General features: G+C 65.0%; 39 protein-coding genes and 2 pseudogenes. 25 read left to right on the top strand and 16 right to left on the bottom strand.

Features of this window, described 5'->3' with window-relative positions; translation table 11 throughout:
* Positions 1 to 260, bottom strand: a 260-nt coding sequence (locus tag KNW02_RS14675; RefSeq protein ID WP_216034030.1) for a hypothetical protein, incomplete at its 3' end; no start/stop codon positions are given.
* Positions 238 to 705 carry a hypothetical protein gene (locus KNW02_RS14670; protein WP_216034029.1) on the bottom strand — a complete coding sequence of 156 codons (468 nt, stop codon included), beginning with the start codon at positions 703 to 705 and terminating at the stop codon, positions 238 to 240. The genes KNW02_RS14675 and KNW02_RS14670, both read right to left, overlap by 23 nt.
* Positions 706 to 750: 45 nt before the next feature.
* On the opposite strand from KNW02_RS14670, the gene KNW02_RS14665 reads away from it, so the two are divergent.
* The 5 genes from KNW02_RS14665 to KNW02_RS14645 are packed head-to-tail and all read left to right on the top strand — an operon-like array spanning position 751 to position 10,313.
* Positions 751 to 2,187 (top strand): hypothetical protein, encoded by a 1,437-nt coding sequence (locus KNW02_RS14665; RefSeq protein ID WP_216034028.1) that lies wholly within the window; start codon positions 751 to 753, stop codon positions 2,185 to 2,187.
* On the top strand, positions 2,184 to 2,459 hold the full coding sequence (locus KNW02_RS14660; RefSeq protein WP_216034027.1) for a hypothetical protein: 276 nt from the start codon (positions 2,184 to 2,186) through the stop codon (positions 2,457 to 2,459). The genes KNW02_RS14665 and KNW02_RS14660 overlap by 4 nt, the downstream gene beginning before the upstream one ends.
* Positions 2,460 to 2,467: 8 nt before the next feature.
* Positions 2,468 to 5,584 (top strand): hypothetical protein, encoded by a 3,117-nt coding sequence (locus KNW02_RS14655; protein ID WP_216034026.1) that lies wholly within the window; start codon positions 2,468 to 2,470, stop codon positions 5,582 to 5,584.
* On the top strand, positions 5,581 to 8,091 hold the full coding sequence (locus KNW02_RS14650; RefSeq protein WP_216034025.1) for a hypothetical protein: 2,511 nt from the start codon (positions 5,581 to 5,583) through the stop codon (positions 8,089 to 8,091). The genes KNW02_RS14655 and KNW02_RS14650 overlap by 4 nt, the downstream gene beginning before the upstream one ends.
* On the top strand, positions 8,088 to 10,313 hold the full coding sequence (locus KNW02_RS14645) for an SGNH/GDSL hydrolase family protein (RefSeq protein ID WP_216034024.1): 2,226 nt from the start codon (positions 8,088 to 8,090) through the stop codon (positions 10,311 to 10,313). Before KNW02_RS14650 ends, KNW02_RS14645 begins: the two co-directional genes overlap by 4 nt.
* Here KNW02_RS14645 and tnpA read toward each other — a convergent pair.
* From tnpA to KNW02_RS14620, 6 genes and pseudogenes are all read right to left on the bottom strand, one after another.
* A complete protein-coding gene (tnpA, locus tag KNW02_RS14640) occupies positions 10,262 to 10,681 on the bottom strand; it encodes an IS200/IS605 family transposase (RefSeq protein WP_216034023.1) in 420 nt (139 codons plus the stop codon). The two genes, KNW02_RS14645 and tnpA, sit on opposite strands and share 52 nt — an antisense overlap.
* Before the next feature lie 107 nt (positions 10,682 to 10,788).
* A complete protein-coding gene (locus KNW02_RS14635) occupies positions 10,789 to 12,432 on the bottom strand; it encodes a calcium-binding protein (RefSeq protein ID WP_431356761.1) in 1,644 nt (547 codons plus the stop codon).
* Between the two features lie 204 nt (positions 12,433 to 12,636).
* A pseudogene (locus tag KNW02_RS21300) lies at positions 12,637 to 12,858 on the bottom strand (calcium-binding protein); the annotation flags it as partial.
* Between the two features lie 405 nt (positions 12,859 to 13,263).
* Positions 13,264 to 13,470 carry a DUF2783 domain-containing protein gene (locus KNW02_RS14630; RefSeq protein WP_216034021.1) on the bottom strand — a complete coding sequence of 69 codons (207 nt, stop codon included), beginning with the start codon at positions 13,468 to 13,470 and terminating at the stop codon, positions 13,264 to 13,266.
* Positions 13,467 to 15,041, bottom strand: a complete 1,575-nt coding sequence (locus KNW02_RS14625; protein ID WP_216034020.1) for an FAD-dependent oxidoreductase — start codon at positions 15,039 to 15,041, stop codon at positions 13,467 to 13,469. Before KNW02_RS14625 ends, KNW02_RS14630 begins: the two co-directional genes overlap by 4 nt.
* 5 nt (positions 15,042 to 15,046) lie before the next feature.
* Complete coding sequence (locus KNW02_RS14620) at positions 15,047 to 16,006, bottom strand: MBL fold metallo-hydrolase (protein ID WP_216034019.1); 960 nt, start codon at positions 16,004 to 16,006, stop codon at positions 15,047 to 15,049.
* Positions 16,007 to 16,120: 114 nt separating this feature from the next.
* Between KNW02_RS14620 and KNW02_RS14615 the strand changes: the two genes are divergently transcribed.
* The 7 genes from KNW02_RS14615 to KNW02_RS14585 all read left to right on the top strand — a co-directional run bounded on the left by KNW02_RS14615 (position 16,121) and on the right by KNW02_RS14585 (position 22,339).
* Positions 16,121 to 16,858, top strand: a complete 738-nt coding sequence (locus KNW02_RS14615) for a helix-turn-helix transcriptional regulator (RefSeq protein ID WP_252733905.1) — start codon at positions 16,121 to 16,123, stop codon at positions 16,856 to 16,858.
* 136 nt (positions 16,859 to 16,994) lie between these two features.
* Positions 16,995 to 18,212, top strand: coding sequence for a fumarylacetoacetase (gene fahA, locus KNW02_RS14610; RefSeq protein WP_216034018.1), 1,218 nt, complete (start codon positions 16,995 to 16,997; stop codon positions 18,210 to 18,212).
* A gap of 10 nt (positions 18,213 to 18,222) precedes the next feature.
* Positions 18,223 to 18,867, top strand: coding sequence for a maleylacetoacetate isomerase (gene maiA, locus KNW02_RS14605; protein ID WP_216034017.1), 645 nt, complete (start codon positions 18,223 to 18,225; stop codon positions 18,865 to 18,867).
* Positions 18,868 to 18,893: 26 nt separating this feature from the next.
* Positions 18,894 to 19,895 carry a TRAP transporter substrate-binding protein gene (locus KNW02_RS14600; protein WP_216034016.1) on the top strand — a complete coding sequence of 334 codons (1,002 nt, stop codon included), beginning with the start codon at positions 18,894 to 18,896 and terminating at the stop codon, positions 19,893 to 19,895.
* Positions 19,895 to 20,410, top strand: a complete 516-nt coding sequence (locus KNW02_RS14595; RefSeq protein WP_216034015.1) for a TRAP transporter small permease — start codon at positions 19,895 to 19,897, stop codon at positions 20,408 to 20,410. Before KNW02_RS14600 ends, KNW02_RS14595 begins: the two co-directional genes overlap by 1 nt.
* Positions 20,407 to 21,717 (top strand): TRAP transporter large permease, encoded by a 1,311-nt coding sequence (locus KNW02_RS14590; protein ID WP_216034014.1) that lies wholly within the window; start codon positions 20,407 to 20,409, stop codon positions 21,715 to 21,717. The genes KNW02_RS14595 and KNW02_RS14590 overlap by 4 nt, the downstream gene beginning before the upstream one ends.
* Before the next feature lie 127 nt (positions 21,718 to 21,844).
* Positions 21,845 to 22,339, top strand: coding sequence for a MarR family winged helix-turn-helix transcriptional regulator (locus KNW02_RS14585; protein WP_216034013.1), 495 nt, complete (start codon positions 21,845 to 21,847; stop codon positions 22,337 to 22,339).
* Here KNW02_RS14585 and KNW02_RS14580 read toward each other — a convergent pair whose 3' ends face one another.
* On the bottom strand, positions 22,340 to 22,765 hold the full coding sequence (locus KNW02_RS14580) for a MarR family winged helix-turn-helix transcriptional regulator (RefSeq protein ID WP_216034012.1): 426 nt from the start codon (positions 22,763 to 22,765) through the stop codon (positions 22,340 to 22,342).
* Between the two features lie 154 nt (positions 22,766 to 22,919).
* Here KNW02_RS14580 and hmgA point away from each other — a divergent pair, with 154 nt between their 5' ends.
* Entirely contained in the window at positions 22,920 to 24,275 is a 1,356-nt protein-coding gene (gene hmgA, locus KNW02_RS14575; RefSeq protein WP_216034011.1) for a homogentisate 1,2-dioxygenase, read from the top strand.
* Positions 24,276 to 24,492: 217 nt separating this feature from the next.
* Here hmgA and KNW02_RS14570 read toward each other — a convergent pair whose 3' ends face one another.
* Positions 24,493 to 25,218 carry a ribonuclease activity regulator RraA gene (locus KNW02_RS14570; RefSeq protein WP_216034010.1) on the bottom strand — a complete coding sequence of 242 codons (726 nt, stop codon included), beginning with the start codon at positions 25,216 to 25,218 and terminating at the stop codon, positions 24,493 to 24,495.
* 8 nt (positions 25,219 to 25,226) lie between these two features.
* Positions 25,227 to 26,960, bottom strand: a complete 1,734-nt coding sequence (gene araD / locus KNW02_RS14565; RefSeq protein ID WP_216034009.1) for an L-arabinonate dehydratase — start codon at positions 26,958 to 26,960, stop codon at positions 25,227 to 25,229.
* A gap of 299 nt (positions 26,961 to 27,259) precedes the next feature.
* Between araD (KNW02_RS14565) and KNW02_RS14560 the strand changes: the two genes are divergently transcribed.
* The 5 genes from KNW02_RS14560 (at position 27,260) to KNW02_RS14540 (ending at position 32,699) form a co-directional block, all read left to right on the top strand.
* The gene (locus KNW02_RS14560; protein WP_252733903.1) at positions 27,260 to 28,138 is read left to right on the top strand and encodes a DMT family transporter; all 879 of its coding nucleotides are present in this window, start codon (positions 27,260 to 27,262) and stop codon (positions 28,136 to 28,138) included.
* A 145-nt stretch (positions 28,139 to 28,283) separates the two neighbouring features.
* Complete coding sequence (locus tag KNW02_RS14555) at positions 28,284 to 29,198, top strand: ABC transporter permease (protein WP_216034008.1); 915 nt, start codon at positions 28,284 to 28,286, stop codon at positions 29,196 to 29,198.
* 3 nt (positions 29,199 to 29,201) lie between these two features.
* Positions 29,202 to 30,128, top strand: a complete 927-nt coding sequence (locus KNW02_RS14550; protein WP_216034007.1) for an ABC transporter permease — start codon at positions 29,202 to 29,204, stop codon at positions 30,126 to 30,128.
* Entirely contained in the window at positions 30,121 to 31,755 is a 1,635-nt protein-coding gene (locus KNW02_RS14545) for an ABC transporter ATP-binding protein (RefSeq protein WP_216034006.1), read from the top strand. Before KNW02_RS14550 ends, KNW02_RS14545 begins: the two co-directional genes overlap by 8 nt.
* Complete coding sequence (locus tag KNW02_RS14540) at positions 31,752 to 32,699, top strand: 2-hydroxyacid dehydrogenase (RefSeq protein WP_216034005.1); 948 nt, start codon at positions 31,752 to 31,754, stop codon at positions 32,697 to 32,699. The genes KNW02_RS14545 and KNW02_RS14540 overlap by 4 nt, the downstream gene beginning before the upstream one ends.
* A gap of 24 nt (positions 32,700 to 32,723) precedes the next feature.
* Here KNW02_RS14540 and KNW02_RS14535 read toward each other — a convergent pair whose 3' ends face one another.
* Positions 32,724 to 33,434 (bottom strand): GntR family transcriptional regulator, encoded by a 711-nt coding sequence (locus KNW02_RS14535; protein ID WP_216034004.1) that lies wholly within the window; start codon positions 33,432 to 33,434, stop codon positions 32,724 to 32,726.
* A 241-nt stretch (positions 33,435 to 33,675) separates the two neighbouring features.
* On the opposite strand from KNW02_RS14535, the gene KNW02_RS14530 reads away from it, so the two are divergent.
* The 4 genes from KNW02_RS14530 to KNW02_RS14515 all read left to right on the top strand — a co-directional run bounded on the left by KNW02_RS14530 (position 33,676) and on the right by KNW02_RS14515 (position 38,567).
* On the top strand, positions 33,676 to 34,578 hold the full coding sequence (locus KNW02_RS14530; RefSeq protein ID WP_216034032.1) for a 5-dehydro-4-deoxyglucarate dehydratase: 903 nt from the start codon (positions 33,676 to 33,678) through the stop codon (positions 34,576 to 34,578).
* A gap of 107 nt (positions 34,579 to 34,685) precedes the next feature.
* Positions 34,686 to 36,206 carry an ABC transporter substrate-binding protein gene (locus KNW02_RS14525; protein WP_216034003.1) on the top strand — a complete coding sequence of 507 codons (1,521 nt, stop codon included), beginning with the start codon at positions 34,686 to 34,688 and terminating at the stop codon, positions 36,204 to 36,206.
* A 56-nt stretch (positions 36,207 to 36,262) separates the two neighbouring features.
* Positions 36,263 to 37,345, top strand: coding sequence for an Ldh family oxidoreductase (locus KNW02_RS14520; protein ID WP_216034002.1), 1,083 nt, complete (start codon positions 36,263 to 36,265; stop codon positions 37,343 to 37,345).
* A gap of 142 nt (positions 37,346 to 37,487) precedes the next feature.
* Positions 37,488 to 38,567: a DUF475 domain-containing protein gene (locus tag KNW02_RS14515; RefSeq protein ID WP_252733900.1), complete on the top strand. Its 1,080-nt coding sequence runs from the start codon at positions 37,488 to 37,490 to the stop codon at positions 38,565 to 38,567.
* 162 nt (positions 38,568 to 38,729) lie between these two features.
* Here KNW02_RS14515 and KNW02_RS14510 read toward each other — a convergent pair whose 3' ends face one another.
* The 4 genes from KNW02_RS14510 to KNW02_RS14495 all read right to left on the bottom strand — a co-directional run bounded on the left by KNW02_RS14510 (position 38,730) and on the right by KNW02_RS14495 (position 42,873).
* On the bottom strand, positions 38,730 to 39,710 hold the full coding sequence (locus tag KNW02_RS14510) for a LacI family DNA-binding transcriptional regulator (RefSeq protein WP_216034001.1): 981 nt from the start codon (positions 39,708 to 39,710) through the stop codon (positions 38,730 to 38,732).
* A 105-nt stretch (positions 39,711 to 39,815) separates the two neighbouring features.
* A complete protein-coding gene (locus KNW02_RS14505) occupies positions 39,816 to 41,318 on the bottom strand; it encodes a tripartite tricarboxylate transporter permease (RefSeq protein WP_216034000.1) in 1,503 nt (500 codons plus the stop codon).
* A 12-nt stretch (positions 41,319 to 41,330) separates the two neighbouring features.
* Positions 41,331 to 41,750, bottom strand: a complete 420-nt coding sequence (locus KNW02_RS14500; RefSeq protein ID WP_216033999.1) for a tripartite tricarboxylate transporter TctB family protein — start codon at positions 41,748 to 41,750, stop codon at positions 41,331 to 41,333.
* A 73-nt stretch (positions 41,751 to 41,823) separates the two neighbouring features.
* Positions 41,824 to 42,873 carry a type 2 periplasmic-binding domain-containing protein gene (locus KNW02_RS14495; RefSeq protein ID WP_216033998.1) on the bottom strand — a complete coding sequence of 350 codons (1,050 nt, stop codon included), beginning with the start codon at positions 42,871 to 42,873 and terminating at the stop codon, positions 41,824 to 41,826.
* Positions 42,874 to 43,105: 232 nt separating this feature from the next.
* Here KNW02_RS14495 and araD (KNW02_RS14490) point away from each other — a divergent pair, with 232 nt between their 5' ends.
* The 3 genes and pseudogenes from araD (KNW02_RS14490) to KNW02_RS14480 all read left to right on the top strand — a co-directional run.
* A complete protein-coding gene (gene araD, locus KNW02_RS14490) occupies positions 43,106 to 44,848 on the top strand; it encodes an L-arabinonate dehydratase (RefSeq protein ID WP_216033997.1) in 1,743 nt (580 codons plus the stop codon).
* Positions 44,849 to 44,859: 11 nt separating this feature from the next.
* Entirely contained in the window at positions 44,860 to 45,759 is a 900-nt protein-coding gene (locus KNW02_RS14485; RefSeq protein ID WP_216033996.1) for a dihydrodipicolinate synthase family protein, read from the top strand.
* 13 nt (positions 45,760 to 45,772) lie between these two features.
* A pseudogene (locus KNW02_RS14480) lies at positions 45,773 to 45,992 on the top strand (aldehyde dehydrogenase (NADP(+))); the annotation flags it as partial.

The following is a 45,992-nucleotide window of genomic DNA, read 5'->3' as shown; positions in this document are numbered from 1 at the left end:
GGCCGAAACGTCCGAGAATGGTTTGCGGCCCGCAACCAGTTCGCCATAATGTTCGGCGAGCGCTTCGCCGCTTGAGTATCTGAAACTGCATGGGCCGGATCAGATACACAGAGTTCCTGACACTCCCCAAAATACTCCTGCACGATCCACGCATCGGCATCCGTCACCGCCCGGTCGTCGCCGTCGCTGTCCCACAACGCCTTGAGCATCGCCCCGCCGATATAGATGCTGGTCAGGTCACCCGGCCAGATCGTCGTCATCAGGTCGCCAGAACCCAGCCAGTCGGGGATCCCGGTGGCCGTCGCCAGCAGGCTGTTGCCGGTGCCGACCACAGCCTCTGTTTCGTCGATCAGTTCCCGCGATGGCGCCGCCGTGATCGTCGCGCTGGCGGTTTCCTCGTCCGCTGCCAGCCACGTTGCTGGCTGTCTCGACCCATACCAACGCGCCCTCGGCGGTGCTGGTGAAGCTGTCTCCGGTCATGCTGCCCGTCACGTCCACGCCGGCCTGCGTCAGCGTGCCGCTGACGGTGATCGGGGTGCTGCCGGCATAGGTGCCCTCGGTGATCGTGAACACCGCCCCTACGGGGCCGCTGGACGGGCTGATCGATGGCTCGGCCGTGTTGCTGGGCGCGATCAATGCCGCCTCTATCGGGCCGGCCTCGTTGCTGCCGGCCCAGTCGGTCGTGCCCTCGTCATTGGTCGCCATCTCGCGGACCTGCAGGACGGCGTCGACGCGGGCGAGTTCGTCCAGATGGACGGCGCCACGGCGCAGAGCTGGCGCGCGCGTGGTGTGACGACCGCGCAGACCAGGGCGGCGCAGGCCGATGCCGAAGCCGGTCGCGCGCGGGCCGAGGATGTGGGATCGGCCAGGCAGTTGTTCAGGGACGGGATCGAGGTCATGCGCAAGGGACAGCCCTTCGCGCGGACAACAGAAATCGACAAACTGTTGCAGGATCCTGAAATCGCGGCCCTGCCAGAGGCGCGCGAATATGCGGCGACGGCGATCCTGATCGAACAGAAGCCGGAAATCGCCGTGCTGCCGCCCGCGAAAAAGCGCGAACTGTTGGCCGAGCTTGAAAAGACCCCGATGGAAAAGGGCTATGAAAGCGATGTGGTCACGGCACTTCGCGGCATGATCGAGGCCGACACCAGGGGCTTTTCCGAGAACCCGATCGGCCGCGCCGGCGAGATCGGCTTGAAGACGGCACAGGTTCTGCCCGATCCGTCAACCTCCGATCCGGAAGTTCTGGTTCAGGCTTTGCGGGGGCGCGCGATCTATGCGCAGTCATTGCGTTCCGAAGGCTATGTGGACGCAGGAAAGGAACGACTGTTCACGCCTGACGAACGCGATCTGTGGTCGAAGGCGGTTGCGACGGACAGATCGCCCGCCGACCGGGCGGTGCTGGCCGGCACGATGGCGGCCGCGCTTGGCCCGCTGGCGGATGCCGCCGCGCGTGAGGTCGGTGCCGATCCGGTCTTCGCGCTGGTCGGCGGCGGGCTGGCCTTCGGGATGCCCCAGCAGACGGCCCGCGAGATTTTCGAGGGCCAGCGCGTCATCGAGGGGCAGCAGGTCAAGCTGCCGCCGGTAACGGATCGTCGCCAGGCATTCTTTGGCAGCTTCAGCAGCCTGTTCGCGGATGGCACGGCAGAGGGTTGGAAGGATCAGTCAGGCCCGCGCGACCAGATCGCAGAGGCCGCCGATGCGCTTTATGCCTATCGCATGCGGGACCAGATCGCGGCCGGCGAGGATGTGGGCGGCAAGATCGTGGAAAGCGCCTATCTTCAGGCCGTGCACGAGGTGATGGGCGGCACCGGCCGTTACGACAAGGGCGATGCGCGCGGCGGACTGCAGATGGTGAATGACCGCCTGACGATCATGCCGCCGGCCATTTCGGCCGACGACGTCAACGACCGCATGTTCGAACTGGCCGCCCGGATGGCGTCGCTGCAGATCGCGGACCTGGCCTGGTCCGCGATCGCCGTCAGCGGCAACCGCCCCGATCTGGGCGGCCAGCGCCCCGATCCCTACAGCATTCGCCGTATCGGCCTGCGGGCGGTCGGGCCGGACGAGTATGTCATGGTCTGGCCGAACCGTTCGACCGGGCAGTTGATGGTGGTGATGGGCGATGACGACAGGCCCGTCGTCATCAGTATGTCGGCCCTGGTCGAACGCGGAGTGCCGCAATGACCTGGTTCCTGAATTCCAGCCGCGATACGCCCGCCGGCGCACCGGCCCTTGGCGGCACCATTCCGGGCTGGGGGGAACAATATGTCGGCGCGGGGCTGGACCTGTGGAAGCGCCGCGACAGCTGGGGCAGCGAGAACCTGTACCGGCAGGAACTGGCGGACGAGATGGAACAGGCTCTGGGCGGCGGCATCCGCCGGCGCCTGACCTCGGGCGAGGACCTGAAGACTTACGACAATCCGAAGACCCGCGGCCATATATCGCCGCCCGCCTGATCGGCGAGTTGGGGCAATCGGGCGCCGACGGCTGGTTTTCCGGGTTGCCGACCACGGCGGACGAATTCGAGGCCGAGGTCCTGCGCCGCCGCAAGAATGATTTCGACGAAAACCGGGCCATGCTGGAACGGGGCGACAGCACCGTCGCCCAGCTGCTGGGCGAGATTTCGGCGACCTTTGCCGAACCCGCGAGCCTTGCGACCCTTCCGTTGGGTGGATCGATCAGGAATGCCGGGCGTTTCATTGCGACCGAGGCCGGGCTTGGCGTGGCTTCGGACATCCCCGGCGTGATCGCCGAACAACAGGTTGCAGGCGATCTGGGCTTCACGCCATCCGATCCCTTGACGGAACTGGGTGTTTCCGCCGTCGCGGGCGCCGGTTTTGCCTCTGTCTTCGTGGGCGCGGGCCGTGCCGTCGAGTATTTCCGCGGTCGGCGGCGTGCCGAGGTCGAGGCCCGTCCGGAAGGACGGCCCGGCATGGACTGGGAAGATGACGTCGAGGCGGCGGAAGCCGATCTGCGCAGTGGCCGCGAACCTGCACCGATGCCCGATCCGGCATTGCTGGGCGGCAATACCGGGATCGATGAAGGCTACTTCGCCGCCATCCGCAGCGCCGAAAGCGGCGGCAACGATGCTGCGCGGAACCCCCGTTCGTCCGCCACCGGGCGTTACCAGTTCACCTCTGACACATGGGCCGGCCTCATGCGCCAGCATCCCGCCCTTGGATTGACGGCCGACGGCCGGCTGGATCCGCAACAGCAGGAACTGGCGATCCGGGCCTTCACCCAGGACAATGCCGATGCCCTGCGCGCGGCCGGCCTGCCCGTGAACAGGGGCAACCTCTACGCGGCCCATTTCCTTGGTGCAGGAGATGCGCCCCGGGTGCTGCGCGCGTCGCCCGACGCGATGCTGACCGATCTTCTGTCGCCATCCGTCATCACGGCGAACCCGTTCCTGCGCGGCATGAGGGTGCAGGATTTTCGCGCCTGGACCATGCGCAAGACCGGCGGTCCTGGCGGCGGCACCGGTCCCGGCGAAGATTTCCAGCCGCTGCCTGCGGGCGATCAGTTTTCCTGGGCGCAGTCGCAGTCCCAACCCCTGCCCGATTTCGGCCAGGTCACATCGCCGGGCGGCATGTCGGTCGATGTGCGCTACCGGGTGGCGGACCTGTCGGAACTGCGCGCGGCGACGGGCGAACTGCAACCGCGCGACCGCAGCCGCAGCGCCAGCGACGAACAGATCGCGGGCATCGCCCGGAACCTCGATCCGCGCCGGCTGATGCCATCGCCCGAGGGTCAGACGGGCACGCCGATCGTCGGCGCGGACGGCATCGTCGAAAGCGGCAATGGCCGGGTCGGCGCGCTGAACCGCGCGGCGGTCGAACATCCGGACCGATATCAGGCCTATGTCCGCGCGATCGAGGACGCCGGTTTCGAGATCCCCGAAGGTGTGGCGCGGCCGGTGCTGATCGGCGAGCGGGTGACCGATCTCGATTTCGACGGTCGCCGCCGTTGGGTGCGCGAGAACAACACGTCATCGACCGGGCGGATGAGCGCGACCGAACAGGCCGGGCTGGATGCGGATTACCTGACCCAGCACGCCTTCGACGGTTACCGGTCCGGGCGCGGCCTGAACAGCGTCGAGAACACCGATTTCGTCCGCCGGGTCTTTGCCGCCATGCCGCAGGCCGAACGCGCGGCGCTGATGACCGATGACGGCCGGCTGAACATCGACGGGCTGCGGCGGCTGCGGCAGGCCCTGTTTGCCCGTGCCTTCGACGCCGGCGACCTGCTGAAGCTGCTGGCAGAGACGGAACATCCGGCGGTCGAGAACCTGCTGCGGATGCTGGAGGACCTGGCCCCCGACTGGGCCGCGTTCCGCGCGATGGTCGAGGCCGGGCAGGTGCGGCCGGAATTCGACATCACCGATCAGCTGATGGATGTCGTCCGGATCATCGCCAAGGCCCGCACCGGCAACCGCGAAGGGCAAAGCGTCATTGCCGCACTGCGCGACAGGCTGGCCCAGGGCGACATGTTCGCGGCCCGCGATCGCGACATGGCCGACGCGCTGATCGGCGCTTTCTATCGCGGCAATCGCGCGCGCCCGCCCGAGGCGACGGCGTCAATCCTGCAACGCTATATCGCGGATGCCGAGGCCTTCGGCCGCGCCGACATCGAGGACCTGCTGGGCGGAGACGAGGCCCTGAGCCCGCTGTCCGCGTTGCGCAGCGCGATCGAGGCGCAGGATGCGCGGGCGCCCATGCCCGGACAGTTCGCCACAGACGCGCAGGAAGGGGCCGCAGAGAGCCTCATCGACATTCGGGCACTGGACCGCATGGAAACGCCCGATGGCGCCCAGAGCCCCGCCCTGATGCGCGCCACCGATGCGGCGCGGCGCGATCTGGCCGAACAGCCAGAGGTCGGTCCGTTCGGTCCCGTACTGCGCGAGTTCACAGACAGACCGGAAGACGCCATCGCGAAGCTGATGGAATTGAAGGAAGGCGAAGTGCCGGATGCGGTCATCCATCCGCTTTTCGACGGGCCGATCGGTTTCGTTTTCGGGCGCACCGATCAGCCAGCAGCGTCGGGTCAGATGCGAAGCGGATATGGCTTGGCACACATCGCCGCCGATCACGGCGCCAACGTCCTGCGGGAATTGCCTGCCGTGATGCGAAATGGCGTGGTCTATCGCGACCCAAAAGGTCAGCCCAAACGCTATATCGTCGATGGCGAAAATCCTGCGCGGGTGGTCGTGGTCCGCGAGCTCTGGGACAATGATCGGAAAAACTGGGTCGTAACCAGTTTCGACGATGACATCGGGGATTTTGCTGACCGGTCCCAGTGGGAAGCGTTCCGGGTCACTGGGCTTGGCGAGGAACGGGCTCCATCCCCGACCGGTCCAGGCGAGGATATCCCGTCGACCGCCGATTTTCAAGGTGACGAGGTGCAGCAGGCGATCGCGGATGCCCGCGCGGCACTGGAAGCGGACCCCGGCCTGACCATCCGCCTGGATGAAGGCGAGGGCGCGCAAGCCTACGCGCTGGACGAGGTGCTGGCCAGCCTCGACCAGGACGAGGCCCTGATCGCGCGCATGACCAGCTGTTCGCTGAAAGGAGCCCCGAAATGAACTTTGCCGACTGCCTTCAGGCGGCCGTGGCCGCGGGCGAACTGAACCCCGAACGCGCCAAACTGGCCCAGCAACGCTGGCGCGAGCTGAGCGACAGGTACGAGACCGCCGGCATGTCCCCGGCCGATGCACGCCAGACGGCCGCGGATGAGCTGGTCACAGGCATCACCAGGGAAGTGATCAAACGCCGGCATGTCACTGTCCGTCAGCTGCAGACCCTGCAGAAGAACCAGGCGCGATACGCCAATGCCGACGATCCTGACCTTCTGCTGCAGGATGTCGAACATATCCAGAGCGAGGCCGGCACCATCTTCAAGCAGGCCATGTCCGGGCTGCAACAGTTCCTGGCCGATCACCGCGAGGACATCTTTGGCCGGGTGCGCGACCGCGCGCAGCTGCAGGACATCCTGCGCGAGTTGCATGGCGAGGACAGCGGCAACGCCAATGCCAAGGCAATCGCTGGGGGGGTAGATCAGGCGCGCGAACGCCTGCGCAACATGTTCAACAGCCTTGGCGGCGATATCGGCAAGCTGGACGATTACGGCGTCGCCCATGTCCATGACGGTCAGAAGCTGCGGGCGGCCGGTTTCGATGTGTGGTTCGACGACATCTGGCAGCGGCTGGACTGGAACCGGATCGAGAACTTCAAGACCGGAAAGCCCTTCGCGCCCAGCAAGGGCGTGAGGCCGTTCCGCGAAGACGCCATCGCCTTCCTGCGGCCGATCTTCGATGAAATCACCACCAAGGGCTGGGCCGACCGGACGCCGGGTTTCAGCGTCGGCGCGCGCGCGCTGTTCAACGGGCGCGGCGAACATCGCGTCCTGCACTTCAGGTCGGCCGACGACTGGATGGAGTATAACGACAGCTTCGGCGGCCAGAACACGTTCGAAGCGATCATCGGCCAGTTTCACACGATGTCGCGCGATATCGCCCGGATGCGCGCTTTCGGTCCCAATCCGAAGGCGGGCCTGGAGAATGCCATTCAGGTTCTTGAAAAGGCGGCGCAGCTGGCGCCGCGCAATCCGAAGGCGGCGAAGGCCGGCGTCTTCCGCCGCGTCCTGCGGCTGGGGCTGCAGCCCGAGGAACTGGTCCAGATGAAGGCCAGGAAGGCCCGGGTGATGATGGGGATCCTGTCGGGCGAGCTGAACCGCCCCGTCGATCAGGCCACGGCCTCGATCCTGGCCGGGACGCGCAACCTGCTGACCGCCGCGCAGCTGGGTTCGGCGACGATCTCGCAGGTGACGGACCTGCCGTCGATGCGGCTGGCGGCCAGGGCGATCGGGCTGAACCCGAATTCGCCGCTGAAGCTGCTGTTCAACAACGTCCTGAACGGCATGGATCCGACGGTGGCGAAGGATCTGGGCTTTATCCTGGACAGCTGGGCGCAGTCGTCGGCCACCTATGCGCGGTTCGCGGGCGATATCTGGTCGCCCGAACTGACCGGCCGGATCAGCAATTTCGTGCTGAAGGCCAACGGCATGACCTACCTGACCGATCGCGAGCGGGTCGCGGTCGCGATGGCCTTCGGCAGCGACATGGCCGGCATGGCGGGCAGAAGCTTCGACCAGTTGCCGAAGAACATGCAGAACTTCATGTCGAACCGCGGCATCGATGCCCGCGACTGGGACCTGCTGCGCGATCCGTCGGTCATCTATACCGATGCGCAGGGCGGCAAGCACCTGAACCCGAACTGGTTCCGCGACGCCAGCAGCCTGCCCGCGCACGAGGCCGAGGACCTGGCGATCAGGTTCGGCGCGCTGATCGAGGATCACATCGAGATGTCGATCCCCAGCAGCAGCCTGCGCGGCCGCGCCAGCCTCATCGGCGAGAACCGCCCCGGCACCTGGACGGGCGAGCTGATGCGATCGTCGATGATGTACAAGGGTTTCGTGCTGTCGCAGCTGTTCAACCAGATGCGGCGGGTCCGCGAACTGGACGGCGACATCGGCACGCGCGCCTGGTATGCCGCGACCATGGTCGCGCAGCTGACCGCCTATGGCGCGCTGGCGGTGCAGCTGAAGGAGATCGCCAAAGGCCGCGACCCGCGTCCGATGATCAGCGGAAAGTTCTGGGCCGCGGCCTTCATGCAGGGTGGCGGCGTCGGCATCTTCGGCGATTTCTTCAGCGCCAGCACCAGCCGCGCGGGCGGCGGCTTCGGCGAAACGCTGGCCGGCCCGGTTGTCGGCCTGGCCAGCGACGTCAGCCGCGCCGTCGGCTCGAACGTCGCGCGCATGGCCGAGGGCAAGTCGCCCCTGATCGGGCGCGACATTGCCAGTCTCGGACGGCGCTACAATCCGCTGGCGACGCTGTGGCCGACGCGGATCGCGCTGGACCGGCTGGTTTGGGACCAGCTGCAGCTGCTGCTGGACCCCGAGGCCGAGGAACAGTGGTACCAGGCCGAACGGCGCATGAAGCGGAACTACGGCACGGAAAGCTGGTGGCAGCGCGGCGATCTTCGCCCGCGCCGCGCGCCCGATCCCGGCAACATCATCGGAGCTGTGCAATGACGATCGAGGTCTTCGAACCCGCGCCGATCTATGACATCCAGGGCATCGGGCCCTACGCCATCCCGCATCCCTACGAGGCTGGCGCCATTCGCGCGGCGATCATCTATCAGGGCGAGTTTGACGATCTGACACCCGTCGATTTCAACGTGGTGCCGATGGCCGCCGCGATCGAGGGAAATCTGTTCCTGACACCCGCGGCGGCGGCCAGGTATGCAGGGCGGCGCCTGGCCATCATGCGCGATACGGACGAGGAACAGGGATGGGCCGGCATCCTGGGCGAGCGAGAGCGGGGCCTCGAAACCCAGCTGGACCGCATCGTCATGATCCTGCAGGAACTGTCGAAGGACCTGAGCCACAGCATTCGCGGCATCAATCCGATGAAGCCATTCGTCCCGGAGGACGGGCATTCGATCGTGTTTGAGGACGGCAATCCCGCCGTCGGTCCTGATGTCAGCGCCCTGACCTATGCCGAGGCATACGCGGAGCGCGCCGAGGCTGCGGCCGAAATCACGCTGGCGGCCGCAAACTTCACGTTTCCTGATCGCCAAAGCCTGCTGGCCGATACGCGTGCATTCGGCGCGAACACCGTCATCCAGACGCGGCGCGAGGGTGAAGCGTTTGAGGTCGCGCCGACAAATGCAAGCGATCATCATTTCACCACTGCCGGGGGCGTGAAGCTGTACGAGATGGGGCCACTGTTCTCGACGCGCGCCCGGCTGGCCCAGGCTGTCTCACGGGGGCGCTTTTCAGAAGGGCGCGTCGTCTTTGTCCGCAATCGCCGGTATCGTGTAGACGAGCTTGGCATCGACGGGCTGTGCATCGTCGACGCCGATTGGTCGGGGCGGTTCGAGACACTGCAGGCTCGCGCTCTGGACGGGCAGGCCCTGGCCTTTGCGTGCTATGGCGACAGCACCACGGACGGCAATCAGACCACCGGCTGGACCGCGAACCCGACAAACGGAAGTGGAGATGCTATTGGCGGTGCCGCGCATACCCCGCCGAATGCCTGGCCCGCGGAGGCGCAGTCCATCCTGCGCGCCATGACCAAAAACAGCAACATCAGCTTTTGGAACGCCGGCTACGGCGGCAAGGATCTGGTCACGGGCTGGGCGCGCAGAAACTTTCTGCCAGCCATCATCAACAACCCTGCTTACGGCGTCCCGAACGCCTGCCTGTTCGCCTTTGGCCTGAATGACATGGTGCGCCCCGAGTTCAGTCTGGACGCCGTGATTTCCGAGACCACCTATCTGTTCAACCTTTGCGATTTCCACAACATCGTGCCGATCGTCCTGACCCCCGATCCGGTGATGCAGGGAACGCCCCGCCAGGGCGGGCAGTTGCAGCGGTTCATGTCCATGATGCGCCGTGTTGCGGAACAGTTCGGCGTCACGGTCATCGACAACCACCGGGCGCTATCTGAGGTTTTCAGCGCGTCAGGCACAAACGAGCTTTGGGCCTATCACCAGCCGGACGGGCTGCATTTCACCGATACGGGCCATCGGATGAAGGGGGCGCATGTGGCCGCCTGCCTCTTCGCCAACACCCTCTGGCTGGACGAGACGCGCAACGAAAATGTCGCCGCATGGTCCCGCCACTGCAATTCGCACGGCAACACCTACAGCCTTTATACCGATGTCAACAACGCCTTCGGTGCATCGATGAACATCAGCGCCGGCACATATGCCGTGGGCGACGTGCTGCTGGATCTGTGGTGCTGGACGAAAAGCAGCAACATCGCCGCGTTCTGGCGCAGCGTGGACGGCGAGGGGTTTTATAGCCCGCGCCCGCTGGCATCGGCGCCAGTGCCGTCCTGGGGCTCGTATCTGAACGGTGCCAATGCCGACCTGCGGATCCCGACCGCCGGCAATGCTCAGGGCGCGAGCCTTGATCGGGAAAGTGAAACGCCTTGCCATCTGGCGGAGATGACCGCCGGTCTGAACAGGCTCCGGTACAAGGCGCCGTTGGATACGAACGCCAACCAGGTCTTCCTGGGATATTTCTCGTTTCGCAGCACGCAGGTGCCACGGGCGGTCACCGGCTATTGGCCGCCAAGCCGCTTCATGCGGGCTTCAGGCCGCAGACCTGCCCACGAACAGCGGAAAACGGTGAAAATTCGAGGTGCCCTTAGAGATGAGCTACGCAAGATCGTCGACATCGAACAAGTGAACCACTACCGGCTGACGCCGGTAGCATCCCGTTTTCGATGCAGTTCCAGATACTGAAGTATGATGTCGTCGGTGACATTGCCCGAGGTTGTCGAGAAATATCCGCGGGCCCAGAACCGCCTGCCCCAATATCGTTTGCGCAGGTCCGGGAACTCCATCTGGATGCGGCGTGACGACCGGCCCTTGATGCGCTGCATCACATCCGACAGCGACAGTTTCGGCGGGATCGACAGGAACATGTGGACATGGTCACGCGCCAGCACACCGCGGACGATATGCACGCCCATCTCGTCGCAGGTCTGGCGGATGATCTCGCGGAGACGTTCCCGCATCGGGCCCTGCAGAACCCTGTAGCGGTATTTGGTCGCCCAGACGACGTGGAACCTGTGGTAGAATCGCGTGTGCGCAGAGGGCGAATAGCGCATGATATTCAGTCGTTTGGATATAGCAAGACAAGCATCCGGAACCGCAGATCAGCGGACCTGACCCGTGCCGGTCAGATGTGGATGGCACCCACGCCACGGGCTCTGCATCATACCCAAATCATGAAGTCGCCCGCGACATAGTCGGATGCCCGCGTCGCTCCGTCCGCGATCCTCAGCATCATCTCGGCACCGGGATCGGCATCTACATTGAAATAGACCCAGCTCTCGGTTCCATTGTCGCGTAGCCAGACCGTTCCGGCACCGCCGGCGGTCGTGCCGTTGAAGCTGAAAGCCTGACGACCCGCCTGCGTGATGTCGGCGTCGAAGTAGCCGAGAAAGATGCGGTCGCCCGGGGCAGCGCCCGCGCCGCCGAAACCCGAAATGAGATCGGCACCGGCGTTCAATCCCGAATCGCTCAGGCGATAAAACCGGAAGGTGTCGGCACCGCCGCCACCGATGAGCACATCCGTTCCGGCACCGCCTTCGATCAGGTCGTTGCCGGCATCGCCCTTGATGGTATCGTTCCCGTCCTGGCCGCGGAGATCGTCGTTGCCATTGCCGCCCATGAGCCTGTCGCCATCGGCGCCTCCGCGGATGATGTCGTCGCCTCCAAGACCCCAGATCTGGTCGTCGCCAGCGAGGCCGGAGAGAGAGTCGCTGCCCTCCGTCCCGGTCAGCCTGTCATTCCCCTTTCCAGTCTCGACCTCTTCAAAACTCCGGACGACCGTGCCGGTCCATCCTGTCTCTCCGGTCCGAAGATCAATCGTGACGTCGCCGGTTGCCCGGAAGAAGCTGATCGCATCAAAACCGAGATTGCCGTCCAGCGTCTGTCCGGCGCCACCGCTGGACTCGATGGTGTCGTTCCCGGTTCCACCATCGTACAAGCCCCGGCCAGAAACAGCGATCTGGTCGTTGCCGGCATTCCCGTAAACGGTATCGATGCCGGACGAGGTGATCCAGTCGTTACCCACTCCGCCCCGGATCAGGTTGTTTCCGACGCCGCCCGAAAGCCAATCATCGCCACCCATGCCGGCCAGTTCGTCGTCGCCAGCATCGCCATTGATCCAGTCTGCTCCGTCATAACCCCAGATGGAATCCGCGCCTTGCCCGCCAAAAAGTGCGTCATCACCGGCATAACCGAAAATGCGGTCGCCGCCGCCGCTGCCATCGATATGATCGTCGGTCTCCGTTCCCCAGATCGTATCGTTTCCATCACCGCTGTGCAGGACCTCGAACCCCTGAACTGAAAGGTCCGGTGTCCATGTCGCCCCCGTTTTCAGATTGATGGCATGGCCGGCGGTCGTCTGCTGTATGAAAAGCGTATCCCGCCCCGCCCCGCCGCGCAGGGTCAGGCCCCCTTCGATGGTGGCGTAGACATAGTCGTCTCCCGCACCACCATCGTACACACCCGGACCGCCGACATAGATAAAGTCACTCCCTTCGCCGCCATAGACGGTACCGAAGCCACTGCCGCTATTGATGAGGTCGTCACCCGCGCCGCCCCTGATCACATCCCTGCCATCGCCGCCATCCAGATAGTCATTGCCCGCGCCGCCATCGAGGAGATCGTCTCCGGCCTCGCCGCGCAAGTTGTCGCGCCCGTCATATCCATGCAGCGAATCGTTGCCGGCACCGCCATAGACGGAATCGTTTCCGCCCATCGCATGGACCACGTCGTTTCCGCCGTATGTGGAGGCTCTGTCGTCCGCATTCGTTCCGATGAGCCGGTCATTCCCCTCTCCGGTGTCAATGCGTTCGAACCCGGATATGGTCTTGCCGGCGGTAAGGTTGACCGACTTGCGCAGGTCGATGACGAGATCGCTGATGATCGAGGTCAGATCCAGGTAATCGTCACCGGCGCCGCCTTTCAGCGTTTCCCGGCCCGCTCCGGAGACCGCGATCCGGTCATTGCCGGCGCCGCCATCGGCATAGCCCTGACCACTGGTCGTGAGCCGATCATTGCCATTGCCGCCATAGAGGTGGTTGATCCCGCTACCGGCGCGCAGATGATCATCGCCCTCCATGCCCCAGAGCGTGTCGTTGCCTGTATCGCCCGCAAGGGTGTCGTTGCCGCCATCGCCACGCAGGCTGTCGTTCCCCGAACCACCGCTGATATAGTCATTACCGCCCAAGCCTGAAACCGTGTCGTCGCCGTCATTCATGTAGGCTTGATCCGCGGTATTCGTTCCCGTCCAGGCTTCGCTGCCGTTGGTGCCCTAGTGGTTTGCCATGGGTCACGTCCTCTGGTACTTCGACATGCAACTGGTTAAGCGATCTGATGGCTCTGTAGCCCGTGGTGATCTATTTTGGAAGTCGCCCAGAGCCGGGCTCACTTACCGGGGCCGAATTCCGCAACTGCCATCCTTTCCATCCGAGCAGGGCGGATATCCGGGACGCCCGAACGCAACCCACCAATGCGGCTCGTCGTGAAACATTCAGCCTGGCTTTGATCATGTGGCCGCCCCCGACGGCATCGGTGTGCCTCCGGTGATCAACAAAGGAGAGCGTCCTGTCGGAAACAGTCACGGGCGGGCTCGACGGATCTGCAGGACCGGGCCGCAGCTTTCCGAAGCAGGTGGATGTCAGCGCCGCACGTTTTCTTCGCCGCTTGCGACGGCGATGGCCTGTTCGATCACCGCGCGGTCGCCAATATGGTTGACCAGTGTCAGGACCAGCCGCGACCAGACCCTGAGGCTCTCGGCCTCGCTCAGCCCGTCATGCAACTGGACCAGTTGCGCATAGATATCGTCCGGGTCGGACAGGTTGGGGGTGGTGATCAACCCGCTCATGCCTCGCCTCCTTTTGCGCGGACCCATGCGGCGGCAATCGCGGCCGCGTCGGGTTGCCGCCAGCGTGCGGCGACATATTGATCGGGACGCACCAGACAGGCACCCCCTTCGGCCGGTGCCAGGCGCTCGGCCGCGATGCCGTCGACGGGCAGGACGCGCAGGCCCGCCGGGGCCTCACCCTGCCAGCCATGGCTCAGCAGCACGAAATCGCCGTCCAGCCGATCAAGCAGCCAGCCATCGCCGCAGGGCGCGTCCAGAACCGGGCTGCCGGGGGCCACGCCGCCCGTCCAGTCGTCCCGGTCGGGCGTGGACAGCCGCGATGCCGGATAGCTGACCGGCGTGGACAGGCGTCCCGAATTCACCAGGGGCCGGGCGAATTCATGGTCCTGCGCCAGTTCCAGCACCGCATCGCGCAGCGCCCGGCTGGCCGTGGACTTGGGCGTCAGGAAATCGGTCGAGCGGCTGGAGTTCAGGATGTTCTCATCCGCCGTTGCAATCGCCTCGTCGTTATAGGTTTCGATCAGGTCTTCGGATGCCTCGCCGCGCAGGACCAGATCCAGCTTCCAGCCCAGATTGTCGATATCGGCGAAACCGCCATTGCAGCCGCGCGCCCCGAAAGGCGACACCAGATGCGCCGAGTCGCCGGCGAAAATGGTCCGGCCATGCACGAAACGGGCCATGCGCCGGCACTGGAAGGTGTAGACGCTGTACCATTCGCGCTCGAACTCGACCTCGTCGCCCAGCATGGCGCGAATGAAGGGCTCGACATTCTCGGGGCGCGTCGCCGCCTCGCGGTCGATGTCCCAGCCAAGCTGGAAATCCAGCCGCCAGACATCGTCGGGCTGGCGGTGCATCAGTGCCGACTGGCCGGGGTTGAAGGGCGGATCGAACCAGAACCAGCGCTCGGGCGGCATCTGCCGATCCTTCATGCGGATATCCGCGATCAGGAAGTTGTCCTCGAACACCCGGCCCTCGAAATCCAGACCCAGCCTGTCGCGCACCGTCGAGCGCGAGCCGTCGCAGGCGATCAGCCATTCCGCCTTCAGCAGGTAGCGGCCATCAACGGTCGAGATGTCCAGTGTGACGCCGTCCTGCGCCGGGGTCACGCCCTCGATCTCGTGGCCCCAGCGGATCTCGACATTGGGCAGGGCCGACAGCCCGTCCAGCAGATATTCCTCGATGTAATATTGCTGGATGTTGATGAAACCCGGCCGCTTCTGGTTTTTGACCGCCAGCATGTCGAACTGATAGACGGGCTGGTCGCCCTTCCCCCAGAACACCTTGCCGACGTTCCAGGTCACGCCTTTCTCGACCGCCGGATCGCCGACGCCCAGCCGATCCAGAATGTCCAGCGACCGCTTGGAAAAGCAGATCGCCTTCGAGCAATGGGCGATGAAGTCGAGCCGGGTCACCACCGTCACCGCATGGCCCCGCCGGCCCAGATCCAGCGCCATGGCAAGGCCCACCGGCCCTGCCCCGGCGATGACGATGCGGGCGTGATCCTCGGGCACGGCAGGCGCGGGGGTTGCGCCGATCTGCCTGTAGACGCGGATTGCCGAAACATGCGCCATGGCGGTCACCCCTGCAGCTTGGCCCAGACCTCGCGGTCGCGTTCGGCCGTCCAGATGCGCGGATGCTCGATCCCGTCATATTCGTCCCACAGCCGCTGCACGTCGAAGGGCAGGCAATGCTCGAAGATCGGCCAGGCGCCGAATTCGGGGGCCAGCGCATCGCGCGTAGCCTCGAAGGCCGCCCTCAGGTCACCGCCGGCCTTGTGGGCACGGCCGACATTCTCGATCATGCCGTGCAGGAACTTGCGGGTCTGTTCGACCGCGGCATCGGTTTCGGCCACGCCGCGGGCCACGGCGCCGCGTCCGCCGATCAGGTTCTCGGACCGGTAGGCCTTGACCTTGTCCAGCGTGTCGCCGGCCCAGTCGAAATGATAGGCGTCGCCGGTATAGAGCGCGGCCTTGGCCTCGACCAGATCGCCGGCATAGAGGGTGCGGGTCTTGTCGTGCCAGACGGTGATGTCGCCGCCGGTATGGCCGCGCCCCAGAAAGCGCAGTTCCAGCTTGCCGCGATCGCCGCCCAGGTCGATGTCGTAGTCGCGCTCGAAGGTGATGGTGGGCCAGGTCAGGCCGGGAACCTCGTCGGCATTCTTGGCCAGGCGCGGCATCCGGCCGAATTCGCTTTTCCAGTCCTCTTCGCCACGTTCGGCCACAAGGTCGCGCGAGGCGTTCGACATGATGATGTCGCCCGCGTCGAAGGCGCTGGCACCCAGCACCCGCACGGCATGGTAATGAGTCAGGATCAGATAGCGGATCGGCTTGTCGGTCTGTTCGCGCAGGATCTTCAGCCAGTCGCGCGACGCCGATGGCGTGGCCCGCGATTCGATGGCGACGACGAAATCCTCGCCCTCGACGGCGCCGACATTGGGATCACCCTCGGCGGTCAGCGCATAGACGCCATCGCCAAGGGTTTCCAGCGTATCGGTTTTTTCGACCGTGTCGGCCGACGATGCAAAGGGTTTGCTCATCTTTCTTTCTCTCGCGTTTTTCAGCTGGAATTACGTTGAGATCATTTCTAATGAAACGATCTTGACTTGTATGTCTGTAGGTCTAATGACAGAAGGCAAGACGGAGGATCATTCATGGCTTCGGTTGGCCTGATCGACCCGGATCGTGCGGCGGCGGTGCTGGATGCCCGCGATCTTGGCCTGTTCTCGGAGCGGCTGCTGGAAGCGGCGCATTCGGCGGCCGGTATTGAGGAACTGTTCGCCTATCGCGTCGCTGAGGGCGCCCCTGAAACGCTGGCCTCGTCCAGCGATCTGGGGGATGTGGCCGAACGCGCCGAAGCCTATGCCCGACGCTATCACCGCAGCGATCCGGCGGTGGCCGCACGGCTGGCGGCGCGGCCGGGGAATGCCTTCGTCTGCCGCATCCCGGCCGAGGCGATCGAACTTGGTGCCTATCGCAAACTGTGTTTCGAGCAACCGCGATTCTCGGAAAAGATCTGTTTCGGGTGGAAGGCGCAGGATTACAGCCTCGTGGTCACCTTCTATCAGCGCCGCCGACAGGATGAGGTCGACATGGCGCAACTGGGCGCGCTGGCGCAGATCGCGATCACCGGGCTGACGCGGCTGATGCGCCCGCACCCGAAGGGCGCCTCGCTGATCGGGACGATCGAAGCCCGGCTGGCCGCAAGCCATCCCGTGCTGACGGGCAGGGAAAATCAGGTCTGCGCGCGCACGCTGGCCGGGCGGACGGCCCGGCAGATCGGCGCGGAACTGGGGCTGGGCACCGGCACCGTGCTGACCTATCGCCAGCGCGCCTATCAGAAGCTCCGCATGTCGAAGTCGAGCGACCTTCTCGCCTCGATCATGACGTGACGCGGGCGGGGATCAACCCGATCCGGGCAGAAAATGGTTGCACTTGAAACGAAATCTGCTACTGATGGTGACCGTAAGGCGCTGCGTCATCGCCTCTCTGCCGCGATGACACGCTTCAGAAAACAGGAGGTATCATATGCCGGCGGCTGGACAGCCGTTGCGTAGCTGGGTTTCGGCTGCGAACGGAAAAGACTGCGATTTCCCCATTCAGAATCTGCCTTACGGCGTGTTTTCCATGGCCGGCGAGTCCCCCCGCTGTGGCGTTGCCATCGGCGATATGATCGTCGATCTGGCCACCTGCGAGACGCGCGGCCTGCTGGATGCGGGTGGCACTTTCGCCCGACCGCAACTGAATGATTTCATCGCCCTGGGTCGGGATAAGTGGGATGAGATCCGGGATCGCCTGACCGGGCTTCTGGCCGAGGGCGGCGACGACAGCCTGCCGCTGGTCGCCATGGCGGATGCCACGCTGCACCTGCCGATCCGGGTGACCGAGTTCACGGATTTCTACGCCTCGAAGAACCACGCCTTCAATGTCGGCGTGCTGTTCCGCGGCCCCGAGAATGCCTTGCCCGCTCAATGGACCCACATGCCGATAGGCTATAACGGCCGAGCCTCCTCGGTGGTGGTGTCGGGCACCGAGATCCGCCGCCCGATGGGGCAGGTGAAGGGCGAAGCCGGGCCGGAATGGACCGCCTGCCGCCGGCTGGATCTGGAACTGGAACTGGGCGCCATCGTCGGCGCAGACAGCCGCATGGGCGAACGTGTGAGCGTCGAAGAGGCCGAACAGATGATCTTCGGCTATGTGCTGCTGAACGACTGGTCGGCCCGCGACATTCAGGCGTGGGAATATCAGCCGCTGGGACCGTTCCAGTCCAAGGCGCTTGGCACCACGATCAGCCCCTGGATTGTCACGCAGGCCGCGCTGGAGCCGTTCCGCTGCAAGGGCGCCGCGCGGGTGAATCCGTTGCTGCCCTATCTGCAGGAAAGCCGTCCGGGCTTTTACGACATGACCATCGGCTGGACCATGAACGGGCAGGCCATGGGCCGGACCAATTACAACGTCATGTATTACTCCAGCGCCCAGCAACTGGCCCATCACACCGAGTCGGGCTGCCCGATGCGGGTGGGCGATCTGCTGGGATCGGGCACCATCTCGGGTCCCGGCCCCGAGCAGACAGGCGCGCTTCTGGAAATGACACAGGGCGGCAGGGACGCGGTGCGGGTCAATGGCGAGGACCGGACCTTCATCGAGGACGGCGACGAGGTCGGGCTTTACGCCTTTGCCGAAGGCGGCGGCTACCGGGTGGGTTTCGGCCCCTGCCACGGCCGCATCCTGCCCGCGAACGAGTGAGTGCGGCGGCGTGGGAAACCGGATCGTCCTGCATGATTACTGGAGGTCCTCGGCCTCCTACCGGGTGCGGATCGCACTGGCGCTGAAAGGCGTCGCCCATGACCGCGTCTCCGTCGATCTGGTCGCCGGCGCACAGCGCGGGGCCGCGCATCTGACGCTGAACCCGCAGGGACTGGTGCCGGCGCTGGACATCGACGGGCTGGTGCTGACGCAATCGCTGGCGATCCTCGAATATCTTGAGGAGACGCGGCCCGAGCCGCCGCTTCTGCCCGCGGAACCCGCGGCCCGCGCGCATGTCCGCGCCCTGTCGCTGGCGGTGGCCTGCGAGATTCACCCGATCTCGAACCTGGCCATCCTGTCCCGGGTCGAGCAACTGGCGGGTGCCGAGGCACGCACGACATGGAACCGGGACAACATCGCCACCGGCCTGACCGCGATCGAGGCAATGCTGGATCATCCCGGTTTCTCGGGGCGGTTCTGTCTGGGCGACGCCCCCGGCATGGCCGACTGCACGCTGATGCCACAGCTTTACAACGCCAGCCGCTGGGGCGTCGATGTCGGCCATCTGCCCCGCATCTCGGCCGTGGCCGTGGCCTGCCGGAACCATCCGGCCTTTGCTGCGGCGCATCCGGATAATTTCGACCCTTTGCGTTAGACGAAGAACCTTCAGGGAGAGAGAAGATGAAATCACTGAAACTTGCGCTTGCCGGCCTGCTGCTGTCGGGCACCCCGCTGATGGCGCAGGAACTGATCATGTCGTCCTGGCTGCCGCCCAAACATCCGATCGTCATCAACGCCTTCGAGCCCTGGGCCGAAGAGGTCGAGAAGGTCACCGAGGGCCGCGTCACCGTGCGGATCATGGGCAAGCCGCTGGGCAGCCCGCCGGCGCATTTCGACATGGCCCGCGACGGCATCGCCGATGTGACCTATGGCCTGCATTCCTTCACCGAGGACGACCGCTTTACCCGCGCGCGGCTGGGACAGTTCAGCTTCCTCGGCGACGATGCCATCGCCAATTCCACGGCCTACTGGTCGATCTATGGCGGCCAGCTGGATGCCGCGGCGGAACATGAGGGCACGCATCTGCTGGGCCTGTTCATGCACGGGCCCGGGCTCTTGCACAACAATGTCCGCAAGATCGAGACCACCGCCGACATGCAGGGGCTGAAGCTGCGGGTGCCCGGCGGCTATGTGGGCGATCTGGTCACGGCGCTTGGCGCGACGCCTCTGTTCATGTCCTCGACCGAGGTTTACGAAAAGCTGTCGCGTGGCGTGATCGACGGGGTGACCTTCACCTATGAGGCGATGACCGCCTTCAACCTGGTCGATGACATCAAGTATTCGATGACCGTGCCGGGCGGCATCTACAACACCACCTGGTTCTTCGTCGTCAACGAGGACAAGTGGGAAAGCCTGTCCGAGGCGGACCGCGCCGCGATCGACGCGATTTCAGGCGAAGCCTTCGCCGAGCGCGTGGGCAAGGCCTGGAATGACGCCGACACGACCGCGCAAGGGGAAATCGGCGACAAGGTCGATTTCTACCAGGCCCCGGACGCCGTGGTCTCGGCCCTCAAGGCGGCCGCCGGCAAGCTGGAACAGGCATGGTCGGACGGGCTTGGCGACGGCTATGACGGCATGGCCGCGCTGGCCGAGTTCCGCGGCATGACCGGGATTCAGATGTGATGACCTCTGAGACCCCGTTGCCAGAGGGTCCGGCCCCGGACATGATCCCGGGGCGGACACCGCACCGGCAGACCGCCTGGTATCGCGTGCTGGCGGCAGTTTCGGCCCTGCTGATCCTGTTGCTGATCGCAGTGACCTGCATCGATGTGGTCGGGCGCTATGCGCTGAACCGGCCCTTCGGCGGCGCCTATGAGCTGACGCAGATGCTGCTGGCGGCGCTGGTCTTCTCGGCGCTGCCGCTGACCAGCGCCGATGGCGGCCATGTCGAGGTCGATCTGGCGCTGCATCTGCTTCCGCGCCCGCTTCAGCTGCTGCTGGGCCGGCTTGCGGGGGCGGCGTCAGCGCTGGTCCTGGCCTATTTCGCCTGGCGTCTGGTGCTGATCGGCATGGACCAGTTGCAAGAGGGCACGCGCAGCGCGTCGCTTGCCCTGCCGATGGCGCCGCTGGCCTTTCTGGGCGCCGCAAGCTGCGTGGTATCGGCCCTCGCTATGATCCTGCGCCAGGAGGCCCCATGACCATTTCCCTGATCGCCCTCGTCGTGTTGCTGGCGATGGTCTTCATCCGCATCCCCATCGCCTTCGCAATGGCCATTGTCGGCGGTGTCGGCTTCGGATTGCTGCGTGGCTGGGGGCCTGCTGGCGCGATGGTCGGCAATGCGGTCTTCGAGACCGGGCTGAACTATTCGCTGTCGGTGGTGCCGCTGTTCATCTTCATGGGCAACGTGCTGGCCGGATCGGGCATCGCGCAGGGGCTGTTCTCGGCCGCCGACCGGGTCTTCGGGCGGATGCGCGGCGGGCTGGCCATGGCGACGGTGCTGTCCTGCGGCGGTTTTTCGGCCGTCTGCGGATCTTCGCTGGCCACGGCGGCGACCATGTCCAAGGTCACCATGCCCTCGATGCGCCGCTTCGGCTATTCCGACAGCCTGGCGACCGGCGCCATCGCGGCCGGGGGAACGCTGGGGATCCTGATCCCGCCGTCGGTGGTGCTGATCATCTTCGGCCTGCTGACCGAGGCGGATATCGGCAAGCTGTTCCTGGCCGGCATCATTCCCGGCATCCTTGGCATCATCGGCTATCTGCTGGCGGTGATGGTCGCCGTCCGGCTGAAGCCGGAACTGGCCCCGCAGGTCGGCGAGGTTCATCCGATGAGCCGCAGCGATGCGATCAGCGTGATCGCGGTGCTGGGCCTGTTCGTCTTCATCATGGCCGGCATCTATGGCGGCTTCTTCACCCCGATCGAGGCCGCCGGCATGGGCGCCGCCGCCGCCCTGCTGATCGCCTTCGCCACCGGAGGCATGACCCGGGGGGCGCTATGGACCGCATTTCTGGACAGCGCGACCGCCTCGGCGATGATCTTCGCCATCATCATCGGGGCCGAGATCTTCAGCAATTTCGTCACCTTCGCCGGTCTGCCCGACAGCCTGTCCGACATCGTCGAACAGCTGGGCCTTTCGTCATGGGCGGTGCTGCTGGTGATCGTGGTGATCTACATGGTGCTGGGCTGCTTTCTGGAAAGCCTGTCGATGATCCTGCTGACCGTGCCGGTCTTCTATCCGCTGGTCTCGGATCTCGATTTCGGGCTGCAGATCCTGCAGGATCCGGATGCGGTGCTGATCTGGTTCGGCATCATCGTGGTGGTGGTGACCGAGATCAGCCTGATCACGCCACCCATCGGCATGAATGTCTTCGTGCTGCGCTCGGTGCTGCCGGATGTCTCGCTGGGGACGATCTTCCGGGGCGTCTTTGTCTTCTGGGTCGCGGATATCGTCCGGCTTCTGCTGATCATCGCGCTGCCGGTGCTGTCGCTCTATCTTGCGACCTGATGAACGGGCGTCCGCGGGCGGCATCTCGGCGGGCGCCCTGCCAAATGGCCCGAGGCTTGATTTTCCACGGCCCGGAAGGCATCCGTTTCAGACGAAACCATCCATTTCCTTAGCCGGCAGATGACCCATGCACATTGAGACGTTCTTTCCCTACCGGCTGGCGGTCGTGGCCGAGCGGTTTTCGCGGCAGCTGGTGGCGGTCTATGGCCGGCAGCACGGGCTTTCGCGCGAGGAATGGCGGCTGTTGTTCCTGCTGGAAGATGCCGGGTCACTGGATTCGCTGCAATTGTCACAACGAACCTCGCTGGACAAGGTTCAGGTCAGCCGGGCGGCGACGCGGCTGGAAGAAAAGGGTCTGATTACCCGCACCATCCTGGGTTCGGACCGGCGCTTGCGGAACTATGCCATCACCGATGAGGGCCGCCGGCTGTTCCGGCAGGCCTTCGGCGATGTCGAGGTACAGGCCGCCCGGATCCTCGAGGCGATGCCGGCCCGTGACCGCGCCGCGCTGGAACGCGGGATCGAGGCGCTGGACCGGGCCATCGCAAAGGCGACGCAGCCAGAGGCCGGACAGGATGGCCGGTCGCAAGCCGCTGACCCCGTCCCCGGGCGGGGCAGGTAATCAGCGATCGGGCGCGATCAGGCGGCGCAATGCCCGATCCAGTGTCGCGGCCTCGGGGCCGAGATCTGCCAGCAACTCGGCCTGGAACTCCTCGGCGATGCGGCCCAGCCGCCGCATCAGCGCGCGGCCCTCATCGGTCAGTTCCAGCACGATCAGCCGGCGGTCGGTCTCATGTTCCGACTTTCGGACCATCCCGGCCTCTTCCAGCCGCGTCGCCGCCCGGCTGACCATCGACTTGTCCAGATTCACGCGGATATTGATGTCGCGCACACTGACGGCACCGGATCGGCCCAGATGCGCCAGCACCCGCCATTCCGGAATGGTCAGCCCGGCCTCGGCCTCATAGCGTGCCGCGAATCGGCGGCTGATCTGCGCGGCCGCCACGCTGAGGCGGTAGGGCAGGAACTCATCCAGATCGAACGACATGCCTCTCTCCTTGTCCCTGAAAGAGCATCACAATCTCGTTGCCGCCGCAACAAAAACGTCACGCCTGAGGGAATGTCGATTGACATTGTTGCTATTGCAACGGTATGGTCGTTGCACAAGAAATGAAATTCCGTCCCGGGAAGGAGGAGCCTCGATGACCACCCATGATCTTCCGCGCGGCATGGTCCGCGCCACCAGCAGCATCGGCACCCACGAAGGCTACATGCCCGGTTTTGGCAATGATTTCGAAACCGAGGCACTGCCGGGCGCACTGCCGCAGGGCATGAACTCACCCCAGAAATGCAACTATGGCCTTTATGGCGAACAGTTGTCGGGCACCGCCTTCACCGCCAATCCGCCCGAGCGAACCTGGTGCTATCGCATCCGCCCCAGCGTCAAGCACTCGACCCGCTACAAGAAGATCGACGTGCCTTACTGGAAATCGGCCCCCAATGTGCTGCCCGACGTGACCAGCCTCGGCCAGTATCGCTGGGACCCGGTGCCGCAGACCGGGGAAAAGCTGAACTGGATCACCGGCATGCGCACCATGACCACGGCGGGCGATGTGAACACGCAGGTCGGCATGGCCGCACATATCTATCTGGTGACCGAGTCGATGAAGGACGAATATTTCTTCTCGGCCGACAGCGAATTGCTGGTCGTCCCGCAGGAGGGCCGTCTGCGCTTTGCGACCGAACTGGGCATCATCGACCTTGAACCCAAGGAAATCGCCATCATCCCGCGCGGCATGGTCTACCGGGTCGAGGTTCTGGAAGGCCCGGCCCGCGGCTTTGTCTGCGAGAATTACGGCCAGAAGTTCGAACTGCCCGGCCGCGGCCCGATCGGCGCCAACTGCATGGCCAATCCGCGCGACTTCAAGGCCCCCGTCGCCGCCTTCGAGGATCGCGAGGCGCCCTCGACCGTGACCGTCAAGTGGTGCGGCCAGTTCCACGAGACGAAGATCGCGCAAAGCCCGCTGGACGTGGTGGCCTGGCACGGCAACTACACCGCCTACAAATACGATCTGCGCAATTACTGCCCGGTCGGGGCGATCCTGTTCGACCATCCCGACCCCTCGATCTTCACTGTGCTGACCGCCCCTTCCGGTGTGCCGGGGACGGCCAATATCGACTTCGTGCTGTTCCGCGAGCGCTGGATGGTGATGGAAAACACCTTCCGCCCGCCCTGGTATCACAAGAACATCATGTCCGAACTGATGGGCAACATCTACGGCCAGTACGACGCCAAGCCGCACGGCTTCGTGCCGGGCGGCATGTCGCTGCATAACATGATGCTGCCGCACGGACCGGACCGCGAAGCCTTCGAGGGCGCCAGCAATGCCGATCTGAAGCCCGAAAAGCTGGACAACACCATGTCCTTCATGTTCGAGACCCGCTTTCCGCAGCAACTGACCGAGTTTGCAGGCAAGGAAGCGCCGTTGCAGGACGACTATATCGACTGCTGGGACAGCCTGGAGAAGAAGTTCGACGGCACCTCTGGCATAAAGTGACACACCTCCGAGCGGTTCTTCTGCAATCGCCCCGCGCCGTTTTCTGCAACGCGGACCGAAAGGCCCGGTTGCAGAAAACCGGGCCGGCGCGAGTGTCCCCCGCCACCAAGGCCGGCCGCCGCTTGCCATTCCGTGCGCAGCATTGCGCAGGTCAAGCCGAAATGCACCGACAGGGGGGCCGACTTCACAGCTCAGGGCATAAGAACCCCGGTGGCGCTCAGCGGCCGGTCTTCCTGCGCCAGGCGTCGTATTTCTGCTGGTTCTCGTCCTTCGTGCAGGGGTAGAGGCCGATGATCGCGGCGCCGCCAAGAACCTCTTCCAGAACGAAATCCTCAAAGCTCTCCATGCCGGTGCATTCGTCGGCGATCTCACCGGCCAGATGCGCGGGAATGACCATCACGCCGTCCTTGTCGCCGACCAGAACGTCGCCCGGAAACACCGCCGCGTCGCCGCATGAGATCGGAACATTGATGTCCAGCGCCTCGTGCAGGGTCAGGTTGGTCGGGGCCGAAGGCTTGGCGTAATAGGCCGGCATGTCAAGCTTGCCGATGCCCTCGGCATCGCGCATCCCGGCATCGGTGACCACACCCGCCGCGCCGCGCATGGCCAGCCGGGTGATCAGGATGGACCCGGCTGTGGCAGCCCGTGCGTCCTTGCGGCCATCCATCACCAGGACATGGCCCGCCGGGCAGGTTTCGACGGCGACACGCTGCGGGTGATCGGGGTTGCGGAACACGGTGATCGGGTTGCGATCCTCGCGCGCGGGAATATAGCGCAGGGTAAAGGCCGGCCCGACCATGTTCTCGTCCTTGGGGGCGACGGGCACGACGCCCTGAATGAACTGGTTGCGCAGACCACGCTTGTAAAGCGCCGTCGCGATCGACGCGGTGGACACCTTTTTCAGCTTGGCGCGGGTTTCGTCGGAAAGGGTGTGTTCGGTCATGATATGCCTCAGTTGATGACCGGCTCGTCCACCGGACGGCCGAATTCGGTTCTCAGGAAGTCGAAGTCGCAGCCCTTGTCGGCCTGCTCGATATGCTTGCTGAAAATGAAGCCGTAGCCGCGCCCATAGCGGGGTTCGGGCGGGGTCCAGGCCGCGCGGCGGGCGGCCAGTTCATCCTCGCCGACCAGCATGTTCAGGCTGCGGTTCGGAATGTCGAGTTCGACCATGTCGCCGGTCTTCAGCAGTGCCAGCGGGCCACCAACGAAAGCCTCGGGCGCGACATGCAGGACGCAGGCGCCGAAGCTGGTGCCCGACATGCGCGCGTCCGAGATCCGCACCATGTCGCGCAGGCCCAGCTTCAGCAGCGCCTTGGGCATCGGGATCATGCCCCATTCAGGCATTCCCGGCCCACCCTGCGGCCCGGCATTGCGCAGGACCAGCACCGTGTCGGGTGTCAGCGGATAATCGGGATCGTCGATGATCCTCTTCATCTCGGGATAGCTGTCCGCCACCAGCGCCGGGCCGGTGTGGCGGTGGAATTTCGGATCGCAGGCCGCCGGCTTGATGACCGCGCCGTCGGGGCACAGATTGCCTTTCAGCACCGCCAGCGAGCCCTCGTGATAGACGGGGTTGGACAGAGGCCGGATGACATCCTCGTTCCAGATCTTCACATCCTCCAGCCCCTCGACCAGGGGACGGCCGCTGACGGTGATCGCGTTCGGGTCCAGCTTGTCGCCAAGCTGCTTCATCAGCGCCCGCAACCCGCCGGCATAGTAGAAATCCTCCATCAGGTAGGTCGTGCCCGAGGGGCGGATATTGGCGATCACCGGCGTCGTGCGGCCGATGCGGTCCAGATCGTCCAGTTCCAGCGGCACCCCGGCGCGGCGGGCCATGGCGATGACATGGACGATCGCATTGGTGGAACAGCCGGTCGCCATCGCCACGGTCACGGCGTTGCGCACGGCGGCGGGCGTGATGATCCTGGCGGGGGTCAGGTCCTCCCAGACCATCTCGACCGCGCGGCGGCCGCATTGGGTGGACATCCGCTGATGGTTCGCATCCGCGGCCGGGATCGACGAGGCGCCGGGCAGCGTCAGCCCCATCGCCTCGGCAATCGCCGTCATGGTCGAGGCCGTGCCCATGGTCATGCAATGGCCATAGCTGCGGGCGATGCCGCCCTCGATGCCCTGCCATTCCTCTTTCGAGATGGTGCCGGCGCGGCGCTCATCCCAGTATTTGAACCCGTCCGTGCCCGAACCCAGATACTTGCCGGCATAGTTGCCGCGCAGCATCGGCCCGGCAGGCAGATAGACAAAGGGCAGGCCCATGCTGACCGCGCCCATGACCAGCGCCGGCGTGGTCTTGTCGCAACCGCCCATCAGCACCGCACCATCGACCGGATGCGAGCGCAACAGTTCTTCGGTCTCCATCGCCAGCATGTTGCGATAGAGCATGGTCGTCGGCTTGACGAAGTTCTCGGAGAGCGACAGCGCCGGCAGTTCCATGGGAAAACCCCCGGCCTGCAGGATGCCGCGTTTCACCCACTCGACCCGGTCCTTGAAATGCATGTGGCAGGGCTGGGCATCCGACCAGGTATTGATGATCGCGATGATCGGCCGGCCTTCCCAGTCGGCGGGGTCATAGCCCATCTGCATGGTGCGCGAGCGGTGGCCGAAACTGCGCTGGTCATCCGGGACCATCCAGCGGGCCGAGCGAAGTTGATCATAGGTCTTGCGTGTCATGGCAACCGTCCGATGAAGGCAGAGGAAAGCGGCGCAGCCGAGTCCGGGGCATGAAAGGCAAGTCTGGTGTCCATGCTCCCCCCGAAGAATCGCGGCGTATGCCCGCTTGACTTGCACATACACTAATATATTAGATGACATTGTCAACGGAAGAATTTCTGCTGAGGTGAACTCGTGCTATCGGCTGGGCGGAAAACGATGCTGATCTCCGGGGCCTTCGATCCGGCGTCAAACCTTGCAGTCCGCGATTGCGGGCTGCGGGACGGGTCTCGGGCGCCGGCATCGCCCGGTATGCGGCCATGATCCCGGGCAGCCGCCCGGGTCTGGCCGTCGCCCTGATGCTGGCCGCCGCGCTGCTGAGCGGGGTTGATGCGGTCATCGTGCGGCTGCTGGCGGGCGAGGTTCATCCTTTGCTTATCGGGTTCTTCCGGGCAGGTTTCGGCCTTCTGGCCGTGCTGCCCTGGATCGTGACCCGCGTGGATCTGCGCGCGTCGCCCTATCGCTGGCTGCACGCCGTCCGCGCCGGACTGAAGCTGGCCGCGCTGGTTTCGCTGTTCGTGGCCTTCGCCCACGCGCCCTTGGCCGACGCCACGGCGATCAGCTTTACCATGCCGATCTTTCTGACCCTCGGCGCCTGGCTGGTTCTGGGCGAGCGCGTCGGCGCAGGCCGTGGCCTTGGTGTCTTGGCGGGCTTCGGCGGTATCCTTGTGATCATTCGCCCCGGCGCATCCTCATTCGATCCATGGCTGCTGTTCGCCCTCGCCTCGGCGGTTCTGACCGCCGCGATCCAACTGATCCTGCGCCGCATGGCGCAACGCGACACGACCGACAGGCTGGTCGCCTGGAACCTGCTAACCATGGTGCCGCTGGGCCTGCTGGCCGCGCTGCCGGTCTGGACGACGCCAACGCCGCAGCAATTCGCGCTCCTGGCCCTGCAGGGCGGGCTTGGCGCCCTCAACATGACGTTGATCACGCGCGCCTTCGCACTGGCCGATGCCTCGTTCCTCGCACCGCTGGACTTTCTGCGGCTGCCGGTCATCGCCGCGCTGGCCTTCGCCTTCTTCGGCGAAATCCCGCCACTGTCGACATGGATCGGCGCGGCGGTGATCTTTGCAACCGCCCTGATGGTCGCCGGCGGCCAGCGATTGCGGCGCAGGCCGCCGGATATCGGCCCTTGATCGCCCAGATCAAAAAAAAACCAGTTCACAAAAATCTTAGATATACTAATATATCAACTAAGCCACGATGATTCGACTGCAAGCAAGGCCGTCGCCCAGCACTTGCGCCGCGCGCCGCCTTTGACACCCAGAGGGAGGGGGTGGCATGAGCAAATTCATCGGAAAACGGGCCTTGGCGAGCGCTGTCTCGCTGATCGGCCTCGTGATCCTCGTATTCTTCCTGTCCCGGCTGACCGGCGACCCGACCGACCTGTATCTGCCGCTGGACGCCTCGGTCGAGGCGCGCGAACAGTTCCGCGAAATGCACGGCTTCAACGATCCGCTGATCGTCCAGTTCGGCCGCTATGTCGGCGATCTAGTGCAGGGCGATTTCGGCGAATCGATCCGGCAGGCCCGCCCGGCAATGCAGGTGGTGCTGGAGGCCTTCACCTGGACCCTGGCGCTGGCGGTCATCACCATGACCTTCGTGACCATCGCCGCCATCGTCGTCGGTTCGCTGGCCGCCTTCCGGGCGGGCGGCATCTTCGACCGCCTGGCCACCTTTTTCTCGCTGATCGGGGCCTCGGCGCCGGATTTCTGGATCGCAATCGTCGCCATCGTGATCTTTTCGGTCAACCTGCAATGGCTGCCGACATCGGGCACCGGCAGCGCCGCACACTGGGTTCTGCCGGTCGCGGTGCTGTTCATCCGGCCCTTCGGCCTGATCGTGCAGGTCGTGCGCGGCTCGATGATCAACGTCCTGTCTTCGGCCTATGTAAAGACCGCCCGCGCCAAGGGCGTGCGCACGCTGCCGATCATCTTCGTGCACGGGCTGCGCAATGCCATGCTGCCGGTCATCACCGTGATCGGCGATCAGGCCGCCGCCATCCTGAACGGCGCCGTCGTGGTCGAGACCATCTTTGGCTTTCCGGGCATCGGCAAGCTGATGATCGATTCGATCCTGCTGCGCGATTTCTCGGTGGTGCTGGCCGCGATCATGATTTCGGCCCTCGCCATCTTCCTCATGAACCTGCTGATCGACATCGCCTATGCGCTGCTCGATCCCCGAATCCGGTATTGAGCGATGTCAGCAACAAATACACAGACCTCCGACGCCGCCAAGCCAAAGGGCCTCGTCGCGCAATGGTTCGCGCTGCTCTGGGCGGACAAGTTCGCCTTCTTCGCGGCGCTGTTCCTGCTGATTGCGGTGCTTTGCGCGATCTTCGGGCCGCTGCTGTTCGAGACGCTGGCCACCAAACAGAACCTGCGCGGACGCAACGCGCCGCCGTTTGACCTGTCGCGCGGCTGGGCCTTCATCCTCGGGGCAGACGCCCTGGGCCGGCCGCTTCTGGCGCGAATCGTCGTCGCGGCGCGCAACACGCTGCTGGTCGCGGGCGCGGCGGTGGTCGCCTCGGCCGTGATCGGCACCACCCTGGGGCTGATCGCCGGTTACAGCCGCAAGCGGGCGGCGCAATGGATCATGCGGCTGGGGGACGTGATCATGTCCTTCCCCTCGCTGCTGCTGGCGGTGATCGTGCTCTACATGCTCGAGCCCTCGATCGCCAATATCGTGCTGGTTCTGGCCATCACCCGCATCCCGATCTACCTGCGCACCGCGCGAGCCGAGGTGCTGGAGGTGCGCGAGCGGATGTTCGTGCAGGCCGCCAAGGTCATGGGCGCCTCGGACATGCGGATCATCTTTCGCCATATCCTGCCGGTGATCCTGCCCACGCTGGTCACCATCGCCACGCTGGATTTCGCCTTCGTGATGCTGGCGGAATCGGCGCTGTCCTTCCTCGGGATCGGCATTCAGGCGCCCGAGATCACCTGGGGCCTGATGGTCTCGCAGGGGCGGCCCTACCTGACCAACGCATGGTGGCTGTCCTTCTGGCCGGGCCTTGCCATCATTCTGACGACACTGTCGTTGAACCTTCTGTCGAACTGGATGCGCATCGCGCTGGATCCGACGCAACGCTGGCGCCTTGAAATGGGAGGGCGGAAGAATGGCTGACCATCTGCTTGAGGTCCGCGACCTGTCGGTCGAATTCCACACCGCGGCGGGCACGGTGAAGGCGGTCCAGAATGTCAACTGGTATCTGGACCGAGGTGAAACCCTGGCTATCCTCGGCGAAAGCGGATCGGGCAAGTCGGTTTCCGCCTCGGCGGTGATGAACCTGATCGACATGCCGCCCGGCAAGATCACCAGCGGCGCGATCCTGTTGAACGGCAAGGACATGCTGAAGATGAGCGCCGAGGAACGGCGCGCCATCAACGGCGCAAAGATCGCGATGATCTTTCAGGATCCGCTGGCCCATCTGAATCCGGTCTTTACCGTCGGCTGGCAGATCGCCGAGATGATGACGACCCATGGCCGGCCCAGGGACAAGGCCGCCGCCCGCGCGCGCGACCTGCTGCACCGGGTCGGCCTTCCCGAGCCAGATCTGGCGTTCGGCAAATACCCGCATCAGTTCTCGGGCGGGCAGCGGCAACGCCTGATGATCGCCATGGCGCTGGCCTGCAAGCCCGACATCCTGATCGCGGACGAGCCGACGACCGCGCTGGACGTCACCGTGCAGGCGCAGGTGCTGGCGCTACTTGAGGAATTGCAGCAGGAAACCGGCATGGGCCTGCTGCTGATCACGCACGATCTTGGCGTCGTGGCCGAGATCGCCGACCGGGTGGTGGTGATGAATGGTGGCCAGATCGTCGAGACCGGCAACGCCTCCGAGGTCTATCACAACCCGCAGCATCCCTATACGAAAAAGCTGATCGCGGCGGCGCCCGGTTCGGGCGAGATGCCCGAGGAAAGCGACCGGCGCGGCGAGCCGTTGCTGCGCGCGACCGATCTGCACAAGTATTACAGCGCCTTCCACGCGCTGAAGGGTGTCGATCTGACCATCATGCCCGGCGAGACGGTGGCGGTCGTGGGCGAAAGCGGATCGGGAAAATCGACGCTTGCCCGCGCGATCCTGCGGCTGGACGATCCCAGTTCCGGGCAGATCCACTATCGCGGCAAGGACCTGATGACCCTTGGCCCGCGCGAGCTGTTCGGCCTGCGCCGCGATCTGCAGATGGTCTTTCAGGACCCGACGCAAAGCCTCAACCCGCGGATGACGGTGTTCCAGCTGATCTCCGAGGCCTGGGCGATCCATCCCGAGATCCTGCCCCGCAAGCAGTGGAGGGATCGGGTCGCCGAATTGCTGACCAAGGTCGGGCTGAAGCCGGAAATGGCCGTGCGCTATCCGCATCAGTTCTCGGGCGGGCAGCGGCAGCGGATCGCAATAGCGCGCGCGCTGGCGATGGAGCCGAAGCTGATCGTCTGCGACGAGGCGGTGTCGGCACTGGATGTCTCGATCCAGGCGCAGGTGATCGAATTGCTGGCCGGGCTGCGCCGGGAAATGGGCCTGTCCTATCTGTTCATCGCCCATGACCTGCCGGTGGTCCGCGATTTCGCCGACCGGGTGATCGTGATGAAATCCGGCGAGATCGTCGAGGAAGGCCCGGTGCGCCAGATATTCGAGGCCCCGCGCAAGGATTATACCCGCGCGCTGCTGGCCGCGAGCCTTGACCCGGACCCCGAAATACAGGCGGCCCGGCGCACGGCCCGGATGGAACTTGAAATGGCGGTATCTGCATGAAACCCGATGTCCTTGTCGCCTATCCGCTGCGCCCCCGGCACATGGAGATTCTGGCGGATACCTATCGCCTGCACCGGCTGGACCTGACCAAGGGCAGCGAGCGCGAGGCGCTGCTGGACAAGGCCGGACCCCTGTGCAGCGCCATGGTGGTGAACGGCCATGTGACGGTTGACGCGGCGCTGCTGGACCGGCTGCCGGCGCTGAAGCTTGCGGCATGTTCCTCGGCCGGGTTCGACCTGATGGACCTGCCCGAGATGACCCGGCGCGGCATCCGGCTGACCAACACCTCGGATGCGCTGGTCGATGATGTGGCGGATATGGCACTGCTGTTGATGCTGGCCGCGCGGCGACGGCTGGTGCAGGGCGACGCCTATGTCCGCTCGGGGGAATGGGGGCGCAAGGGCATGATGCCGCTGACCACCTCGACCTCGGGGAAACGTGCCGGGATCGTGGGCCTTGGCAATATCGGCCGCGCCGTCGCCCGGCGCTGCCAGGCGGTCGGGCTGGAGGTCGGCTATTTCGGGCGGCGCCCCAAACCCGATACCGATCTTCCCTTCTTTGCCGATCTGACAAAGCTGGCCGCCTGGGCCGATGTGCTACTGGTCACGACGCCCGGCGGCGCCGAGACCGAGGGGCTGATCTCGGCCCCGGTGCTGGATGCGCTTGGCCCGCAGGGCAGCCTGATCAATATCGCGCGCGGCACGGTGGTCGATGAGCCCGCCCTGATCCGCGCGCTGCAAGAGGGGCGCATCGCCTCGGCCGGGCTTGATGTCTATCTGAACGAGCCCAATCCCGCGCCGGCGCTTGTCCAGCTGGACAATGTGGTGCTGTATCCCCACCACGCCAGCGGAACCGAGGAAACCCGCGACCGCATGGCACAGATGACGCTGGACAATCTGGCGGCCTTTTTCGCCGGAAAGCCGCTGCTGACGCCGGTGAACTGAAATGGGGGGCCGAGGCCCCCCTTTTCACGCGAAATAGTCGGGAAATTCCTTTTGCAGCTCGCCGATTTTCGTGATCGTGCGGCTCAGGTGATCGCGGATCGCCGCGACCGCGCGATCTTCGTCCCGGGCGTCGATGGCGTCGATGATGGCGTTATGCGCGCCCAGAACGTCCAGAACCTTGCCCATTTCGGGCAGATGCAGCCGTCGGATCCGCTCAAGATGGCCCGAACGCTCGCGCAGAAGCTGATACAGGCCGGTGCGGTCCAGTGCGGCGAACAGGGTCCGGTGAAACAGTTCGTCCAGTTCCTGGAACAGCGCCATCTGGCTGCGATCCTCGGCGATGGCTTCCTGCATCTTCACGATCGAGCGCGCGCGGGTCACGGTCTGGTCGTCGCGTTCGCTCGCCAGCCGCCGGCACACCTCGGTTTCCAGCGCCACGCGCAGGAAATGCGCCTCGTGGATCTGCGGGATGTCGATGCGGGTCACGACGGTCTTGGACTGCGGATAGATCCGCACGAGGTTTTCCTGCTTCAGCAGTTGCAGCGCCTCGCGGATCGGGGTCTGGCTGACCTCGTAAGTGTCGGTCAGTTCGGCGCGCGACAATGTGGTGTCGGGCAGCAGTTCCAGCCCGATGATCCGCCTGCGCAGATCCTGATAGACCGTCTGTACCGTTCCGCCCGCCGCCGCATTGCCGGGAACGGACAGACCGAACGTCATCGCCAGATTGCTGTTCATATGCTCTCGCCTCCGGGTTTCTACATAACCGTGCCGCCCCTCCGGCACAATAATATGAATCAGCTATTGATACATTTGTTATACTAACATATCAGTAACGGAGCAAACAGTCACTGATTCTGTCTTTGGGAGGAGAGGATGGAATGCCGCGACCGTATCGGGCTTGCAGCTTTCGCGTTCACCCGCCCTGCCGCGTCGGCGGCGCTGCCCCCTGCAACCCGAAAACTCAGGTAAGCCCATGATTGCCCCGAACGAACTGCGCGAAATCATCCGCGAAGGCCTGCTGTCCTTCCCGGTCACCCCCTTCGACGGCGAGGATCGCTTTGCCAGCAGACCCTTCGCGGCGCATCTGGAATGGCTGTCGGCCTACCCGGTCGCCGGCCTGATCGTGGCGGGCGGCACGGGAGAGCTGTTCTCGCTGACGCCTGCGGAGGTGGTCGAGGTGGTGCGGACCGCCCGGCAGGCCGCGACCGGGGGGCCGGTGATCGCGGGCTGCGGCTATGGCACCCGGATCGCCTGCGACATGGCGCGCGAGATCGAGGCGGCCGGCGGCGATGGCATCCTGCTGCTGCCGCATTACCTGACCGAGGCGCCCGCCGAGGGCATCGCCACCCGCATCCGGGCGGTCTGCAAGGCGACCAGCATGGGCGTGATCGTCTATAACCGCGGACAGGCGCGTGTCACCGCCGAGCAGCTTGCGCAGCTGGCCGATGAATGCCCGAACCTGATCGGGTTCAAGGACGGGACCGGCGATATCGACACGGTGCGCCGCGTCACCGTGATGCTGGGCGACAGGCTGTCCTATATCGGCGGGATGCCGACGCATGAACTGTTCGCCCAGGCCTATCGCGGCGCCGGAATGCCGACCTATTCCTCGGCCGTGTTCAACTTCGTGCCCGAGGTCGCCCTGAAGTTCCACGGCGCCTTCCAGAAGGGCGACGACGCCACCTGCGAACAGATGCTGCGCGATTTCTATTACCCCTTCGCCAGGATCCGCGACCGCAAGGCCGGCTATGCCGTGTCCGCGGTCAAGGCGGGTGTGCGGCTGCGCGGCTTCGAGGCCGGCCCGGTCCGCGCCCCGCTGACCGATCTGAGCGAGGAAGAAATGGACATGATGCAGAAGCTGATCGACTCGACGAAATGACCAGCGATCCCTGCGCCGCGGCGGGACAGGATCGGCCGCGGCGCATCGAGACTTCATCGACCACCTGAAAATCCGCGCCTCTGGCGCCCGAGGGGAGGAGACCCGACATGAGACTGAAGACAGCAGCAGCCTGCCTGACCACCACCATCCTTGCCGCCGCCGGCGTTCCGGCGCTGGCACAGGACGCAAGCCGCGATGTGACCATCGTTCTGGCCGAGACCGTCGATGTGGTCGAGCCCTGCATGGCCGCGCGGCAGGACGTGGGCCGCGTCATCTCGGAGAACGTCAACGAGATGCTGATCGAATTCGACTATGTGAATGGCGGGCTGAAGCCGCGCCTTGCCACCGAATGGTCGCAGATCGACGAGGATACCTGGGAATTCAAGCTGCGTCCGGGCGTGAAATGGCATGACGGCAGCGCCTTCACCGCCAAGGACGTGAAGTTCACCATCGAGCGCAACAAGAACCCCGAATTCAGCTGCGAAACCGGCGGTAAGTATTTCGGCGGCATGGAATTCAGCTTCGAGATCCCCGACGACAACACCATCCGCATCACCACCAGCCCGGCGCAGCCGATCCTGCCCCTGCTGATGTCGGTGATGCCGGTCGAATCTGCCGCCGCGACCCCGGCGGACGAATTCACCCGCCAGCCGATCGGAACCGGACCCTATGTGTTCTCGGACTGGCAGGTCGGCCAGTCGATCACGCTGACCCGCAACTCCGATTACTGGGGCGAGCAGCCGCAGGTCGAGAAGGCGACCTATCTGTTCCGCTCGGACAGCGCCGTGGCCGCGGCCATGGTCGATACGGGCGAGGCCGACATCGTGCCCTCGATCGCGCTGCAGGACGCGACCAATCCGGAAACCGATTTCTCCTATCCGAACTCGGAAACCACCTCGCTGCGGATCGACACGCGCGCCGCGCCGCTGGACGACCGCCGGATCCGCGAGGCCATGAACCTGGCCATCGACCGCGAGGCGATGGTCGGCACGCTGTTCCCCGCCGATGCCCAGATCGCCACGCATCTCGTGGTGCCGACGACCATCGGCTACAATCCCGACGTGCCGGTCTGGCCCTATGATCCCGACCGGGCCCGCGAACTGGTCGAAGAGGCCGAGGCCGCCGGCGTTCCGGTCGATACCGAGATCCGCATCATCGGCCGCAACGGCCAGTATCCGAACGCCACCGAGACCATGGAGGCGATCATGGCCATGCTTCAGGATGTGGGCCTGAACGTGAAGCTGGACATGTTCGACGTGTCGGTGTGGAACAACTATTTCGTCTCGCCCTTCGTGGGCGATGCCGGGCCGACCCTGACCCAGTCGCAGCACGACAACGCCACCGGCGACCCGGTGTTCACCGCCTTCGTGAAATACGCCTCGACCGGCGCGCATTCCATGGTTCAGGACCCAAGCGTCGATGACCTGATCGCCCGCGCCACCGCCGCGACCGGCGACGACCGGACCAAGCTCTGGCAAGAGCTGTTCACCAAGGTGAATACCGAGATCGTGGCGGATATCCCGATGTTCCACATGGTCGGCTTTACCCGCGTCTCGCCGCGGCTGGCGTTCCAGCCGACCATCGCCACCAACTCGGAACTGCAGCTGTCGCAGATCGGCTTCAAGTAACCGATTGCCGCGCGCCGGCCCGACCGGCGCGCGGAACCCCATCAACGGAGATCGCCATGCCCCTGTTCGACCGCGCCGAACTGATCGAGTACGCAACCGCCCTGCTGACCAGCGCCGGAATGGAAGCCGACAAGGCCGCCACCACCGCCGGGATTCTCGTCGAGGGCGACCTGATCGGCCATGACACCCATGGCCTGCAGCTGATGCACTGGTATATCGAATCCCTCGAGGATGGCAGCCTGAACGGCAAGGGCAGCTATGAGGTCGTGGCCGACAAGGGTTCGGCCTTTGTCTGGGACGGGCGGCTGCTGCCGGGGGCGTGGCTTTTGTCTCGGGCGCTGGAACAGGCCGCCGAACGCGTGGCGCAGCACGGCATCGTCGCCGCCGCCATCCGCAACTGCCACCACACATGCGCTCTGTCGGCCTATATGCGCCCGCTGACGGAACGCGGGCTGATCGTCCAGATATCGACCTCGAACCCGGCGGCCGCGCGCGTGGCACCCTATGGCGGCACCAGACCGCTTCTGACGCCGAACCCGCTTGCCATGGGCTTTCCGACGACCGGCGACCCGATCATGATCGATGTGTCTTGTTCGATCACCACGACCACGATGACCCAGCTTATGGCGAAACGCGGCGAGAAATACCCCGAGGCCTGGGGCCTGACCGCAGCAGGCGAGCCGACCAACGACCCGCGCGAAATCACCGAACACGGCGGCACGATGATGCCGCTGGGCGGCGCGCTGAAGGGGCACAAGGGCTACGGCCTGGCGCTGATGGTCGACCTGCTGGGTCAGGGCCTGTCGGGCAAGGGCCGGGCGAATACCGCGCCGGGGCCGCTGGCGCAAAGCGCCTTCATTCAGGTGATGGACCCGGAATTCTTTGCCGGCCTTGGCAGTTTCACCGAACAGTCCGACTGGCTTGCCGATGCCTGCCGCAGCAACCCGCCCGCGCCATGGAACAACGGCCCGGTGCGTGTCCCCGGCGACAGCGCTTCGCGCAAGCGCCGCGCGGCGCTGCGGGATGGCGTTCCCATCAACGAGGCGCATTGGCAGAAGATGGGCGCACACGCGACCCGCCTCGGCGTGACGCCGCCGGTGCCGATTCAGGCGGAAATTTCTGCGCCGGCCGGGTCTTGAATTCCGCCCCGGCCTTCCCATCTGCGCGAGAGTTCGCGCTTTCGTGAACCCACCAAGTGGTGACCGGGCCCCTCTGGCGGACGTGGCGGTACGTTCGTGATGTCGGCACTGATCCTTGACCAGCCGCTGGGACTATTCTGACATGACAAACGGATCGCTGTCCGCGGCAGCCCCCGACCGTGGGATGCTGCATTACTTCAAATGGGCCTTCATCGTCACCGCCCTCGGGCTTGCGCTTGGCGCCGCCCTCGGCTGGCAGATGACCGGCACGGTCGGCGGCATGCTGACTATCTTCTTCATCTGCACCGTGCTGGCGGTGCTGGAGATCTCGCTCTCCTTCGACAACGCCATCGTCAATGCCAACAAGCTGAAGGACATGACCCCGGAATGGCAGCACCGCTTCCTGACCTGGGGGATCATCATCGCGGTCTTCGGCATGCGGATCGTCTTTCCGCTGCTGATCGTGGTGATCGCGGCGAAGATCGGGCCGTGGCAGGCGATGGTCCTGGCCGCGTCAAGGCCCGAGGAATACGCCCGGATCATGCATGACGCGCATCTGCCGATCGCGGCCTTCGGCGGCACCTTCCTAATGATGGTCGGCCTCAGCTTCTTCTTCGACCACGAAAAGGACGTGCACTGGGTGCAGTGGCTTGAGCGGAGGATGCAGAAATACGCCACCATCCGCGGCATCGAGGTCGCCATTGCGCTGATCACCGTGCTGATCTTCTCGCGCTTCCTCGACCCGACCGAATCCGAGGTGTTCTTCAGATCGGCCATCTGGGGCCTGCTGACCTTCCTGCTGGTCGAGGTCCTGGGCGGACTTCTGGACAGCAGCCAGGAGATGCTGCAGGCCGGCGCGAAGGGCGGTCTGGGCGCGTTCCTCTATCTCGAGGTGCTGGATGCGTCCTTCAGCTTCGACGGGGTGATCGGCGCCTTCGCACTGACCCAGAACCTGTTCGTCATCGCCATCGGCCTTGGGATCGGTGCGATGTATGTGCGATCGATGACCATCATGCTGGTCGAAAAGGGCACGCTGACCCAGTACCGCTTTCTGGAACACGGCGCCTTCTATGCCATCATCGCCCTGTCGCTGATCATGTTCCTGCAATCCTTCTTCCGCATCCCCGAGGTGATCACCGGATTGGGTGGCGCCGCCCTGATCGGCATATCGCTGTGGTCCTCGATCCGCTGGAACAGGGTCGCGGAACAAAGCCCCCAGTGATTGCAGCCACCTGCTGACGCCCATATCGGGGCCGTTGCGGTTGTTCCGCAATGGCCCCGTACTGTCGTGGCAAGGGAATGGGTGCGGCCGGCCCTGCCCCGCGTATCAACGCGCCGCCCATCTTCCAACCTGCCAGATAGATCCGCAGAAATGTCGTCCGGGTCAGGCCGAAGCGCGCTTGATGATCTCGAAGCCCACGTTGATCGTGCTGGTCTTCAGCGGGCGGTTTTCGAAACGGTCCAGCAGCGCCTTGGCGGCGGCCTTGCCCAGGGCGTCGCGGTCGATCCGCACGGTTGTCAGTGACGGGAAGGTGTGTTCGGCAAAGCTCTGGTCGCCGAAGCCGATCACCGCGATCTGGTCGGGTACGCGCAGGTTGCGGGCCATCGCCTCGGTCAGGATACCGTGGGCATACTGGTCCGAGCTGCAGAAGATCACGCCCGCCTCAAAACCCTTTTCCTCGATCAGCCTCCGCAGGGAATCGCGGCCTTGGCCCAGCGTTGCGGTGCCGGGCGGAAAGTCGATCGCGGGCAGCTCCTCGCCCGTGGCGGCGCGAAACCCCTCGACAAAGGCGTCCCGCCGGCGCTGCGCGCGCTGATCCCCCGCCGTCACGGTCGCCGCCCTGCGATAGCCGGCCCGGATGGCGAATTCCGCCGCCTCGGCCCCGGTCGCGGCATGCGAGAAGCCGACGCAGCAATCGATCGGCGTTTCGGTGATGTCCCAGACCTCGACCACCGGCGTGCCCGAGCCGATCAGCATCCGGCGCGCGGCAGCGCTGTGGTGGATGCCGGTCAGCAGCATGCCATCGGGCCGGCGGGCCAGATGGGTTTCGATCATCTCCTGCTCGCGCTCGGGATCGAAGCCGGTTTCCGACAGCATGATCTGATAGCCATGCTCGCGCATGATGTCGGAAAAGCCGTGCAGCAGGCTGGAATAGACGATGTTGGTGATCGAGGGCACCAGCGCGGTGATCAGCCGGCTTCGGCGCGAGGCCAGCGCCCCGGCCAGCGCGTTGGGAACAAAGCCGGTGGCCTCGATCGCCTCGTGAATGCGGCGCAGCGTCTCGGGCGAGACTTTCGACGGATCGGACAGCGCGCGCGACACGGTGACCTGCGACACGCCCGCCATGCGCCCGACCGAGGCCATGGTGACAGCCCCCGTCCCTGTCGGGCGGGGGCGTTGCTTGCGGGCTTTGTCCGAACTGTTCATGCCCATCTTATGGCGGGGGGCGGCGGCGCGATGCAAGCCGCCTTACGCCGCCGCGCCCTGCCCCTGCGCCTTGCGCCGCGCCAGCATGGCCGACCCCACCACCGAGCCGATGATCAGCGCCCAGAGCAGCAGCGCGATCCAGCTTTTGGTGAAGAAGATCGACAGGGTGCCAAAGCTTTCCAGGCTCTTGACGAAGTAGATCTCGGCCGCCGGACCAAGGATGAAGCCGATGATGAAGGGCGCGATCTCAAGCTTCAGCTTGGGCGCCAGCCAGCCGACGATGCCGAAGATCAGCAATGTCCAGACATCGAACATGATGCCGTAATTGATCGTATAGGCGCCGATCACGCACATCATCAGGATGACCGGGAACAGGATGTGCTTGGGCACCGCCACCACCATGGCCAGCCAGCGGATGGCGAAATACATCAGCCCGAACATGACGAGATTGGCCAGCAGCATGGCAACGATCATCGAATCCCAGGTGCCGGGATTATTGCCGATGAACAGCGGGCCGACCTGAATGCCCTGCAGGGTGAAGGCCCCGATCAGCAGCGCCGTGGTCGAATCGCCCGGAATCCCCAGCGACAGAAGCGGCACCAGCGCGCCGCCGGTCAGTCCGTTATTGCCCGATTCCGAGGCGATGATCCCCGCCGGGTTTCCCTTGCCAAAGCTGTCGGGGTCCTTCGAGGCGGTCTTGGCCGCCGTATAGGACAGGATCGACGCGGCCGAGCCGCCGACGCCGGGCAGGATGCCGACAAAGGTGCCGATGGATGAGGACCGGACCAGGTTGACCACCTGACCCTTGAAGACCGACCAGCGAAAGCGCGAATGCTCGCCCACCTTGATGTCCTTCAGCGACTGGCCCTTGGGCATGCCGGCCTCGGCGCCTTCGAGGATGGTCGCGAGGCCGAACAGGCCGATCAGCACCGGCAGCAGCGAGAATCCACCCTCCAGCCAGTATTCGGTGCCGGGCGGGATCAGCCGGTATTGCCCGTTGCCGCCCTCGGTCACGTCATAGACCCCGATCAGGCTGACGAAGATGCCCAGGAAGCCGGAAAAGATGCCCAGCAGCATGTTGTCGGACAGTGCCGCCATCACGGTCAGCGCGAAGAGGATGATCAGGAACTTCTCGACATAGGAAAACTTGATGGCGAATTCGGCCAGCGCCGGCGCAAAGAGGAACAGCGCCGCAAGCGAGATCAGCCCGCCGACCAGCGACGAGATGATGCCGATGCGCAGCGCCTTCTCGCCCTCGCCCCGCTGGGCCATGGGATAGCCGTCGAAACAGGTGGTGATGGATGAGGGCGTCCCGGGAATGCCCAGAAGGATCGCTGGCACCAGCCCGCCCGAGATGCCGCCGACATAGAGGCCCAGAAGCAGCGCAAGGCCGTTGTCCAGCCCCAGCGAATAGGTCAGCGGCAGGCAGACCGCCACCGCCATGGTCGCGGTCATGCCGGGAATGGCGCCGAAGATGATGCCGACCAGCGTGCCCGAGAAGATCAGGAACAGATACATCGGCGTGAGGAATTGCAGGAAATCCATGCTCGCGGCTCCTTATGGCAGGGTCAGCGCGAAGACATAGGTGAACAGCCACCAGACCAGCGCGGGGCCGACCACCGCAACGATCAGCGCCGGCAGCAGGCTGCGGGCGTCGCGCTCATGCATGTAGAGAATGCTGATCAGCGCCACGAAGGGGATCGAGCAGATCAGGAAGCCCAGTCCGGTATTGGGCCAGAGATCGCCGACCGGAACCATCAGCAGGAAATAGATGACGGTCAGAATCAGGGTGCCGATGAAACGCGGCTTGTCCATCGCGCCGAAGGTCTGCGCCCACATGCGGCCGCTGTTCAGGATGGCCTGCCGATGGCTGACCGCGATAGCGGCCCCCAGCAACAGCAGGATGATGCCGATCAGTCTTGGAAAGATCAGGTGCGAGCGGTCGAAATCGACCGTCACCTGGAACAGATCTGCCATGGCTGCCTCCTCGCGTGTGAATGGCAAAGGGAAAGGATGCGGGGGGCCGCCGCAAGGGCAGCCCCGGCAGCGCCTATTGCGGCGCCTTCAGCGCCTCGATGATCGCGCCATAGGCGTCACGCTTGCCTTTCAGCAGCTCGGCACTTTCCGTCATCGGCAGGTAGGCCGGGATGAAGAACGCCTCGAGCATGCGCTTCTGGATATCGCCCTTCTGGTAGATGGCGGCGAGGGCGTCATCGACCGTCTGCATCTGCGCGGGGTCCATATCCTTGTTGTAGATCAGGAAAAACCGCTTGTCGAAAGTGAAGTCCTCGGTCTCGGTCAGCTTCACGCTGGTCTGGGGCGCGGCGTATTGCAGCATGTCCGCCCGGGTCAGGTTGCCGACGCCGGCTTCGGGACCCTGCTGCAGCACCTCGGGCGTAGCGGTGATCCACAGAAAGCGCATGGCCTTCTGGTCGTCATCGGGGAGCTGCGCGAATTGCTCATTGGCCTGGATCGAGCCGTTGATGATATCCGCGAGGCCGTCGAACATCGCCTGGTTCTTGTCCGACTGCGAGCCGGTATTGACCGGCACGATATTTTCCTCGGACCCGGCGGCATTCATCCGCGCCGCGTTGCGCAGGGCGGTGTAGCCGATCTCGGAGACGCCGCCGGGCTGGATCGCCACGCGCACGCGGGTGCCCTCGGCCGCGGCATTCAGGACATCATCCATGGTCTGGTAGGGCGAGTTCTTCGGCACCAGATAGGCATTGCCCGGATTGATGGTCAGCGACGGGCCGACGACATAGCCTTCGAACGGATCGGGATTGCCGGGAACGCCATAGAGGTTGGCCAGATAGGACTGGTCGTGATGCAGCATGATGGTCGTGCCGCGCTTGTCGCGGCCGACGGCCTTGAATGCCTCGGACGGGCCGACCGCATCGACCTTGATGTTGACGCCAAGCCGTTCGGACAGTGCCTCGGCCACGATCGCGGCGGCCTGATAGGTGTCGCCGCCCGTCGAGTTCGAGCCGATCACCAGACGCACGTTGCGCGGCAGGTCCTGCGCCGCGGCGGCCATCGGCTGGGCCAGGACCGCGGCGCTACAGGCGGCCGCCAGAATCGTTCTGCGGGTAAGTTTCATGTTCTTCCTCCCATTGGTCGCCGGGACGACCTCTGCGTTGGTGGCATCGGGCGGTTCAGCCCGCTAGCCGGCGTATGTATACGCATACATCAATAACCAGCACGATTCGCGTATCCCTGTCAAGTTTTCTGTATTGATTGGAAGTTGTTTCGTCCATGAAGAAAAACACCGTTGACAGAATCGAAATGTATGCGCATTCATAATGCCGAAGCCCGACCGAGGGAGGTTGACGATGGCCAGGGATGGAAGACTCACACCGGATCAGCTGCGCAGCGCCCGCTGGTTCGCGCCGGACGATCTGCGCAGCTTCGGCCATCGCTCGCGGATGATGCAGCTTGGCTATTCCGAGAAGGAATTCCTCGGCCGCCCGATCATCGGCATCCTGAACACCTGGTCCGAACTGAACTCCTGCCACGGCCATTTCCCCGAGCGCGTCAAGGACGTCAAACGCGGGGTCCTGCAGGCCGGCGGCTTCCCGGTCGAGATGCCGTCGCTGTCGGTGGACGAAAGCTTTACCAAGCCGACCTCGATGATCTATCGCAACATGCTGGCGATGGAGACCGAAGAGATGATCCGCTCGCATCCGCTGGACGGCGTGGTGCTGATGGGCGGCTGCGACAAGACCACGCCGGGGCTGGTGATGGGCGCGATCACGGCGGGCGTGCCGGCAATCTTCCTGCCCGCCGGGCCGATGCTGCGCGGCCATTACGCCGGCAAGATCCTCGGCTCGGGCTCGGATGCGTGGAAATACTGGGACGAACGCCGCGCCGGCAATATCACCGACGAGGAATGGCTGGGCATTCAGGGCGGCATCGCCCGGTCGGTCGGCACCTGCATGACCATGGGCACGGCCTCGACCATGACCTCGATCACCGAGGCCCTGGGCCTGTCGCTGCCGGGGGCCTCGTCGATCCCGGCCGCCGATTCCGGCCACCAGCGGCTGGGCAGCGATTGCGGCAGCCGCATCGTCGAGATGGTCTGGGAGGAACTGACCCCCGACCGGATCGTGACCGAATCCGCCGTGCGCAACGCCGCCATCGTCGCCATGGCCACCGGATGTTCGACCAATGCCGTGGTGCATCTGATCGCCATGGCGCGGCGCGCGGGCGTCGATCTGACGCTGGACGACCTCGACGCGCTTGGCCGCAACACGCCGATGATCTGCAATGTCCGCCCCTCCGGCAAGGATTACCTGATGGAAGATTTCTTCTATGCCGGGGGCCTGCGCGCGCTGATGGTGCAACTGGCCGAGCGGCTGGACCTGTCGGCACTGACCGTGACCGGCCGGACGCTGGGCGAGGGGATCGAGGGCGCGGTCGTCTATAATGACGACGTGATCCGGCCGCTGTCGAACCCGGTCTATCACGAAGGCTCGCTGGCGGTGCTGCGCGGCAACCTGTGCCCCGACGGCGCGGTGATCAAGCCCGCCGCCTGTGATCCGAAATACTGGACCCATGAAGGTCCGGCGCTGGTCTTTGACAGCTATGCCGAGATGAAGAAGGCCGTCGATGACGAGAATCTGGAGGTCACGCCCGATCACGTCATGGTGCTGCGCAATGCCGGCCCGCAGGGCGGTCCCGGCTTTCCCGAATGGGGTATGCTGCCGATCCCCAAGGCGCTGATCAAACAGGGCCATCGCGACATGCTGCGCATCTCGGACGCGCGCATGTCGGGCACGTCCTACGGCGCCTGCGTGCTGCATGTCGCGCCCGAAAGCTTCATCGGCGGGCCGCTGGCCCTGCTGCAGACCGGCGACACGGTGCGGCTGGACCTGCCCAACCGGCGGCTCGACATGCTGGTCGACGAGGCCGAGATCGAACGCCGCCGCGCCGCCTGGGTCGCGCCCGAACCCCGCTATCAGCGCGGCTATGGCTGGATGTTCGCGCGCCATGTCACCCAGGCCGACAAGGGTTGCGATTTCGATTATCTGCAACATGATTTCGGGCCCGCGGCGGGCGAGCCCGACATTTACTGAACGAGGACAAGATGGCTCTGACCCTTGACGAGGCCCTGACCGGCATCTCCGGAATCCTGGTCACTCCCTACGATGACAGGGGCGAGATCGCGCCCGACCGGCTGGCGCCGATCATCGACCACGCGCTGAAGGCCGGGCTGCACATGCCGGTGGTGAACGGCAATACCGGCGAATTCTATGCCCTGACCACCGACGAGGCCTGCACCATGGCCGAGGCGGTGACCGGCATGGTGGCCGGCCGCGCCCCGGTTCTGGCCGGGATCGGGCGCGGTGTCCGCGATGCCTGTCGCCTCGCCCGCGCCTCGGCCGATGCCGGGGCGACGGCGCTGATGATCCACCAGCCGCCAGACCCCTTTGTCGCGCCGCGCGGCATCGTCGATTACCTCAATGCGGTGGCCGATGCCTCGGGCGGGCTGCCGATGATGCTCTATCTGCGCAACGACGCGATCGGGACGCGGGCGATTGCCGACCTTTGCGCGGTGCCCGGCGTGCGCGGCGTCAAATGGGCGACCCCCAACCCGATGAAGCTGGCCGAGGCCAGGGAGGCCTGCGATCCCTCGATCGTCTGGGTCGGCGGTCTGGCCGAAGTCTGGGCGCCCACATTCTACGCCGTCGGCGCGCGCGGCTTCACCTCGGGGCTGATCAACCTCTGGCCCGAACGCTCGCTGGCGATCCACGCGGCGCTGGAAGGTGGCGATTACACCCGCGCCAATGCCCTGATCGCAGGCATGCGCGCCTTCGAGGATATCCGGGCCGAGGAAATGAACGGCACCAATGTCACCGGCGTCAAAGCCGCGCTGCAGGCGATGGGGCGCGATTGCGGCCCGACCCGCCCGCCCTCGGCCTGGCCGCTGACCGGGGCGCAGCAGCAGAAGCTGCAGGCGTTTCTGTCGTCGAACAACCTGATCTGAGCGAGGATTTCCCATGACCTTCACCCCTCATGGCAAGCATCTGATCGCGGGCGCGTGGGTCGGCGGCGGGGCGGTGTTCCGTTCCGAGCCGGCGCATGGCCCGGTGCATGAATTCTCGGTCGGCACGGTCGATCTGGTGAACCGCGCCTGCGAGGCGGCGGAAGACGCCTTCTGGAGCTATGGCTACCTGAGCCGCGAGGCCCGCGCCGCCTTCCTCGAGGCGATCGCCGACG

It is taken from the genome of Paracoccus marinaquae (assembly GCF_018860165.1).
Lineage (GTDB): Bacteria > Pseudomonadota > Alphaproteobacteria > Rhodobacterales > Rhodobacteraceae > Paracoccus > Paracoccus marinaquae.
This window is presented reverse-complemented; position numbering and strand designations above follow the sequence as displayed.

Excerpts from the sequence above, each read along its gene's own strand:
- KNW02_RS14510 (WP_216034001.1), bottom strand. The coding sequence starts at position 39,710 with ATGGCCTCGGTCGGGCGCATGGCGGGCGTGTCGCAGGTCACCGTGTCG.
- KNW02_RS14595 (WP_216034015.1), top strand. The coding sequence starts at position 19,895 with ATGACCTCTGAGACCCCGTTGCCAGAGGGTCCGGCCCCGGACATGATC.
- KNW02_RS14505 (WP_216034000.1), bottom strand. The coding sequence starts at position 41,318 with ATGGATTTCCTGCAATTCCTCACGCCGATGTATCTGTTCCTGATCTTC.
- KNW02_RS14645 (WP_216034024.1), top strand. The coding sequence starts at position 8,088 with ATGACGATCGAGGTCTTCGAACCCGCGCCGATCTATGACATCCAGGGC.
- KNW02_RS14535 (WP_216034004.1), bottom strand. The coding sequence starts at position 33,434 with ATGAACAGCAATCTGGCGATGACGTTCGGTCTGTCCGTTCCCGGCAAT.
- KNW02_RS14550 (WP_216034007.1), top strand. The coding sequence starts at position 29,202 with ATGTCAGCAACAAATACACAGACCTCCGACGCCGCCAAGCCAAAGGGC.
- KNW02_RS14555 (WP_216034008.1), top strand. The coding sequence starts at position 28,284 with ATGAGCAAATTCATCGGAAAACGGGCCTTGGCGAGCGCTGTCTCGCTG.
- araD (WP_216034009.1), bottom strand. The coding sequence starts at position 26,960 with ATGACACGCAAGACCTATGATCAACTTCGCTCGGCCCGCTGGATGGTC.
- KNW02_RS14585 (WP_216034013.1), top strand. The coding sequence starts at position 21,845 with ATGCACATTGAGACGTTCTTTCCCTACCGGCTGGCGGTCGTGGCCGAG.
- KNW02_RS14540 (WP_216034005.1), top strand. The coding sequence starts at position 31,752 with ATGAAACCCGATGTCCTTGTCGCCTATCCGCTGCGCCCCCGGCACATG.
- KNW02_RS14630 (WP_216034021.1), bottom strand. The coding sequence starts at position 13,470 with ATGAGCGGGTTGATCACCACCCCCAACCTGTCCGACCCGGACGATATC.
- KNW02_RS14620 (WP_216034019.1), bottom strand. The coding sequence starts at position 16,006 with ATGAGCAAACCCTTTGCATCGTCGGCCGACACGGTCGAAAAAACCGAT.
- KNW02_RS14665 (WP_216034028.1), top strand. The coding sequence starts at position 751 with ATGGACGGCGCCACGGCGCAGAGCTGGCGCGCGCGTGGTGTGACGACC.
- KNW02_RS14625 (WP_216034020.1), bottom strand. The coding sequence starts at position 15,041 with ATGGCGCATGTTTCGGCAATCCGCGTCTACAGGCAGATCGGCGCAACC.
- KNW02_RS14650 (WP_216034025.1), top strand. The coding sequence starts at position 5,581 with ATGAACTTTGCCGACTGCCTTCAGGCGGCCGTGGCCGCGGGCGAACTG.
- hmgA (WP_216034011.1), top strand. The coding sequence starts at position 22,920 with ATGACCACCCATGATCTTCCGCGCGGCATGGTCCGCGCCACCAGCAGC.
- KNW02_RS14660 (WP_216034027.1), top strand. The coding sequence starts at position 2,184 with ATGACCTGGTTCCTGAATTCCAGCCGCGATACGCCCGCCGGCGCACCG.
- KNW02_RS14495 (WP_216033998.1), bottom strand. The coding sequence starts at position 42,873 with ATGAAACTTACCCGCAGAACGATTCTGGCGGCCGCCTGTAGCGCCGCG.
- KNW02_RS14590 (WP_216034014.1), top strand. The coding sequence starts at position 20,407 with ATGACCATTTCCCTGATCGCCCTCGTCGTGTTGCTGGCGATGGTCTTC.
- KNW02_RS14525 (WP_216034003.1), top strand. The coding sequence starts at position 34,686 with ATGAGACTGAAGACAGCAGCAGCCTGCCTGACCACCACCATCCTTGCC.
- KNW02_RS14560 (WP_252733903.1), top strand. The coding sequence starts at position 27,260 with ATGATCCCGGGCAGCCGCCCGGGTCTGGCCGTCGCCCTGATGCTGGCC.
- KNW02_RS14545 (WP_216034006.1), top strand. The coding sequence starts at position 30,121 with ATGGCTGACCATCTGCTTGAGGTCCGCGACCTGTCGGTCGAATTCCAC.
- KNW02_RS14515 (WP_252733900.1), top strand. The coding sequence starts at position 37,488 with ATGACAAACGGATCGCTGTCCGCGGCAGCCCCCGACCGTGGGATGCTG.
- KNW02_RS14615 (WP_252733905.1), top strand. The coding sequence starts at position 16,121 with ATGGCTTCGGTTGGCCTGATCGACCCGGATCGTGCGGCGGCGGTGCTG.
- KNW02_RS14580 (WP_216034012.1), bottom strand. The coding sequence starts at position 22,765 with ATGTCGTTCGATCTGGATGAGTTCCTGCCCTACCGCCTCAGCGTGGCG.
- KNW02_RS14600 (WP_216034016.1), top strand. The coding sequence starts at position 18,894 with ATGAAATCACTGAAACTTGCGCTTGCCGGCCTGCTGCTGTCGGGCACC.
- tnpA (WP_216034023.1), bottom strand. The coding sequence starts at position 10,681 with ATGCGCTATTCGCCCTCTGCGCACACGCGATTCTACCACAGGTTCCAC.
- araD (WP_216033997.1), top strand. The coding sequence starts at position 43,106 with ATGGCCAGGGATGGAAGACTCACACCGGATCAGCTGCGCAGCGCCCGC.
- KNW02_RS14570 (WP_216034010.1), bottom strand. The coding sequence starts at position 25,218 with ATGACCGAACACACCCTTTCCGACGAAACCCGCGCCAAGCTGAAAAAG.
- KNW02_RS14485 (WP_216033996.1), top strand. The coding sequence starts at position 44,860 with ATGGCTCTGACCCTTGACGAGGCCCTGACCGGCATCTCCGGAATCCTG.
- KNW02_RS14520 (WP_216034002.1), top strand. The coding sequence starts at position 36,263 with ATGCCCCTGTTCGACCGCGCCGAACTGATCGAGTACGCAACCGCCCTG.
- fahA (WP_216034018.1), top strand. The coding sequence starts at position 16,995 with ATGCCGGCGGCTGGACAGCCGTTGCGTAGCTGGGTTTCGGCTGCGAAC.
- KNW02_RS14670 (WP_216034029.1), bottom strand. The coding sequence starts at position 705 with ATGGCGACCAATGACGAGGGCACGACCGACTGGGCCGGCAGCAACGAG.
- KNW02_RS14500 (WP_216033999.1), bottom strand. The coding sequence starts at position 41,750 with ATGGCAGATCTGTTCCAGGTGACGGTCGATTTCGACCGCTCGCACCTG.